52 protein-coding genes and 5 tRNA genes (1 of these 57 running past the window's edge) are annotated in these 57,671 nt (G+C 29.1%); 40 read left to right on the forward strand and 17 right to left on the reverse strand.

The annotated features are described in order from the left end of the window. The first annotated feature begins 72 nt into the window (after positions 1-72). The 5 genes from E5347_RS11425 to E5347_RS11445 all read left to right on the forward strand — a co-directional run bounded on the left by E5347_RS11425 (position 73) and on the right by E5347_RS11445 (position 484). Positions 73-147 (forward strand) — tRNA-Thr (locus tag E5347_RS11425). 8 nt (positions 148-155) lie between these two features. Continuing rightward, positions 156-230, forward strand: a tRNA-Glu gene (locus tag E5347_RS11430). Between the two features lie 4 nt (positions 231-234). Continuing rightward, positions 235-310, forward strand: a tRNA-Val gene (locus E5347_RS11435). A gap of 5 nt (positions 311-315) precedes the next feature. Then, a tRNA-Asp gene (locus tag E5347_RS11440) sits at positions 316-392 on the forward strand. Positions 393-409: 17 nt separating this feature from the next. Next, a tRNA-Thr gene (locus E5347_RS11445) sits at positions 410-484 on the forward strand. Between the two features lie 139 nt (positions 485-623). Here the strand turns inward: E5347_RS11445 and E5347_RS11450 are convergent. Next, positions 624-1,601, reverse strand: a complete 978-nt coding sequence (locus tag E5347_RS11450; protein WP_136007365.1) for an ATP-binding protein — start codon at positions 1,599-1,601, stop codon at positions 624-626. Continuing rightward, on the reverse strand, positions 1,594-2,592 hold the full coding sequence (locus E5347_RS11455) for a DnaD domain protein (RefSeq protein WP_136007366.1): 999 nt from the start codon (positions 2,590-2,592) through the stop codon (positions 1,594-1,596). Before E5347_RS11455 ends, E5347_RS11450 begins: the two co-directional genes overlap by 8 nt. A 159-nt stretch (positions 2,593-2,751) precedes the next feature. Here E5347_RS11455 and E5347_RS11460 point away from each other — a divergent pair, with 159 nt between their 5' ends. Then, positions 2,752-3,873: a peptidoglycan DD-metalloendopeptidase family protein gene (locus tag E5347_RS11460; RefSeq protein ID WP_168354957.1), complete on the forward strand. Its 1,122-nt coding sequence runs from the start codon at positions 2,752-2,754 to the stop codon at positions 3,871-3,873. A gap of 11 nt (positions 3,874-3,884) precedes the next feature. Here E5347_RS11460 and E5347_RS11465 read toward each other — a convergent pair whose 3' ends face one another. The 3 genes from E5347_RS11465 to E5347_RS11475 form a co-directional block, all read right to left on the reverse strand. Then, positions 3,885-5,081 (reverse strand): S8 family serine peptidase, encoded by a 1,197-nt coding sequence (locus tag E5347_RS11465; protein ID WP_136007368.1) that lies wholly within the window; start codon positions 5,079-5,081, stop codon positions 3,885-3,887. Positions 5,082-5,209: 128 nt separating this feature from the next. Further along, complete coding sequence (locus tag E5347_RS11470) at positions 5,210-5,665, reverse strand: dUTP diphosphatase (RefSeq protein ID WP_136007369.1); 456 nt, start codon at positions 5,663-5,665, stop codon at positions 5,210-5,212. Between the two features lie 170 nt (positions 5,666-5,835). Next, the gene (locus E5347_RS11475) at positions 5,836-6,378 is read right to left on the reverse strand and encodes a hypothetical protein (RefSeq protein WP_136007370.1); all 543 of its coding nucleotides are present in this window, start codon (positions 6,376-6,378) and stop codon (positions 5,836-5,838) included. Positions 6,379-6,680: 302 nt separating this feature from the next. On the opposite strand from E5347_RS11475, the gene E5347_RS11480 reads away from it, so the two are divergent. The 9 genes from E5347_RS11480 to E5347_RS11520 all read left to right on the forward strand — a co-directional run bounded on the left by E5347_RS11480 (position 6,681) and on the right by E5347_RS11520 (position 14,209). Beyond that, positions 6,681-7,943, forward strand: a complete 1,263-nt coding sequence (locus E5347_RS11480; RefSeq protein WP_136007371.1) for a UDP-N-acetylglucosamine 1-carboxyvinyltransferase — start codon at positions 6,681-6,683, stop codon at positions 7,941-7,943. A gap of 21 nt (positions 7,944-7,964) precedes the next feature. After that, the gene (locus tag E5347_RS11485; RefSeq protein ID WP_136007372.1) at positions 7,965-8,756 is read left to right on the forward strand and encodes an MBL fold metallo-hydrolase; all 792 of its coding nucleotides are present in this window, start codon (positions 7,965-7,967) and stop codon (positions 8,754-8,756) included. 40 nt (positions 8,757-8,796) lie between these two features. Further along, positions 8,797-9,294, forward strand: coding sequence for an SEC-C metal-binding domain-containing protein (locus tag E5347_RS11490; protein WP_136007373.1), 498 nt, complete (start codon positions 8,797-8,799; stop codon positions 9,292-9,294). Between the two features lie 142 nt (positions 9,295-9,436). Continuing rightward, complete coding sequence (locus tag E5347_RS11495; RefSeq protein WP_136007374.1) at positions 9,437-10,078, forward strand: lactate utilization protein; 642 nt, start codon at positions 9,437-9,439, stop codon at positions 10,076-10,078. Between the two features lie 76 nt (positions 10,079-10,154). After that, positions 10,155-10,958 carry an Hsp20 family protein gene (locus tag E5347_RS11500; RefSeq protein WP_136007375.1) on the forward strand — a complete coding sequence of 268 codons (804 nt, stop codon included), beginning with the start codon at positions 10,155-10,157 and terminating at the stop codon, positions 10,956-10,958. A gap of 75 nt (positions 10,959-11,033) precedes the next feature. Next, positions 11,034-11,513, forward strand: coding sequence for a 23S rRNA (pseudouridine(1915)-N(3))-methyltransferase RlmH (gene rlmH, locus E5347_RS11505; RefSeq protein WP_136007376.1), 480 nt, complete (start codon positions 11,034-11,036; stop codon positions 11,511-11,513). Positions 11,514-11,618: 105 nt separating this feature from the next. Next, a complete protein-coding gene (locus E5347_RS11510; RefSeq protein ID WP_136007377.1) occupies positions 11,619-13,148 on the forward strand; it encodes an N-6 DNA methylase in 1,530 nt (509 codons plus the stop codon). A 294-nt stretch (positions 13,149-13,442) separates the two neighbouring features. Continuing rightward, entirely contained in the window at positions 13,443-13,595 is a 153-nt protein-coding gene (locus tag E5347_RS11515) for a zinc-ribbon domain-containing protein (protein WP_136007378.1), read from the forward strand. A gap of 461 nt (positions 13,596-14,056) precedes the next feature. After that, the gene (locus E5347_RS11520) at positions 14,057-14,209 is read left to right on the forward strand and encodes a zinc-ribbon domain-containing protein (RefSeq protein ID WP_136007378.1); all 153 of its coding nucleotides are present in this window, start codon (positions 14,057-14,059) and stop codon (positions 14,207-14,209) included. Positions 14,210-14,402: 193 nt separating this feature from the next. Here the strand turns inward: E5347_RS11520 and E5347_RS17010 are convergent, their stop codons facing one another. Together E5347_RS17010 and E5347_RS11530 are read right to left on the reverse strand one after the other, a co-directional pair. Then, positions 14,403-14,858 carry a sodium/glutamate symporter gene (locus E5347_RS17010; RefSeq protein ID WP_341472511.1) on the reverse strand — a complete coding sequence of 152 codons (456 nt, stop codon included), beginning with the start codon at positions 14,856-14,858 and terminating at the stop codon, positions 14,403-14,405. A gap of 351 nt (positions 14,859-15,209) precedes the next feature. Then, the gene (locus E5347_RS11530; protein WP_136007379.1) at positions 15,210-16,571 is read right to left on the reverse strand and encodes a dicarboxylate/amino acid:cation symporter; all 1,362 of its coding nucleotides are present in this window, start codon (positions 16,569-16,571) and stop codon (positions 15,210-15,212) included. Between the two features lie 262 nt (positions 16,572-16,833). On the opposite strand from E5347_RS11530, the gene E5347_RS11535 reads away from it, so the two are divergent. The 4 genes from E5347_RS11535 (at position 16,834) to E5347_RS11550 (ending at position 20,935) form a co-directional block, all read left to right on the forward strand. Then, positions 16,834-17,019, forward strand: coding sequence for a hypothetical protein (locus E5347_RS11535; RefSeq protein ID WP_136007380.1), 186 nt, complete (start codon positions 16,834-16,836; stop codon positions 17,017-17,019). Positions 17,020-17,291: 272 nt separating this feature from the next. Next, entirely contained in the window at positions 17,292-18,164 is an 873-nt protein-coding gene (locus tag E5347_RS11540) for a shikimate dehydrogenase (RefSeq protein ID WP_136007381.1), read from the forward strand. Positions 18,165-18,226: 62 nt separating this feature from the next. Continuing rightward, positions 18,227-18,673, forward strand: coding sequence for a type II 3-dehydroquinate dehydratase (aroQ, locus tag E5347_RS11545; protein ID WP_136007382.1), 447 nt, complete (start codon positions 18,227-18,229; stop codon positions 18,671-18,673). A 258-nt stretch (positions 18,674-18,931) separates the two neighbouring features. Further along, positions 18,932-20,935 carry an FAD-dependent oxidoreductase gene (locus E5347_RS11550; RefSeq protein ID WP_136007383.1) on the forward strand — a complete coding sequence of 668 codons (2,004 nt, stop codon included), beginning with the start codon at positions 18,932-18,934 and terminating at the stop codon, positions 20,933-20,935. A 451-nt stretch (positions 20,936-21,386) separates the two neighbouring features. On the opposite strand, the gene E5347_RS11555 is transcribed toward E5347_RS11550, so the two are convergent. Beyond that, entirely contained in the window at positions 21,387-22,607 is a 1,221-nt protein-coding gene (locus tag E5347_RS11555; protein WP_136007384.1) for an MFS transporter, read from the reverse strand. Between the two features lie 299 nt (positions 22,608-22,906). Here E5347_RS11555 and E5347_RS11560 point away from each other — a divergent pair, with 299 nt between their 5' ends. The 6 genes from E5347_RS11560 to E5347_RS11585 all read left to right on the forward strand — a co-directional run bounded on the left by E5347_RS11560 (position 22,907) and on the right by E5347_RS11585 (position 31,164). Then, the gene (locus E5347_RS11560; RefSeq protein ID WP_136007385.1) at positions 22,907-23,812 is read left to right on the forward strand and encodes a LysR family transcriptional regulator; all 906 of its coding nucleotides are present in this window, start codon (positions 22,907-22,909) and stop codon (positions 23,810-23,812) included. Positions 23,813-24,325: 513 nt separating this feature from the next. Then, positions 24,326-25,390 (forward strand): phosphate/phosphite/phosphonate ABC transporter substrate-binding protein, encoded by a 1,065-nt coding sequence (locus E5347_RS11565; protein ID WP_136007386.1) that lies wholly within the window; start codon positions 24,326-24,328, stop codon positions 25,388-25,390. 78 nt (positions 25,391-25,468) lie between these two features. Further along, positions 25,469-26,233: a phosphonate ABC transporter ATP-binding protein gene (gene phnC, locus E5347_RS11570; RefSeq protein ID WP_136007387.1), complete on the forward strand. Its 765-nt coding sequence runs from the start codon at positions 25,469-25,471 to the stop codon at positions 26,231-26,233. After that, the gene (gene phnE / locus E5347_RS11575) at positions 26,230-27,051 is read left to right on the forward strand and encodes a phosphonate ABC transporter, permease protein PhnE (RefSeq protein WP_136007388.1); all 822 of its coding nucleotides are present in this window, start codon (positions 26,230-26,232) and stop codon (positions 27,049-27,051) included. Before phnC ends, phnE (E5347_RS11575) begins: the two co-directional genes overlap by 4 nt. 10 nt (positions 27,052-27,061) lie before the next feature. Then, positions 27,062-27,871: a phosphonate ABC transporter, permease protein PhnE gene (gene phnE / locus E5347_RS11580; RefSeq protein WP_136007389.1), complete on the forward strand. Its 810-nt coding sequence runs from the start codon at positions 27,062-27,064 to the stop codon at positions 27,869-27,871. 368 nt (positions 27,872-28,239) lie between these two features. Further along, complete coding sequence (locus tag E5347_RS11585; RefSeq protein ID WP_136007390.1) at positions 28,240-31,164, forward strand: SpaA isopeptide-forming pilin-related protein; 2,925 nt, start codon at positions 28,240-28,242, stop codon at positions 31,162-31,164. Positions 31,165-31,257: 93 nt separating this feature from the next. On the opposite strand, the gene E5347_RS11590 is transcribed toward E5347_RS11585, so the two are convergent. After that, a complete protein-coding gene (locus tag E5347_RS11590) occupies positions 31,258-32,151 on the reverse strand; it encodes a LysR family transcriptional regulator (RefSeq protein ID WP_136007391.1) in 894 nt (297 codons plus the stop codon). A gap of 262 nt (positions 32,152-32,413) precedes the next feature. Here E5347_RS11590 and E5347_RS11595 point away from each other — a divergent pair, with 262 nt between their 5' ends. The 4 genes from E5347_RS11595 to recQ all read left to right on the forward strand — a co-directional run bounded on the left by E5347_RS11595 (position 32,414) and on the right by recQ (position 39,701). Beyond that, positions 32,414-34,114 carry an FAD-dependent oxidoreductase gene (locus E5347_RS11595; RefSeq protein ID WP_136007392.1) on the forward strand — a complete coding sequence of 567 codons (1,701 nt, stop codon included), beginning with the start codon at positions 32,414-32,416 and terminating at the stop codon, positions 34,112-34,114. A 118-nt stretch (positions 34,115-34,232) separates the two neighbouring features. Continuing rightward, positions 34,233-35,486: a YeeE/YedE family protein gene (locus E5347_RS11600; protein WP_136007393.1), complete on the forward strand. Its 1,254-nt coding sequence runs from the start codon at positions 34,233-34,235 to the stop codon at positions 35,484-35,486. 101 nt (positions 35,487-35,587) lie between these two features. Next, entirely contained in the window at positions 35,588-36,898 is a 1,311-nt protein-coding gene (locus E5347_RS11605) for an APC family permease (protein ID WP_136007394.1), read from the forward strand. 355 nt (positions 36,899-37,253) lie between these two features. Next, positions 37,254-39,701, forward strand: coding sequence for a DNA helicase RecQ (recQ, locus tag E5347_RS11610; RefSeq protein ID WP_136007395.1), 2,448 nt, complete (start codon positions 37,254-37,256; stop codon positions 39,699-39,701). Between the two features lie 95 nt (positions 39,702-39,796). On the opposite strand, the gene E5347_RS11615 is transcribed toward recQ, so the two are convergent. Both E5347_RS11615 and E5347_RS11620 read right to left on the reverse strand, forming a co-directional pair. Next, positions 39,797-40,150 carry a thioredoxin domain-containing protein gene (locus E5347_RS11615; RefSeq protein ID WP_136007396.1) on the reverse strand — a complete coding sequence of 118 codons (354 nt, stop codon included), beginning with the start codon at positions 40,148-40,150 and terminating at the stop codon, positions 39,797-39,799. 209 nt (positions 40,151-40,359) lie between these two features. Beyond that, positions 40,360-41,778 (reverse strand): DUF4317 domain-containing protein, encoded by a 1,419-nt coding sequence (locus E5347_RS11620; protein ID WP_136007397.1) that lies wholly within the window; start codon positions 41,776-41,778, stop codon positions 40,360-40,362. A gap of 189 nt (positions 41,779-41,967) precedes the next feature. Between E5347_RS11620 and E5347_RS11625 the strand changes: the two genes are divergently transcribed. After that, positions 41,968-43,290, forward strand: coding sequence for an APC family permease (locus tag E5347_RS11625; protein WP_136007398.1), 1,323 nt, complete (start codon positions 41,968-41,970; stop codon positions 43,288-43,290). 162 nt (positions 43,291-43,452) lie between these two features. Here E5347_RS11625 and E5347_RS11630 read toward each other — a convergent pair whose 3' ends face one another. The 3 genes from E5347_RS11630 to agaV are packed head-to-tail and all read right to left on the reverse strand — an operon-like array spanning position 43,453 to position 45,578. Then, on the reverse strand, positions 43,453-44,280 hold the full coding sequence (locus tag E5347_RS11630; RefSeq protein WP_136007399.1) for a PTS system mannose/fructose/sorbose family transporter subunit IID: 828 nt from the start codon (positions 44,278-44,280) through the stop codon (positions 43,453-43,455). After that, positions 44,270-45,082, reverse strand: coding sequence for a PTS mannose/fructose/sorbose/N-acetylgalactosamine transporter subunit IIC (locus tag E5347_RS11635; protein WP_136007400.1), 813 nt, complete (start codon positions 45,080-45,082; stop codon positions 44,270-44,272). Before E5347_RS11635 ends, E5347_RS11630 begins: the two co-directional genes overlap by 11 nt. 19 nt (positions 45,083-45,101) lie before the next feature. Next, positions 45,102-45,578, reverse strand: a complete 477-nt coding sequence (agaV, locus tag E5347_RS11640; protein ID WP_136007401.1) for a PTS N-acetylgalactosamine transporter subunit IIB — start codon at positions 45,576-45,578, stop codon at positions 45,102-45,104. Positions 45,579-45,987: 409 nt separating this feature from the next. Here agaV and E5347_RS11645 point away from each other — a divergent pair, with 409 nt between their 5' ends. Beyond that, a complete protein-coding gene (locus E5347_RS11645) occupies positions 45,988-47,154 on the forward strand; it encodes an AraC family transcriptional regulator (protein WP_136007402.1) in 1,167 nt (388 codons plus the stop codon). A 112-nt stretch (positions 47,155-47,266) separates the two neighbouring features. Here E5347_RS11645 and yajC read toward each other — a convergent pair whose 3' ends face one another. Genes yajC through E5347_RS11660 form a run of 3 tightly spaced genes read right to left on the reverse strand, consistent with a single transcriptional unit; the run spans position 47,267 to position 49,204 of the window. Beyond that, positions 47,267-47,545 carry a preprotein translocase subunit YajC gene (yajC, locus tag E5347_RS11650; protein WP_243109778.1) on the reverse strand — a complete coding sequence of 93 codons (279 nt, stop codon included), beginning with the start codon at positions 47,543-47,545 and terminating at the stop codon, positions 47,267-47,269. A gap of 1 nt (position 47,546) precedes the next feature. After that, positions 47,547-47,978: a PTS galactosamine/N-acetylgalactosamine transporter subunit IIA gene (gene agaF / locus E5347_RS11655; protein ID WP_136007404.1), complete on the reverse strand. Its 432-nt coding sequence runs from the start codon at positions 47,976-47,978 to the stop codon at positions 47,547-47,549. A gap of 47 nt (positions 47,979-48,025) precedes the next feature. Continuing rightward, complete coding sequence (locus E5347_RS11660) at positions 48,026-49,204, reverse strand: SIS domain-containing protein (RefSeq protein WP_136007405.1); 1,179 nt, start codon at positions 49,202-49,204, stop codon at positions 48,026-48,028. A 168-nt stretch (positions 49,205-49,372) separates the two neighbouring features. Between E5347_RS11660 and nagA the strand changes: the two genes are divergently transcribed. The 9 genes from nagA to E5347_RS11705 all read left to right on the forward strand — a co-directional run. Beyond that, positions 49,373-50,512 carry an N-acetylglucosamine-6-phosphate deacetylase gene (nagA, locus tag E5347_RS11665; RefSeq protein WP_136007406.1) on the forward strand — a complete coding sequence of 380 codons (1,140 nt, stop codon included), beginning with the start codon at positions 49,373-49,375 and terminating at the stop codon, positions 50,510-50,512. After that, on the forward strand, positions 50,512-51,036 hold the full coding sequence (locus tag E5347_RS11670) for a hypothetical protein (protein WP_136007407.1): 525 nt from the start codon (positions 50,512-50,514) through the stop codon (positions 51,034-51,036). Before nagA ends, E5347_RS11670 begins: the two co-directional genes overlap by 1 nt. Positions 51,037-51,144: 108 nt before the next feature. Then, positions 51,145-51,690, forward strand: a complete 546-nt coding sequence (locus tag E5347_RS11675; RefSeq protein ID WP_136007408.1) for a DUF4342 domain-containing protein — start codon at positions 51,145-51,147, stop codon at positions 51,688-51,690. Positions 51,691-51,986: 296 nt separating this feature from the next. After that, entirely contained in the window at positions 51,987-52,535 is a 549-nt protein-coding gene (locus E5347_RS11680; RefSeq protein WP_136007409.1) for a ubiquitin, read from the forward strand. Then, complete coding sequence (locus E5347_RS11685; RefSeq protein ID WP_136007410.1) at positions 52,528-53,208, forward strand: response regulator transcription factor; 681 nt, start codon at positions 52,528-52,530, stop codon at positions 53,206-53,208. The genes E5347_RS11680 and E5347_RS11685 overlap by 8 nt, the downstream gene beginning before the upstream one ends. After that, positions 53,201-54,457 carry a sensor histidine kinase gene (locus tag E5347_RS11690; protein ID WP_136007411.1) on the forward strand — a complete coding sequence of 419 codons (1,257 nt, stop codon included), beginning with the start codon at positions 53,201-53,203 and terminating at the stop codon, positions 54,455-54,457. The genes E5347_RS11685 and E5347_RS11690 overlap by 8 nt, the downstream gene beginning before the upstream one ends. A gap of 235 nt (positions 54,458-54,692) precedes the next feature. Next, on the forward strand, positions 54,693-56,303 hold the full coding sequence (gene ppcA, locus E5347_RS11695; protein ID WP_136007412.1) for a phosphoenolpyruvate carboxylase: 1,611 nt from the start codon (positions 54,693-54,695) through the stop codon (positions 56,301-56,303). Positions 56,304-56,446: 143 nt separating this feature from the next. Then, positions 56,447-57,181, forward strand: a complete 735-nt coding sequence (locus E5347_RS11700) for a class I SAM-dependent methyltransferase (RefSeq protein ID WP_136007413.1) — start codon at positions 56,447-56,449, stop codon at positions 57,179-57,181. Positions 57,182-57,228: 47 nt separating this feature from the next. Then, positions 57,229-57,671, forward strand: partial view of an arginase family protein gene (locus tag E5347_RS11705; RefSeq protein ID WP_136007414.1) — the 5' portion only. The gene runs 304 nt beyond the window's last position; only the first 443 of its 747 coding nucleotides appear in the window; it begins with the start codon at positions 57,229-57,231; its stop codon lies beyond the right edge, outside the window.

Below are 57,671 nucleotides of genomic sequence, written 5' to 3' on the forward strand. Positions count from 1 at the left end.
GGCCTGTCACGCCGGAGGTCGAGGGTTCGAGCCCCTTCTGAGTCGCCATTTTAAAATTTAACTTTATATTATGCTGGCATGGCTCAACGGTAGAGCAGCTGACTTGTAATCAGCAGGTTGTAGGTTCGATTCCTATTGCCAGCTCCAAAATTTATGGCTCCTTGGTCAAGCGGTTAAGACACCACCCTTTCACGGTGGTATCAGGGGTTCGATTCCCCTAGGAGTCACCAATATGGAAGCATAGCTCAGCTGGGAGAGCATCTGCCTTACAAGCAGAGGGTCACAGGTTCGATCCCTGTTGTTTCCACCAATATTGGCTCAGTAGCTCAGTTGGTTAGAGTGCCGGCCTGTCACGCCGGAGGTCGAGGGTTCGAGCCCCTTCTGAGTCGCCATTTTAAATTTACTTTACGCTGGCATGGCTCAACGGTAGAGCAGCTGACTTGTAATCAGCAGGTTGTAGGTTCGATTCCTATTGCCAGCTCCAAAAAAGCTTTAGATTATTCTAAAGCTTTTTTTGTTTAGATAAATTTATTATATTAGGTATTAAGATTGATGTTGAACAATGTAAAGTTAAGAATTAAGGAGCTGTTTTTATAACAGCTCCTTTTGAAATAGTATTTATTTTATCTTCTTCTTAAATTTGATTGTATTCTAATATCTTCATTATAAAATTTATATAGATTAAAATTTCCTATTAATCTAGAAGAGATTCTTTCTGTGTAAGTAACACTTATATCTTTTAAACTTAGATTTGTAGAAATAAGCATTTTCTTTTTCTTAAGAAGTTTTTTATTTAGAAAGTTAAAGAATTCAGTTGTAGTAAACTCTGTAATTTGTTCAGTTCCTAAATCGTCTATAACTAATAAGTCACAATTTAGAAGTAAATCTTCTAGTGCAAAATTATTTTCTATTTTAATTTCTCTTAAATTTTTCATTAACTCATCAACTGTTCTGTAAACTACTAAATATCCTGAGTCTAGCAGAGCTTTTGCAACACAGCAACTTAAAAAAGTTTTTCCTGTTCCAGAGTTACCATAGAAGAGTAAATTATCATCTAAGTTTTTAAAGTTAGGTAAGTATTCTTGAGTTAAGTATTTAAGAATATTCTCCATATTCTTTCTTGGTGAAAATTTATCTTCCTCACTTAACTTATGTGTAGAAAATAATGAAATATTGAAATTATTAAAGTTGTTATTTAGTAGTGATGACTTTAAGTCAGAATCTTTATAATAAAGATTAACAAGTTTCTTTTTATAGCATGAGCATCTGTTTATTCCAATATAACCTTCATCTTTACATTTAGGACACCCGTATTGAAGGTTTAGATAATCAGGATTATAACCATTTTCAACCAAAGCTTCACACTTCTTAAATCTTAACTCAGTTATTTCATCCTTATACTTATTTAAAGTTGATTCATCCATACCTCTTAGAATATCTAGAGATAATTTAAGAGATTTTTTCTGGATTAAATTATCTAACTCTAATATTTCAGGATGTTTGTTTTCAATTTCTTTTCGTCTATTATCTAAATTCTTCTTTTCATCATTTCTTATTTTTTCATAGATTAGAGTTAATTCTTTTTCATATCCCTTAATCATCGCTATCCCATCCTAATAATTTCTTTTCTAAGGCATCGTAATCATAGTCACGTCCTTTAAAGTTATCAAATCTTAATTTTGGTTTGCTAGTTGCCTTTGAGTTGTTATAGTTTTTCTTTGCAGATGAATTCTTAAATTCAGCTTCTTTCTTTTCTATGTCTTGAATAGTTCTTAATTTATCTTTATTCCAACTTGATAATATTCCATCGATGTACTTAAAGTCAGCTCTATTTAATCTTTGGAAGCAAATATCACAGGCTTTTTTTATAATATCTAAGGAGTAATTATAAGTTGAAGTCCACTTTTCAAGCATATCTTCTTGAGGTTTCATAATATCTGTATTTCTAATTCCTAAGAAGTTTAATATTTCTCTATAAGTAACCCATTTATCTTCGCTTTTCCTTATATAACTTTGTGCTGCTTCAACATCAGTAATGTTCATTTCTTTCCAAGCTAAAGCAACCTTTTCAATGTATCTAAAGTTATTCTTTCCTTTAGATAAGCAGAATTCAATTAGTAATAGTATTAACTCAGGAGTGAATTTATAATCTTTTTTCCAACTAATATATATTTCAACTTCACTAGGGGATAGTGGCCTGCCAAGAAGTTGACTAATATCCTTAAGCATATCACTATTAGATGAATCTGTTAATTCTTCAACTAAGTCAAATTTCTCTATTTTTGTAGTGCCATCATTACTTAAGTCTACAAATTCTATATGAAAGTTTCCCATTTTATCTATTGGAACTAATTTAACGATTCCTTCTTCTTGCCAATAATTTAGTGCATTAATAATATCTGATTCTAATAGGTCTAATGAAGTAGCTAATACTTGAGCATTAACTCCAAATTCACTTGCAAAATTATATTTAAGCATTAATAAATAGACCTTAATAAACTCACCTCTAGCCTTTGGCATATATTTTTCTAGAAAAATATTGCTTACAGGAGTAAAATCAAGAGGCTTAGATTTAAACATAAAAGTACTCATAAATACATTTTCCTTTCTAAAAAATAATTATACAATAAGTTCATTATAACAAAGTGGAACAATAGCCTCAACATAACTAGAAATTATAAAAAGGAATATTATTTATATTTTTGGCAAAACTAATAAATGGATTGCTTAACTAAAAGAATAGGAGATTTTATGAATATAAACGAAGACTATAAAAGTCATATTAAATTAGCTAAGTTAATAGCACTAAGTTTAGTAATGATAATCATTACTTTAAACTATAACTCTGTAAAAGCTAATGCAGCAGTTAATGAAAAACTAAATATTAATAATACTAATATAAGTTTCTTAGAAAATAAGACTGATGAAAATATATTAGATAATTTATTAGTTGCATTAACTGGAAAGGTTTTTGGATATGAAGTAATTCTAAATGATGATTTAATTGGATATACCTTTATTGAAGATAGTTTAGATAATATAGAAGAATCTCTTTTAAACATATATTTAAGAGAGAAGGGTATAAAAAGAGAAGATGTTTTATCATATAAAGTAGATATGAAATTAGATTTAAAGAAAAATAGATTTGATGTAGAATTACTTCAAACTAGTGATGAAGTTGCAAAAGCTCTATATGATATTGCTAAAAAAGATAAGGATGAAATTAATATTACTGTAAAGTATATTAAAGAGGAGAAAATAGAGATTAAACCGAGTACCGTAATAATTCAAAGTGACAACTTGTATTTGGGAGAGAGTAAGGTAGAAGAAGGAACTAAAGGATTAAGCAAAGTAACAAAAGAAATTACTATAGATATAGATGAAGAGATAGAAAATAAAGTGATAAATAAATCAATTTTAATAAAAGAAGTAAGTAAGATAATTTATAAGGGAACTAAGAACCCATATGAGTATGGGGTAGCCTTCTTAAATCACCCAACAGGAGGAGGATATATGACTTCGGGTTATGGAGAGAGGTGGAACTCTTTTCATAAGGGAATTGATATTGCAGGGGACACTGGAGATGATGTTATTGCAGCAATGGATGGAGAAGTAATATATTCTGAGTATAATGATGGAGGATATGGAAATTTAATAATAGTTAAGCATGAAGATGATATGGAAACATATTATGGACATTTAAATGAAAGCTACGTAAAAGTAGGAGATAAAATTAAAAAAGGAGATATAATTGGTGCTGTCGGAAATACTGGATTTAGCACAGGTCCTCATTTACACTTTGAGTTAAGAATAGATGATGAACCCGTTGATCCAACTGATTATATAGTAAAAAAAGTAAATGGAGCTGCATAGAGTAGCTCCATTTACTTTATTATTGATTTAATATTAATGATTCCATCACCTTGATAATTTTGAGGCATATCTAATGGTTCACAAGAAACCTTTAATAATGATGATACATCTTTAGGAGTAAGGCTTTCATTATCTGAATATATTAAGGCACATACACCAGAGACAAAGGCTGCTGCTAGAGATGTACCTGTATATGTGTTATAGGAAGTATCTAATTTTGAGGGATATAGTTTCATACCATCTCTTTCAGAAATATAATTTGTATCACTATTTAAAGAAACTATATTTACGCAAGCTGCACAAAGGTTAGGTTTTGTGATTTTTTTAGTAGGTCCAGCTGATGAATATAAGTAAGGTTTTATATTTGAATTAGAGTCATAACCAGAAACAGTTATACAATTATTATTAAGAGCTATTCCTGTTAATGATCCATCTACATTAACATTGCTTCCACTAGGAAGAACGCAAGTAATATTTTTACTATTAACTAGAGATACCATTTTATTAAACATATTTTGAATAAATGAATTATATTTTAAGAGTTCGAATGGCATGCAAAGAACTTTTACATTTCCTTTATCACCTTCATTTAAAATTAACTTCATGGCATATAAAATATCAGAAATATATCCCTTTCCACTTTGATCGAAAGCTTTATAAGAATATATTTTACTTTCTGGAGCTATTCCGGTATAAAGACCATTAGACTTATTGCCATTAGCAGCAATTATTCCTGCTATGGAAGTACCATGTCCATTATCATCATAAGGAAATTTATAGTTATTAATTAAATCTACAAAGGAAGCTATTCTATTATAAGGATTTATCAAATCATGATGGGGATAAACTCCTGAATCTATTATTGCAACACCAATGCCTCTTCCTTTATTTTTTATATTCTTATTATTTAGTTTAGCTTTATTTGCAGTAGTAACACTTATACCGCATAAAAATAAGTACTCATCAAAACAAATATACTCAACTTCAGGAAATTCTAAAAGTCTATTAATGCCTTTTGAATTTAAATACGCTGATATTAATAGGCAAGGTTCTATGTGATTAATTACTTTACCTTTATAAGAGGATACTTTTTTTATAATATTGTCTTGGAATCTTTTATATTTTATAAGAATCCTATAATTATTATAAGGATTCGCTTTTATACAATCTTTTAAGTTTGGTTCAAGCTTTTTATTAAAAGAAAACATACTACACTCCTAAAATTGCTTACTATATATAGTATATTAATGAGTGTTCTTTTGTTAATACATATAAAATAAGTAATAATTATTTATTTATGAAAATAAAAAAACCTTCAATAAAGAAGGCTTTTTTATTACGTATTTATAAATCCATTACTAATTTTAGAGTCTGAATATCCTAGTGTGATTCCTAAGCTAATAAAGTCTTCAATAAGAGTTATGTAATGATCTTCAGAAGGTGAAATTATTAAATCATTTAAATCAATAAATAAATTTAAAAATTGGTCACTTAAGCAATAATCATTAGGTTTTATTGGAACTTCATCAATACTATCATAACCTTTATCAATACCAACAGAAATTATATTAGAGAAACAATCAATATATTTTGAAAATACAACATCATTATCAAAATTAATCTCATCGCCAATCCAATACTTATAGCATTTTGTCTCATCAGCTAAATGACCTAACTTAGTGTGTAACTCTAGGTGTTTTCTAGCTGAAATTTTGTAGTTACTTAAACTTTCATCGATTACTATCTTAGTGTTTTTTTCTTTTTGAGCTTCAAAAAAAGCTTTAATGTTCATATATATCCCCCTATTTTTAAGGATTTACTATTATTATATTTTACAAAAATATTTCGAAAATGAAAAGCAAAGAAAACGAATACAAAAAATAATTTTAAAAATACTAAAAAAATAATCTTAGAAACCTAATAGTAACTAAGATTATGTGTAAATAAATTCCAATAAAATACTTACAAATATAAGTTTTTCTTTAAAGGATAGCTTTTAATTAAGGTTTCTCTTTTATTATTTGAAAATTTCCATAATTCAATTCTATCTACTTTTAAAGTTTCACATTTTTCTTTTAAATTAATTTCACCATCTAATCTTTTAGGATCCTTAGGAATGAAATTAAGGTTTGCAAGAGAAATGTGCATTTGATCTTCAGTGTTTTCTTCAGGTACATTAAATCCATATAGTTTTAATGTATCATTCATTAATCTATTTAATCTTTTGATATACCCAACATCCTCTATTTTAACATTTAAAGTTTTCTGCGCTTCTGATACTGAAACCCTAGGTAATAATTGAACTTTAAAGTTCTTATAGGGCTTAATAATCTTATCTACTACAAGATCTAGTTTATCTATATTTGGATTTTCTACAACTTCTAATGGTATATAAGGTGCTGGCGAATTTCTATTTGCTCTAAATTTTTTAGATAAATTCCTTTGAATAGGATTTAAATGCTTATATGATTCATCATCAAATAATGCAACTAAGTAATACTTCATAGATTTAGCCTCTCATATCAATATTAATATATGAAATTTATCATATATAAACTTTTTATAAATTATAACATATTACAGAAAATTAAGAAAGATTATATAGTGAAAACTTTTCTTTCTAAGATGCAGTAAAAAAGCCTTATTGGAAGAAAAAACTCTATTTAAATAAATATATTTTATGTTATAATGAATATTGTAAGTTTTTTAGAATGTTACTATACGATGGATAAGAATTAAAATACGATGGATAATAGTTGAAATAAAAGGAAATATTATATATATAAATAGTGATAAGGGTGAAACGGATGGAAAAGTTAGTTATAAATGGAGGAAAAGCATTAAAAGGTTCTGTTGAAATAAATGGTGCAAAGAACTCAGCGGTTGCTATATTGCCAGCAGCTATAATGGCAAGCGAAGGAAAGTGCATTATTGATAATGTACCAGATATTGAAGATGTTCATTGTCTTGAAAGAATCTTAGCTAGTCTTGGATGTTCAGTTAATAAAATAGATAACAATACTTTAGAAATAGATGCCAGTGATGTTACAAGAGTAGAGGCTTGTACTGATGATGTTAGAAGAATGAGAGCTTCATATTATTTTATAGGAGCTTTACTTTCGAGGTTTAAAAAGGCTAAAGTAGAACTTCCAGGGGGATGCCCCATAGGTGTAAGACCTATAGATCAACATATAAAAGGATTTGAAGCTTTAGGAGCAAAAGTTACTATAGAGCATGGAGCTGTTACTGTTGAAGCAGAACATCTTCACGGAGCAAATATATTCTTTGATGTAGTTACTGTTGGAGCAACTATAAATGTTATGATAGCAGCTACATTAGCAGAAGGAACTACTATACTTGAAAATGTTGCAAAGGAACCACATGTTGTAGATGTTGCCAACTTCTTAAACTCTATGGGTGCTGATATTAAGGGTGCTGGAACAGATGTTATAAGAGTAAAGGGAGTTGAAAAACTTCAAGGATGTAATTATAGTGTTATTCCAGATCAAATTGAAGCTGGAACATTTATGATTGCAGCAGCAGCAACTAAAGGTGATGTTACTATAAAAAATGTAATACCTAAGCATTTAGAATCAATTGCAGCTAAATTAATTGAAATGGGAGCTATAGTTGAAGAGGGTGACGATAGTATTAGAGTATATGTTGAGGGAGAATTAAAAGGAGTTAATGTAAAAACAGCTCCATATCCAGGATTCCCAACAGATGTTCAACAACCTATGTCAGCTTTATTAAGTACAGTACCTGGAAAAAGTTTAATTGCTGAAAGTATATGGGAAAATAGACATAAGCATATAGATGAATTAAAAAAGATGGGTGCAACAATAAAGGTTGAAGGAAGAACAGCTATAATAGAAGGTAACAAGGATTTAGTTGGAGCTAAAGTTATTGCAACTGATTTAAGAGCTGGAGCAGCAATGGTTATTGCAGGTTTAGTTGCAAATGGAGTTACTGAAATAACTGAGATTGAACATATAGATAGAGGCTATCCTCACATTGAAAACAAGTTTTCTAGCTTAGGAGCGGATATTACTAGAGTAGTAGAAGAGTAGTATCTAACGGGGGATAATAATATGAAGTTTTGTTCATTATATAGTGGAAGTAGTGGAAATAGTATTTTTATTGCTTCAGATAATGCAAAAGTACTAATAGATGCAGGTTTACCTGGTAAGAAGATAGACGAAGCGTTAAATAGTATTGGAGAAGACCCAAGTAAAATAGATGGAATATTTGTTACTCATGAGCATTCAGATCATATTAAAGGAATAGGTGTATTATCTCGTAAATATGATATTCCTATTTTCACTAATGCTAATACTTGGTCTGCAATGGAGAGTAGCATAGGTAAAATCAAAGAACATAATATAAAGATTATGGATAGAAGATCCACTGTATCTATTAAGGATTTAGATATAATTTCTTTTAACATACCACATGATGCAGTTGCACCAGTTGGCTATACAATTCATAGTAATGGCAAAAAGGCTAGTGTTACTACTGACTTTGGAATATATACTGAAGAGATAAGAGATAATATTAAGGATTCGGAAGTTATATTACTTGAAAGTAATCATGATGTTAATATGTTGAAGTTTGGTCCTTATCCATATACTTTAAAAAGAAGAATATTAAGTGAAGTAGGTCATTTATCAAATGATGATTGTGGTAAGGCTATAGTAGACTTAATAAGATATAAGCAAAATAAAAAGATTATTTTAGGGCACTTAAGTGGAACTAATAATCATCCCGATTTAGCATTAGAAACAGTTCTTGGAGTTCTAAGAGAGAATAACATACAGCAAAATGTAGATATTGATTTAACTATGGCAAATAGGCATAGCCCTAGTGAGGTTATAGTATTATAATCAATTATATAAACAATACCACATAAAAAGGAGAATGAGTATGAGCTTATATAAACAATGGACAGATATGGTAGTTGAATATGTAAAAGCAAGAGGAGAAGAGGCTTTCTGGAATGAATATATGCAAATAGAAACGGCTCTTTATAAGGATATTTTAGCAAAGCATAAGGAAGTTTTAACTTGCAAAATAAAGGATTTAGCTAGCAATCAAAATACTACTGAAGAATTTATTATGGGATTCATAGATGGAATTAATGATAGCTTAAAGAATCCTCTTGATTTAGAAGCTGTAAAAGCTGATGATGAAATTACATTAGAAGTTGACTTAGAAAAGCTTTATTTCAATATGTTAGATGCTAAGGCTGAATATTTATATACTTTACCTCAATGGGATGGAATTTTCTCACCAGAAAAGAGAAAAGAAATTCAAAAGAAATATAGAGAATCTGTTATAGTAAGAAATGAAAATAAAATTGGTAGAAATGATCCTTGTACATGTGGAAGCGGTAAAAAGTATAAGAAGTGCTGTGGAAAGTAAATAGAATTTAATTAAGGTGGAATGTAAGACAATTTATAAGGGTTTACATTCCGCCTATTTACTTTATAAATAAAAGATAATTCTAAAGTTAGTTATAGCATATTAATATAAAGAGTAATGATGAATCTGGGGGAGATAATCTATGGATGAAAATTTAAAGTGGATTAATAGTCAAAAAATAATGAGAACAATTGAAGCTTTAGAAAAAAATAATATGAATGGATATTTGGTGGAAACAAAGGAAGGTATTATAGATAAGATTTGTGAACTAGTTGATGAAGGATCGAAGGTTTCTTGTGGCGGTTCTATGTCATTATTTGAGTGTGGGGTTATAGATCATTTAAGAAGTAATAGGTATAACTTTTTAGATAGATATAAAGAAGGTTTAAGTAAAGATGAAGTAAAAAAAGTTTTTAGGGAAAGCTTTTTTGCAGATGCTTACTTTACAAGTAGTAATGCTATAACTGAAGATGGTAAGTTATATAATGTTGATGGAAACGGAAATAGAGTAGCAGCTATGTTATATGGACCTGACAAGGTAATAGTAATAGCTGGTGTAAATAAAATAGTAAAAAATATAGATGAAGCTATCAATAGGAATAAGCAAATATCTGGTCCTGCTAATGCAAAGAGACTAAATAAGCTAACACCTTGCACTAAAGTAGGTTATTGTATGGATTGCAGAGGAAATGATAAGATTTGTAGGGAATTTACTGTTATATCAAGCCAAGGTAATAAAGATAGAATTCATGTAATCTTTATCAATGAAGATCTAGGGTATTAAAATAAATATTTTTGTATCAAAAGTAATAATCTCCAATAATTATATTATATAGGAATTAATATAATAGGAGATTATAATGTTTGATATATTACCCTTTTTAATGAATAACTTACTAGGGAACAATACTAATGTAAATGGATTAAATAATAATTATAATAATAACTTAAATAATAATCCAAATAGCAACTTATTAAATACTTTAAATAGCTTAAATAATCAAAGTGGTAAAAATATTACTCCAGATAATGACTATCAATATAATACTTATACAAATGGAAGTAATGTTTATGGAGTATTTACTAGCAGCTTTAGTGGAAGTTTTAGTGGTAACCTTAATAATGGCTTTCAAGGTATTCCTAATATGAATGGTAATAACATAATAGGAGGTACAATTGGAGGCTTTGGAGAAGCCTTTTCTAATATATTTAACGAAGTATTTAATACCTTGGCATCTAATGAGGGTTTAATTAATAATATAGTAGATACAGTATTAAATAGTGAAGTTGTTAATAATATTATTGAAGCAGAAGAAAAATTAGAAGAGGAAGAAGTATTAAAACTAGACTTTAAGGATTATGGGGATAGATATTTAATTGAAGGAAAAATCGAAGGTGTACAAAAAAGAGATATAGATATTGATTATGATAATGAGCATATTAGCATTAAAGTAAATAGAAATGCTTTAGAGGATAGAGGTAAAACTATAAATATACTTGAAGAAAATAATTATATTGAAAAGAACTTTTTTGTTCCAAATGTTGATTTAGCTAGAATTCAAGCTGTTTACAACTCAGAGGTACTAAGAGTCTACCTAAAAAAGAAACCAGAAGTAGAAGAAGGTACAACTATTATAGATGTAGATAGTTATTTAAATGAATGATGAAATATAAGTAATCTTTATTAGAGATTTTTCAGATTAAGTATAATAAAAAAATTAAACTCACGAGGAGACATTATGAATATTACAATAATTTCTGTTGGGAAACTAAAGGAAAAATATTTAAAGCAAGCAATAGATGAATATTCAAAAAGATTAAGTAGATATTGTAAACTAGATATAATTGAGCTTCAGGATGAAAAGACTCCTGATAATGCTTCTGAAAAAGAAGAGCTGCAAATTAAAGATAAGGAAGGAGATCTTATATTATCTAAAATAAAAGATAATATGCATGTAATTGCCATGGATCTAAAGGGGGAAAACCTAACTTCAGAACAATTTGCAGCCTACATAGAGAATTGTGGAGTAATGGGAAACTCTAATATAGCTTTTATTATAGGTGGAAGCTTAGGCCTTTCACAAAAGGTATTAAAAAGAGCAAACTACAAGCTTTGCTTTTCAAAGATGACATTCCCCCATCAATTATTCAGAGTAATGCTTTTAGAACAAATATACAGAGGCTACAGAATAATGAAAGGGGAGCCATACCATAAGTGATGCTCTAAATCTATGATTTAGTCAGCAGAACTTACTCAGCGAGCGGACGCGAGTCGAGATTCTTGTAAATAAAATAGTGCTTATTAGTTTTTAGGAGACGTTGTTATGGCAAGAAAAGAAAAAATGTTAGAGGAAATATCATGTACATACAATGAAGAAGATATAGATAGGCGAGAAGTGGGATATTATGCTACTCCTGAATTTATAAGTAACTATATTTCATTAAGAATGTTGCAAATAAATAATAATGGGACAAGGGTATTAGATCCATGTTGTGGAAAAGAGGAACTATTATCTTTTTTCTTTGATAAAGGATTAAGTATAGATGGAATAGATATTATTAGGTATAAAGATAAATATAAGTGTAATTTTGAAAACATTGATTTTATAAATTATTATTGCAATAAAAAGGACTCTTCTATTAGTGGCCTAACTCATGATAATATTGACGATGATGAAATGTTAGAATTGGATTATGATTATTATATTGCAAATCCTCCATATAATTGTCATGAGGTTGACTTTATAAAAAATAATAAGGGTAGATTAAAGAAGTATTTTAGTGATGTTGGAGTACATAATATGTATAGTATGTTCATATCTGCAATCATAGATTTAGCTAAGCAAGATGCAGTAATTGGATTAATAACCCATGATTCTTTTTTAACATCTAAATATCATGAAGGGTTAAGAAAGAAAATATTAAATGAATGTACAGTTCATGAAGTAACTATGTGTTCAACAGATTTGTTTTTAAGTCAAGGTGCAGATGTGAGGACAAGTATAATAATATTACAAAAAGGTAAGAAACACCAAGGAGAGGTTATAGTAAATAATCGTTCATTGAATACAGAAAAGTTAAAAGACGTATTGGATAAAAATATAAAGAGAGAATATAGTAAAAAATATTCATTAAATGATATTATATTGAATAATGAAAAAGATAATACCGAATTTATAATAGAATGTCCAGATGATATTAAATCTTTATTTTATGAAAAAAGATTAGGACAAATATTGAAATGTGTTACAGGTATTTCAACAGGTAATGATAAGTTATATTTATCTGAAAAAATGGAGGAGCCATTTACAATTCCATTTTATAAAAATCCAGGTAAGGATAGATTTTACACAAATAAATATATTTATTTACATGAGGACTTTTTGAAATTTGATAAAGAGATAAAGAATTTCATGGTAAGAAATAAGCCTTTATTATTTAAGGCAGGAATAACTTGTTCATCAATGGGGGTAGAGTTTACAGCATCTAAATTGCCATCAAATAGCACATTTGGAGTTAATGCAAATATTATATGCAATGAGTATGATTCATGGTGGCTATTAGCTTATTTAAATTCTACATTAGTTACTTATCTAGTAAGAGGTCTTCTAATTAGAAGTAATATGATAACTTCAGGATATGTTTCAAGAATACCTATAATAAATCTTACAAAAGAAGAGAAAGATAGATTAATATGCCTTTCAAAAGAAGCTTATGAACTAGCAGCTAATAAGAAAAGTATAAGTTATGTAATGTTACAGATAGATAATATCGTAAATATGGCAGCTAAAATATCTAAAGAAACTATTAATTCAATAAATAACTTTAAAGATAATTTAGTTAAAAATACTTAGGCTTATATTACGGAATATTTCATTTGAAAGATATTGAAATGTGTATAAAAATATTATCAGAAGTGAAATGATAGTATTAGGTGTTTATATAGCTTACTTAAGATGATTTTATTGCTAAAAATCGGTTATGACAAAAATTATTTACAAAAAAGGTTGCAATTAAACAAAAACTGTGTTATTATAAATGAGTAGCAAAGTTTGCTAACAATAAAAAGTTTCATTTAGGTAAATAGTTTCTCATAATTTAGAGATTATTATATCAATTTAGAATCTTTAATTTCAGGAGGACTATTTATGTCAGATAAAACAATAACATGCAGAGATTGCGGAAGCGAATTCATATTTTCAGTAGGAGAGCAAGAATTCTACAAAGAAAAAGGATTTGAAAATGAGCCAACAAGATGTGTATCTTGTAGAAGAGCTAGAAAAGAACAAAATAGAAGATAATTTTAGATTGTTATAGGTTGTAGTTTATACTACAACCTTTTTTGACGTTTATTATCATGAGAAGACAGTATAATATTATAATTATTATTGTTTAGAGTTATGATTTTAAAATAAATATATAGAGAATTTAGGGTAATGAAGAATAAGCTGTATTATAAGTGATATCTTAAAACTTATTTTGTTAGGAGTATTTAATCAGTTAGCAAATACGATGAGAATTTTCTTAGAAATGAAATGATAGTATTAGATGTTTAGATAGCTTATTTAAGATGATTTTATTACTAAAAATCGGTTACTAGAAAAATTATTTACAAAAAAGGTTGCTATTAAACAAAAATTATGTTATTATAAATGAGTAGCAAAGTTTGCTAACAATAAAAAGTTTCATTTAGGTAAATAGTTTCTCATAATTTAGAGATTATTATATCAATTTAGAATCTTTAATTTCAGGAGGACTATTTATGTCAGATAAAACAATAACATGCAGAGATTGCGGAAGCGAATTCATATTTTCAGTAGGAGAGCAAGAATTCTATAAAGAAAAAGGATTCGAAAATGAGCCAACAAGATGTGTATCTTGTAGAAGAGCTAGAAAAGAACAAAATAGAAGATAATTTTAGATTGTTATAGGTTGTAGTTTATACTACAACCTTTTTTGACGTTTTCTTAGTTACACTAGTTTTTATTAGTTTAAATATTAATTAATATAGGTCGTGAATTAAATTTAAATTAAATCTAATAAAAGATTTTATATAAATAAAAACCTCATGGATGATGTTGTTCGTCCATGAGGCTTTTAAGTTTAAATTAATAAAGAAAACCAATAAATCCGTAGATAATTCCAATGTTTATAAAGTCTATAAATAGTGATCCTACTATTGGCACTACAAAGAATGCAGTCTTAGAATAGACATATTTTTCAGTAACTGAATTCATATTTGCCATGGCATTTGATGTAGAACCCATCACAAATCCAGTTAAACCTGCAACAATTACTGCGGAATCATAATTTTTTCCCATTAATCGATAAGATACAAACATACCATATAGATACATCATTATACATTGAGCTATAAGCAAGATTAACATTGGAAGGGCTAGATCTATTAAATGCCAAAGTTCTAATGTTATAAGAGCCATTCCTAGGAATAGATTTAATGACATTTCTCCAACTACTTCAATACTAGGGGCTACAGCTGCTGCTGTACCATGTCCCCATGTTAGAGATGGAGATGCTGTAAGTAGTGCCAGAAGAGGATTAATTCCTACAAATCAGCAAGAACAATTGCTGGTGAAGGTATTGCGTATTTTGAAAACAAAGGCACAGTATTTTTGATTGACTTTCCGATTAAAAGAAAAATGACAGCTAATCATATAGATTGAATCATGTTAAGTTGAATTATCATTTAAAGTCATCCTGAAATCTATAAAAATATGTTTAAATTCATAATTAAAGCCTTAAATCTTAACCTTATATAGAAACTAAGTAGGTATTTAATTTGCAGAATGAAATGAATTATATGATTTTGTTATATTATCTGAGTATATAGATTGTTAAAATGAAAAAAGCTATTGCATAATTAAATGCATAGCTTTTTTTAAATATGTAATATTCTAGCTCATATATATATCTTTATCTAAACATCCTTCAGAATTTGAAACAACTATAGCAGTTGCAGAATCACCAGCAACATTTAAGCAAGTTACTAACATATCCATTGGACGGTTTATGGCAAGAATTAAAGAATAAGCAACTAAAGTTGCACTATTACTAAAGCCCATACCTGTTAAGACTGTAAATAGAATTATAGCTGAGGATCCAGGGGCTGAAGGAGTACCAACTGATGCTATGAGTGCAAAAACTGCTATTAATAATATATTATGAAAATCTAAGGCGTATCCTGAAGATGCTGCAATAAAGATAGTTCCTATAACTTGCATAATTGCAGTACCATTCATATTTATAGTCATTCCTAATGGAAGTACAAAATAAGCTATATCTTTATTTGCACCTAGCTCTTCAACAGTAGTTTTTTCATTTAATGATAATGCAGCAGAAGAAGAGGCCGCAGAAAATCCTAGTAAAGCAACTTTTGCAAATTTTTTTATAAATATCATTGGATTTAGCTTAGTAAATGAATATATGAATAAAGGATAACATGTAAAGAAAACAAATATTGATGATATTGAAACTATAGCCATATACATTAAAGCAGGTCTAAGTTGGTTTATTCCATATACAGCAAAGGTTCTAGTTATTAATACAAATACAGCAATTGGACTAAATTTAGATATAATAAAATTTAAAAAAACAGAAATAATATTATTAATATCTATAAGTAAATTCTTTAAAACTAATATCTTATCACCTACGGAATTAATACACAGACCTACAACCACAGCTAAAAATACTATTGCTAATACCATACTATTATCTGATAAAGTAGATGAAATATTGCTTGGTATCATATCTATAATAACTAATAATGGATTACTACTAACACTAGTGTTAATAGATGAAGATATATCTGCATTAATATTTATACTAAAAAATCCCAATTTATAAGATATAAATCCAAATAAACATGCTACTATTAAAGAGTATATAGAAGTAGCTAAAAATCCTAATAAGGTTTTTGAAGATATTCTTCCTAATTTTTTTGTATCACTAATATGGCACATAGAAAGAGCTATTGATGAAAATACCATTGGAATTATTATTAATTGAAGACAATTAATAAATAACTGACCTAATATATAAAAAATACCTATAGAATTTTTCCCTTCTTCAGTAGATATATCTTGAAATAATAGATTATTGATAATTTCCCATATTGAAGCCTTGTCATTGCTAATTAAAAATTCTCTTAATAACATAAAAAGTGTACCAACAATTACTGCAAGTACAAGAGAAATAGCCATTTTTATAGCTAATTTAGTAGATTCACTTTTTCCCTTTAAAAAATTAAATGTCATAAAAATATCTCCTAATAATATTTAATATTTAAATTAAGTGTTTGACATTGTATTAGCGAAATATAATTATTTAACGTTAGCATAAATATATATTAGATAAATAAATATGTCAATAATTTAACTATCAACTAATGATAAATAAGTGTTGATATATAAATAAAATCTATAAATTCAATAGAAAATTTCTATATATAATTACTAAGATTAAAATAAAGTGATAGAATATAATGTAGAAAGTTTTATACAAGGGGGGCTTTAAAAAATGAAATTTAATAAAGAAAACATGGGGAAATATAACTTAATTAAAAGTAAGGATACATTTAAATGTAGTGTATGTAATGAAGAAACTAATTATATAGATTATTGGAGTGATAATAAGTTTTGCTCTACAGAATGTAAGGATAAGTATTATAATTGGATAAAAAATAATAAGGATATGATTGTATAAAGTATATTAATGTAAGAGCTATATTTATTAATATGCCATTTATAAAGAAAAATAATATAATTTTTAAAATATATAGATTTAATCTATAGATAATGTAGTAAAAATCAATTGGATTAATATAACTTATTATAATATAATAAAATTAAATTAAGTGTTAAATATTTAACGTTCATTTTGTTTTAGATATTATGAAAGAAATAAAATATTCTAAGTTGAAGTTTAAATAAAGTTTGGGTAGTTATAAAGTATCCAGATATAAAGGAGAGAATACAATGGAAAAACGTATTTCAGGTTATACTACATTAATAGGATTATTAGCAACACCGATAAAACATACAAGTTCACCAAAGATGCATAACGAAGCATTTCAATATTTAGGATTAGATTATGCTTATCTTGCATTTGAAGTTGGAAATGACGGTTTAGAAGATGCAGTAAAAGGATTAAAAGCAATGCAAGCTAGAGGATGCAATGTATCAATGCCAAATAAAACTGTAATTCATAAATATTTAGATAAGCTAACTCCAGCTGCTGAACTTGCAGGAGCTGTAAATACAGTTATAAATGATGATGGAGTATTAACAGGACATATTACTGATGGTGTTGGTTATATGACGTCATTAAAAGATGCTGGATTTGATATTATTGGTAAGAAAATGACTATAGTTGGTGCTGGTGGAGCAGCTACAGCAATATGTATTCAAGCAGCTTTAGATGGAGTGTCTGAACTTTCAATATTCAATCAAGATGACGAATTCTTTGCAAGAGCAGAAGAAACAGTTAAGAAGATTAATGAAAAAACAAATTGCAAAGCTAAACTATATAGACTAGAAGATAAAGAAGCATTAAGAAGAGAAATTGCTGATTCTGTAATATTTACAAATGCGACAGGAATGGGAATGAAGCCATATGTAGGCCAAACATACATAGAAAAAGATATGTTAAGACCTGATCTTATAGTAAGTGATGTTGTATATCAACCAGCAAAAACTAGATTATTAGAATTAGCAGAAGAAGTTGGATGTAAAACAATAAATGGTCTTGGAATGATGTTATTCCAAGGAGCGGAAGCATTTAAGTGTTGGACTGGTAAAGAAATGCCTATAGAACATATGAAGGAATTTTTATTTGGAGATAACAAATAGGTATTATTATAAAAGATATTTAATAAAAACATTTTGCTAAATGAGTTTTGGAGGGAAAATATATGAAATTCATGGTTATTAATGGACCAAACATAAATATGATTGGTGTTAGAGAAAAAGGAATATACGGATCAAAGAGCTTTACTGAAATATGTGAATATATAAAAGAAGAGGGAGAAAAGAGAGGACATGAAGTTACTCTTCTTCAAAGCAACTGTGAAGGAACTATGATTGACTTTTTACAAAGAGCATACTTTGAAAAGTTTGATGGAGTTGTAATAAATCCAGGTGCATACACACACTATAGCATAGCTTTACATGATGCAATAAAAGGTAACACTGGAATTCCAACAGTGGAAGTTCATATATCAAATGTACATGCTAGAGAAGAGTTTAGAAAAGAGTCTAAAACAGCTCCAGCTTGCATTGGACAAATGTGTGGATTTGGTGAAAAAGGATATGTACTTGCAATGGAAGCACTAGAAGATTATATAACTAGAAATAGATAATTAATAAAAGAATATATGAAAGGCTGTTGCAAATAGTTGCACAGCCTTTTTAAATGAGGAATTAGTAGATAATATTTTATAAAGAAAAAATAATAGTAAGTTTAACTACTCTAAATCATAGATTATTTCTATGGAAAATCCTTAAAACATTCATTAGATTTATAGAAATTTTAAGTTTATAATGAAATTAATAATTTTAATAGACGTAATTCATAGACATAAAAGTTAAAACTTTATCAATTGTAGGGAGAATGGAAGATGAATAAATACGAAAATATATTTAAGCCACTAACAGTTAAAAACATGACTATTAGAAATAGAATTGCTATGCCTCCGATGGGGACAAACTATGGTGGAGCTATGGGTGATTTCACTGAAGAGCATGTTCAATATTATGAAAGAAGAGCTAAAGGTGGAACTGGATTAATAATAGTGGAAAATGCATGCGTTGATTTTCCAATGGGATCAAACGGCACAACTCAAATAAGATTAGACCATGATAGATATATTCCGAATTTATACAGATTAACAGAAAGATTACATAGACAAGGTGCTTGTGTAGCTATCCAAATAAATCATTCAGGAGCATCAGCTGTACCAGGAAGAATAGAAGGAAATACTCCAGTATCATCTTCAGATATACCATCAAAAACTGGTGGAGCTATTCCAAGACCTCTGACTGTAGATGAAATATATGCAATAGCAGATAAGTATGCAGAAGCAGCAAAAAGAGCTCAAATGGCTGGATTTGATGCAGTAGAAATACATGGAGGACACTCATACTTACTATGCCAATTCTTATCTCCTCTATATAATAAGAGAACTGATGAGTTTGGTGGAAGCTTAGAAAATAGAACAAGATTTGCAAAATTAGTATTAGAAAAAGTTAGAGCAGCAGTAGGACCAATGTTTCCAATAAGCTTTAGATTTAGTGCAGATGAGTTTATTGAAGGTGGTAATAAGTTAGAAGATACTTTAGAAATGATGGAATACCTTGTTGATGAAATTGATATATTAAATGTTTCAGCAGCAGTTAATGATACACTACAGTATCAAATAGATGCTAATTACTTAAAAGATGGATGGCGTTCATATATGGCTAAAGCTTTCAAAGAAAAGTTTAATAAGCCAGTTATAACAGCAGGAAATATTAGGAATCCAGAAGTAGCTGAGAAGATATTAGCAGAAGGATATGCTGATTTATTAGCAATGGGACGTGGACTTATAGCAGATCCAGAATGGGTTAATAAAGTTAAAAGCGGAAGAGAAGATGAATTAAGAAAGTGTATATCTTGTAATATAGGATGTGCAGGACATAGAATAGGATTAAATAGACCAATAAGATGTACTATAAACCCAGAAGTTATTTTAGGTGAAGAAAATCATAATTCAATGAAAGTTAACAAGCCAGTAAATGTTGTTGTTATTGGTGGGGGTACAGCAGGACTTGAAGCTGCTTGCACAGCGGCTGAAGTTGGATGTACTACATTCTTATTTGAAGCTAAACCTTACTTAGGTGGATTAGCTAGAGAAATAGCTAAATTACCAGCTAAAGATAGAATTAATGACTTCCCAGATTATTTAATTAATAGGGCTAAGAAATTAAGAAATCTTTATATATTTACAAATACAACTGCAACTATTGAAGCAATAGAAAACTTAAAACCAGATGTAATAGTGAATGCGACAGGTTCAACTCCATTATTACCTCCAATAACTGGATTACATGATAGAGTTGATAAAGAAAATTCAAAAGTATTATCAATATTTGGATTAATAAATAATATTAAAGAATTTAATGCAATGGACTTAGAAGGAAAGAAAATAGGCGTTATTGGTGGAGGCGCTGTTGGACTAGATGTAGTTGAATACTTCGCTCATAAAGGTGCTGACGTTACTATAGTTGAAAGAATGCCAGCTGTAGGAAATGGAATGGACATAATAACTAAACTTGACTTCATGACTATGCTTAAGAAGAAAGAAGTAGATGTAAGAGTTGAAACTTCATTATTAGAAATTAAAGATAGCAGCTTCATAGTTAATAAAGATGGCGTAGATGAAGAAATAGAATTTGATTATGGATTTGTATGCTTAGGAATGAGAGGATACTCACCATTAATGACTGAATTACAAGAGAAGTTCCAAGCTAAGAACGTTGAAGTTGTTAATATTGGAGATAGTGTTAGAGCTAGAAGAATAATTGAAGGTGTTGAAGAAGGAAGACATATTACTGATACACTTAAGAGAATTGGTGCTCTATAATTTAAATGTCAATAGAAGTATTTATTTATATACAACTAGTATGACTAATTAGAATGATATATTAAAAATATTTATATTTAATATATATATAGGGGATGTTACATAATGAAAGTTGTGTGACACTACAATTACTTTCCCATCTAGAATAGCATTTGGCTGCTACACAACTAAGGTTGTGTAGCAGTCCGTTTTTATTATAAAACTGAAAAAGATGTTATAAAGTTACTTAAAATAATGATTATGATATATTCACTTAAATAACTAATTATGAAAGTTTACTTGGTTTATCTTGAAGCATAAAGGCTTCTTTAGTTTTATTTAAAGGTAATCCGAAAGCTATAGTTATAATTATAACATCAATTAAAGAATTTATATCTATTTAAAACTCTAAAAATCTATAAGTAAAATAAAAGGCTATGCACATTAACGCATAGCCTTTTATTTCATTATTCTAAGAAGCCTTTAATTCATTTTTCTTAACTACATTGTATCTTATGTTAACGATAAGAGCTAGTATAACTCCTAAAGCAGTTACACCTATATCAAATAGTATTACGTGGCTTAAGTTTATATCTGCTAATATACCTGTGATACCTGGAACAACAGTAGAAGATATACTTGAAGCTGTAAATACTATACCAGTAATTTTACCCTTGCTTGTTGGGAATAACTCTGACATTGATGTTAAAGCTAATTGTAAAACTCCACCTGCAGCAGAGAATCCTATTACGAATGCAGCAACTACACAAGTTAAAGTACTTGGGAATATCCAAAGAACTATTAACATTATTAAAGAAATTAGTGGGTAAACAAATGTAAATCTAACTTGTTTAATCCATTTCGCAACTAATATTGAAGTAACGAATACAGATACTATTGATCCAGTACTGTAAATACTTATAAGTTTAAGTGATATTGTTTGTTCAACACCAGCAACTTCTCTTGCAAATGATGGTAACCAGTTTGCGATTATTTGGAATGTTGCAGTAGCAGTAAATCCGATTAATATTAAACATATACCTTCGATCCAGAAGTTAGCTTTAACTTTATTTTCAACTTTTTCTTCTGAAACAGAATCTTTTTTACTGTCATCAGTTTTGAAAGCTGGAAAAGGAAGCTTCAATATAAATAATCCATTTATTACAAATATAATTATACATAGTATGAATGACCATCCATAGTAAAGATTATTGCTAATTAAAAAGCTTATTATCCATGGTAATAAGAATTGACCAGCAGATATAAAGGCTTTAATAGCAACGTTTGCACTTCCTGATGCATTAGGGAAACATTCGGTTAATGCAGGATAAGTACCAGCATCCATAAATGAATTAGCCATACCAGCAAGTAGTGCAAAGAAGAATGCCATTGTTACATTAGTACTTATTAAGATACCGCCCATAAATATTACATAAGTTATCATTCCTAAAAGAATAAATGGTTTTCTACCATATTTATCAGATAAGACACCTGATACAAATAAAACAATCAGTCTACCTAATCCAAGGGCTGAGATAACATAGGCTACACCAGCTTTGTTAGTATTTAGTTGTTCAATTAAAAAGTCAATATTTTGTGCTAATATTATACAGCCCATACCATGTAGAAAGTAGTTAATATACATGGATAATGCAGTAGGCATGTACTTATTTTTGGTAAGTGTATTTTGCATTTTTAATACTCCTTTGATAAAATTTTAACGTTATTAATTACAAGATTGTTATTTAATTTACAATATAAATTTTAATATATTATTTTCAATAAATCTAATACATATTATTGCATTTATTTATAGAAATAATCTATAAATATGTTATACTTAGAATATTATTGTAGGTTTGCTTTAATATAATTGAGATAAATTATATACAAAAGAATGTTATTTTAATATCTAAGTTTATATATGGCATATAAAATTTTGGATTTAAAAATTTTTGTTATTAAGAAACTTAATAGGAAAGGGAAAATCTTATGAATTTAAATCACTTAAATTATTTTAGAGTCTTAGCAAAGCTTGAACATTATACTCAAGCAGCTGATAAATTATCAATAACTCAACCAAGCTTAAGTCATGCTATGTCATCATTAGAAAAGGATTTAGGAACATATTTATTTGAAAAGCAAGGAAGAAATATAAAGTTAACTAAATATGGAAAGATATATTTTGAATATGTAGATAGAGCATTAAGCGAGCTAGAAAAAGGCGAAAGAAAGCTAAGAGAATTAACTAATATTTCATCTGGAACTATTGAATTAGGATACATATATACACTTGGTCCAACTTTCGTACCAATGTTAATTAAAAAATTTGTAACAGTGGAAGAAAATAAAGATATAAAATTTGTATTTGGTCAAGGGACGACAAAGGTTCTTATAGAAGAACTAAAAAATGAAAAATATGATATGGTACTTTGTTCATATGTTGAAAATGAAGATGAAGTAGATTTCATACCAATAGAGAATGAGGAATTAGTTGTGATTGTATCTAATGAGCATCCCCTAGCTAAAAAGGAAAGTATTGATTTAATAGATTTAGATAATTATCCATTTATAGGTTTTAGTGAGAAAAGTGGAATAAGACCATTAATAAATAAATTATTTGAAAAAATAGACTTAAAGCCTAATATAATATGTGAAGTTGAAGAGGATAATGCAGTAGCAGGATTAGTAGAAATAAATTATGGGATTGCAGTTGTTCCAAGGATATCATCTTTGAAGAATTATAATATAAAGATTCTACCAATAATAAAACCAACACATGAAAGGTTTATATATCTTGCAACTTTAAAAAATAGATACTTAACGCCTTCAGCAAACTTATTTAAAAACTTTATTACAGAAAATAGTAAAGATAAATTTTCAGATATTAAAAAATAAAAAAGTGTTGGAATATAATATTTAATTACTACAAAAGGAAGCAAAAATGCTAATAAGAAAGGTTTATAACGAGACAACAAGAGGTGTATCTTGTAGAAGAGCTAGAAAAGAACAAAATAGAAGATAATTTTAGATTGTTGAAGGTTGTAGTTTAAACTACAACCTTTTTTGACGTTTTCTTTAAATTAAATAATAAAGGCGCAAATTATCTTTGGATGAAGTATTTTTTATCACTTTTGAATACGATTAAATATAGTTAGTAATGTAGTTCTAGAATAAAAATTAAAAAAGTAGAATTAATTAGACCTAACTAGTTATTAGAAGAATAATGTAAAATTTTATTTACAACAATTTTACATTAATAGGATATAACTAACAAAATTATTCGGATATAATTTTAATAGATTTAAATGATTTATAGAAATTCTTAATTAAAATATAATTTAATATTTTCAATTACTTACGATAAATTTAATCATTTAATTTGTAAAAATAAAAGAAGGAGAGAATTTTATGAAGAAAAAGATGTTATGTTTAGCGATGATGCTAATGGTAGGAATGACAGCTATAGTAGGGTGTAATAAACAAGTTTCTAATGATTCAGGAAGTACTGCGCAAGAATTCAATGAAGATAAGAACATAGATAAATTAAGAGTATATTTTGTTCCATCAAGAGAACCACAAGAAATTATAACTGCAACAGAACCTTTAAAGGAGATGTTGACAACGGAGTTAGGAAATGAAGGTTATAACGTAAAGGAAGTTGAAATTACTGTTGGAACGAACTATGAAGCTGTTGGAGAAGCTTTATCAGCAGGAACTGCAGATGTAGGATTAATTCCAGGAGGAACTTATGTATTATATGACGATGGAGCAGAAGTATTATTAACTGCTACAAGGGATGGATTAAAGAAGGATTCTGATAATGCAAAGGATTGGAATGATGGAAAAGAAACAGAAAAGACCACTGAACAAGCTGTATCATATAGAGCATTAATGATTGCTGGTCCATCTGAAAAGGGAAAAGAGTTAGCTGAAAAAGTAAATTCAGGAGAAAAATTAACTTGGGATGATTTAAACAGTGCAAATCTTAGTGTAATGAGTTCATCATCTCCAGCGGGATATATCTATCCATCATTATGGCTTCAAGAGAATTTTAATAAGAGCATTACAGATCTTCAACATACAGTACAATCAGATTCTTATGGAAGTGCTATGGCTAGACTTGCATCAGAACAAGTAGATTTAATTGTTGGATATGCAGATGTTAGAAATGATTATGTAGATAAATGGACAAGTGAATATGGAAGAAGCAGTTCTGTTTGGGAAGAAACTAATGTAATAGGGGTAACCCCAGCAATTTATAATGATACAGTTAGCGTAAGTAAGACATCTAAAATTATGACTGATGGTCTTAAGAAAGCTTTATCCAATGCATTTATTAATATAGGAAACACAGAAGAGGGCAAAGAGGTTATAGCTATTTATAGTCATAAGGGATATAAACCTGCAAAATCTTCAGACTATGATAATGAACGTCAAGCGCAGGAGTTAATTAAGAAGTTAAACAAGCAATAAGATAATAGGTCTATGGCAGGAGTAGTCCTGCCATTTTTTACTTTGTAATATGAATATTAAGAAAGCTAAGGTGACAGTATGATAAAGTTTGAACATGTTTCTAAGGTATATTCAAATGGCGTAAAGGGACTGGATGATGTTACATTAACTATCGATAAGGGGGAGTTCGTAGCTATAATCGGCCTATCAGGAGCTGGTAAATCTACTCTTATTCGTACAATTAATAAAATAATAGATATTTCATCAGGAAAAGTTATGGTAGATAAAATAGATGTTAGTCAATTGAAAGGTAAAGAGTTAAGAAAGTTTAGAAGAAAAATTGGAATGATATTTCAATCCTTTAATTTAGTAACTAGAGCTACTGTAATTAGAAATGTATTAACAGCAAAAGTACCAGATATGCCCTTTATTAAGGTACTCTTTGGATTGTTTTCAAAAAAGGATAAGATAGAAGCATTAGAAGCATTAGATAAAATGGGAATTGTAGAAAAAGCATTTTTAAGATCTGATCAATTATCTGGAGGTCAACAACAACGTGTTGCTCTGGCACGTACTTTAGTGCAAAATCCAGAGATTATACTTGCAGATGAACCAGTATCTTCTTTAGATCCTGTAACAGCTAAACAAGTTATGGATGACTTTAAGAGAATTAATAAGGAAATGAATATATCAATTTTAATAAATATACATCATGTTGAGTTAGCATTAGAATATGCAGATAGAATTATTGGTATTCAAGATGGAAAAATAGTTTATGATGGCAAAGCTGAGAATGTTAATAATGAAATACTTGATAGAATTTATAAAAAGGATTTAGATAGAAAGTCAACGGTGTCATTATGAAGATATATGACAAGCTTATAAAACCCCAAAAAGTTAAATTGAATAATGGTAAGATTATTGATATAAAGCCATCAAAAACTCCAATTATTTTAATTATACTTATAATTTCAATGATTATTTCTATAAAGGTAACAGGATTTGATTTATTAATATTAATTGAGAGAGGAAATGAATTTTTTGTAATTTTAAGGGATATGGTTCCACCTAACATTGAGTATATGCCAAGCGTATGGAAGCCATTATTCGATACAATTAAAATGTCTGTGTTAGGATCATTTATTGGAGCAGTTACAGTAATTCCATTTGCTATTATAGCCTCAAATAATATTGTGAAAAACAAGATTGTATTATCAATAGCGAGGTTGTTTTTAAGTATAATACGTACTCTTCCTACATTAGTTATAGCATTGATAGCTACTTATATGTTTGGACTTGGGACTATGGCAGGTACTATTGCTATAGGATTATTTACTTTTGCATATGTAGGCAAGCAATTATATGAACTTATAGAAACTGTGGACATGGGATCTTATGAAGCAGCAGAGGCAATAGGAGCAAGTAAGGCATCAGCTTTTGTAACATCAATAATTCCTCAAGTTTTACCATCATTTTTATCAGTATCTCTCTTTTGCTTTGAAGGAAATGTTAGATATGCATCAATTCTTGGATATGTCGGAGCAGGAGGCCTTGGAGTAATATTAAATGAAAAGATAGGATGGAGAGAGTATAGCAGTGTTGGGATGATTTTAGTTGCACTTTTTGTAACAGTAGTAATAATTGAATGGATTAGCCACTATTTAAGAGTGAAGCTTACATAGGAGGGATGAAATGAAAGAAGCAGTTAGAAATCAATATGAAAATCAACCTAACTATTGGTTATGGAAGTTAGTAGTTGCAATTATAATAGCTATTTTATTAGCATGGTCTGGAACTACAATTAATATAAATGAACTAACTAATAATGGGTTCAAAATTGCCAGCAATATATTATCAGGAATATTCCATCCAGATACGAATTTATTATTTAATTTTACCACTTCTGGTGTAGCGTATCTACTTTTAGAAACAGTTTGTATAGCTTTTTTAGGGACTGTAGTTGGAGCAGTATTAGCAATTCCACTTTCATTTATATCAGCTACTAATGTTGTTCCGAAGGGGATAGCTTTAATTGGACGTTTTATTATTATGGCAATTCGTACAGTGCCTGCCTTTGTTTATGGGCTAATGTTTATAAGGGTAACAGGGGGAGGAGCTTTTGCAGGGTTATTAACAATGTCTTTATGCTCAATTGGTATGATATCTAAGATGTATATTGAAGCCATTGAAGATCTTGATATAAAAATATTAGAATCTTTAGATGCTTGTGGTTGCACAACCTTCCAAAAGATACGCTATGGAATCCTTCCTCAGCTTTTTCCTGATTTTACATCTACAATAATATATCGTTTTGATATGAATTTAAGAGATGCTACAGTGTTAGGAATAGTTGGAGCTGGTGGAATAGGAGCGCCTCTTATTTTTGCAATGAACTCTTATAGGTGGAATGAAGTAGGTGCAATATTAACTGGATTAATTATTTTAGTATTAATAATAGAATTTTTTTCAACTAATATTCGTTCAAAATTGGCAAGAGGATAAAAGTATATTATCTAATATTTCAAAATATAACTTATTATATACGAGATAGTAGCTCTATTAAGATAGGGCTACTACTTTTTTTATGAGGAAAGTACTTTAATTCTAAAAATATAAATTATTAACAATTTTTTATTTATTTTATATCTTATTTAACAAAACAATATTTGAAAATGATTAATATTAAAATCAGTTACATAATTTAACAATAAAACTTCTGATTTAATATAAAAATCACTTTCTGATAACATTTACTTTTAATATACAACAATATATATATTTGCCTATATTACCACATAATGTATAATTAAAATATGCAGAAGAAATGAGCAATAATGAATATAAATAAAAGTAATTAAAGGAGGAAAGTGATGAAATTGAGAAAAGTGAAAAGAGTAACGGCATTTATTTTATCAGCTTTGATGATGCTGATAAATATGACTAATATAACATATGCTGAAGAAAATGTAGTTTATGAAGTTGGTATAGGAAAGATGGTTGGAATTGTTGAAGCAGCAAATGATCCTGGAGAAAATATGAGTGTAGCTGATCCAGATATAGCTGAACTTGTCTTTGCAATAGATAATAAGGATGGTAAGTGGAAGGTCATGGCTAAGGGACTTAAAATAGGTGAAACAACAGCATCTATTAAATTAGTGGGTGAAACAAGTGCTAAAACTTATTCTATTAAAGTCGTAGATGGATCAATAAAAGATGGTGTTCAAAGAATTAGTGCAAATAACTTAACATGGACTCCAGTATCAGGCAAAAACCCACTAGGTGGGGCAGATGACTTTAGTGCTTTATTCTTTAATGAGTTTAAGGATTTTAATGAAACAGGAGGACCGGTTGTAGCTAAGAAGATTACCAATGTTAAAATTAGTACATTCGATAAGGGCTTAATAGGTGGAATTAATCAATTTGATGATATTGAAATTCCACAATTTAATGTAGGTCTTATAGCACAAGAAAGTATAAATGGTGACTCTAAAATATTAATTAGTAATGGTGATGTAGTTGTTGGTACAAATGTAGATATTAGCAAACTAGATGTTAAGGATAAAGAAGGAGTAATTTATAAAAATCAAGAACAAATAGATAGCTTCTTAAAAGATGCAAGATCTGACCTTATAAAATTAAACAATGATTTATGGAATAAGGAGATAACATCAAAAACAAAATATGATGATAAGACAATTACATTTGATTTGGTTAATGGACTTAATGTTTTTGAAGTTGATTTTTCTTCAGGAAGAAAGAATATTAATTTTAACTATATAAATGACGATGCAAAAAATAGTACAATTATAATTAAGGTTAAAGGGAATATTGTTGACTATAAGGATATGTTTCTAAATGGAAAAATATTACATAGTGAGAATACTGATAATCTTGCTAATCGTATAATTTGGACTTTTGATCCATCTATAAAAGGTAATGATATTGATATTGAGGTAAAAAATACTATAGTACGAGGCTCCTTACTTGCTCCAAGTGCTAATATAGCTTTTACAAGTGGATATTGTGCTATTGATGGTACTATTATAGCTAATGGATTAGATGCGAGTAATGGAAGTACTAATTCAGAAATACACTGGGTTGGACGCTTTATGGGGAACTTTGGGAATGAGCCTATTGAAGAAACAGGATCATTCCAATTTAATAAAAAGGATAACCACGGAAACGTAGTTAGTGGAGCTGAATTCTCACTATATCAAGATGAAGAAGTTAAATATACAGCAACTTCTACAGGTACTGGAGTAGTATCTTTCAGTGGTATAAAAGAAGGAAATTATATATTGAAGGAAACAAAGGCACCTGATGGGTATGAAATATCTACTGATGAAATAATAGTAACAGTAGATAAAGATGGAATAGTTACCTTCAATTTAGATGGTGAGGAAGAAGCTTTAACTGATCTAAATGGAATCTTTGTTAATAATATTAGCAAAACTGAATTTAGTTTCAGTAAAGTAGTATCTGGAACTGATACAGGAATTCCAGGCGTAGAATTTAAGTTAATGCAAGATAATAAAGAAGTTGCAACGGCTGTATCTAATGAAAATGGAGTTGTAAGTTTTGAAAATATTGAATTAGGAACCTACACATTAATAGAAACAACTCCAACTGGCTACAAAGAAGCAGGGCCATGGACAGTAAATGTTACAAAGGAAGGTACATTTATTGATGAAAGTAAACTTGAGATAATAGAGAATGAGAAGATCATTGAAAAGACTGGTTCATTCCAATTTAATAAGAATGACAACTATAGAAATCCAGTTAATGGAGCAGAATTTGCCCTATATCAAGATGAAGAAGTTAAATATACAGCAATTTCTACAGATACAGGATTAGTATCTTTCAGTGGTATAAAAGAAGGAACTTACACATTGAAAGAAACATCCGCGCCAAAGGGATATGAAGTTTCTAAGGTGGAAGTAGAAGTAACAGTAAATAGTGATGGAACAGTTACTTTCAAGGAAAGTGGTGTAGTAAAGACAGATGAAGATTTAGAATCACTTTATATAAATAAAATGATTTTAGGTAGAATTAGCTTTACTAAGTATATTAATGATAAGAAGGGTATTCTTGCTGGTGCAGAATTTGAATTACTAATTAATGGTGAGAGATATGGAGTAACAGTATTCTCAGATGTAAATGGTTTAGTAACATTCTTAAATGTAAAACCAGGAGAGTATGAAATTAGAGAAGTAAGTTCTCATAGTAAGTATTTCAAAGCTTCAGACAAGGCTTTCACTGTTGTAATTGATGAGAATGGAGTAAGCTCCCTTGTTGGTGAAGCTAAGACTGAAGCAGAAACACTATTTATAAATAAAGTAGAAAATTCTATTCAGTTTATTAAATATGGTGATAATAACTCTGTTTTAAGCAATGCAACCTTTGAACTTCTTAAGGGAACAGAAGTTATAGCAACATCTATTTCTGATAAAAATGGAGTTGTAAGATTTGAAAATATACTTCCTGGAGAATATATAGTACGTGAAAAATCAGCACCAAATGGATATATAAAATCAGAAGCTACTAGAAGGTTAGTAGTTAAGGATAATGGAGAAGTTTCAATAACAGATTCAGAGATAAAAGAATGGGAAGAAGCATTTAAGAATAAAGCTGATAAGTCTGAAGAAGGGCCTATAGAGGAGAATGATAACACTACTAATAATAATGAAGATAAGATAACAGTGCCACAAACTTCTGATGAAACAAATGTTATATTCCCAGTGTTAGCAGCTTTCCTTAGCTTAGCAGGTATATTCTTAATTAGAAAAATAAAGTAGAAATAATAAAAAGATTCTGTTGCACAATATAAAGTAAATAATTAGTAATAAAAAATAAAGGGGCTGTTTTATAAACAGCCCTTTTAATTATATCTAATAACAAAAACATCTCTTATTTGATGTTAAAAATTGAACAAACTTTTCTTCATGATCTGTAAAATTATAGTTTTTTCTAAAGGCTATGTAGTAATTATATGGAATTTCTAGGCCTTCAATAGTAATTTGTCTTAAGGCACCTGTCCTAAGTTCGTGGGTAACTACTGATTCTGGAAGGAAGGAGTACCCTCTACCAGAAGCCACTGATGATTTTATAGATTCAAGAGAGTTTAAGGAAATTAATATATTTAAGTTATCTAATGAAATTAATTTGTTTTGAAGAGCTTTTTCTAGTAAAGCAAGAATTCCTGAGCCTTCTTCTCTTAAAACTAAAGGCAATTCAGTTAATTCCTTTATAGAAATAGAACTCTTAGTAATATTTCTACCTCCAACTAAGATTAGTTTATCAGGCATTATAGGAGTTGTACTAACATTATCAGGAACATCCATATCTTGAATAATAGCAATATTAGTAGCGTGGTTTGTCAGGTTTTTTATAACATTATATGAGTTATCTATTTCCATTGATATATCTATATTGAAATGGATTTCCTTAAAGGTATAAATGCTACAAGGCAATATATGTTCACCAATGCTTTTACATGAAGAAATAAATAGTTTAGACTTTTTATTTCTTAGATTCTTTAAATTACGCTCAAGGTTGTCCTGTAATGAAAGCATACTTTCAGCATATTCAAAGACTACCTTACCTTCCTCAGTTAAGGCAACTCCTTTATTACTTCTATTTAAAAGGTTTTCACCAATATCATTTTCTAAGCTCTGTAATTGCATACTAAGGCCAGGTTGAGTTAAATGTAGCTGCTTAGCAGCTTTAGAGATACTATTACACTTTACTGTTATATAAAAAGAACGTAAGTAAGTTAGATTCATTTGTTCACTTCCCCTAAATTTCATAGTTCTTATATTCTATATTAACCATATAATATATGTCAAATTTTGAAGATATATAAAACTTACGTTGGAGATGTATAAAATATACTTTTTAAGTGTATATAACATTTGCTTATTGTAGATAAGGAATACTTATTACACCTAATGAGTTATTATATGTTATCCTAAAGAAGGATAAAAATTTAACAATCTATACTGGTCAGTCAAAGTAATTGTTTTATATAGATAGGAGAGTAATGGTATGAGTAAAAAAGTAGTTATTGTCGGAGGGGTTGCTGGGGGAGCATCAACTGCAGCTAGATTAAGAAGATTAGATGAAAGTGCTGAAATAATAATGTTTGAAAGAGGACCACACGTTTCATTTTCAAATTGTTGTTTACCATATCATCTAAGTGGAAAAGTTGAAGATCATGAAGATTTAGTTTTAATGAAACCAGAAAAGTTCTTTAGTCAATATAAAATTGATGCAAGAGTATTTAGTGAAGTAGTTAGAATTGATAGAGAAAAGAAAGAAGTCACAATAAGAAATGTAGTTAACGGAAAAGAGTATGTTGAGAGTTATGATAAGCTAGTACTTTCACCAGGAGCTAAAGCAATAGTTCCACCTATTAAGGGAATTGATGAGGTGAATTTATTTACAGTAAGAAATGTAGTAGATATAGCTAAGCTTAATGTATTTATTAAAGAAAGTAGAAGTAAGAACATTACGGTAATTGGTGGTGGATTTATAGGAGTTGAGGTTGCAGAAAACTTAAAAGAGGCAGGATATAATGTTTCTTTAGTAGAAGCAATGGATCAAATAATGAAACCATTTGACTATGATATGGTACAAGTATTACATAAAGCTATGTATGACAATGGAGTTAATCTTATAGTTGGAGATAAGGTAAGTTCATTTGAAAAAGATACAGTAGTTTTAGAATCAGGAAAAAAGATTATATCAGATGCAGTAGTTATGGCAATTGGAGTTATCCCAGAAACTGATTTAGCTAGAGAAGCTGGATTGGAAATAGGACAAACAGGTGCTATAAAAGTAAACACTAATTATATGACTAATGATAACGATATATATGCAGTAGGAGATGCTATAGAGGTTCATCATGCATTAACAAATAGCATAACTAAGCTTCCACTTGCAGGACCAGCTCAAAAGCAAGCAAGAGCAGTAGCAGATCATATTAACGGATTACCTGTTAGAAATACTGGATTTATTGGTTCATCATGTATCCAAGTATTTGATTATAATGGAGCATCTACTGGTTTAACAGAGGGTCAAATTAAAGCTCTTAACTTAAATATTAATTATGAGGTTGTTAGAGTAATACCTCAAGATAAAGTAGGATTAATGCCAGGAAGTGAGCCACTGCATTTTAAATTAATATTTGAAGTACCAACAGGAAGAGTATTAGGAGCACAAGCAATAGGTAGAGGAAATGCAGATAAGAGAGTTGATGTAATTGCTACATTAATTAAGTTTAATGGAACAGTTTATGATTTAGCAGATTTAGAACTTTGTTATGCACCACCATTTGGAACTGCAAAGGATGTTGTTAATCATGCAGCATTAGTGGCAACTAATCTTCTGCAAGGAACATTTAAACAAGTTTATTTACATCAAGTAAGGGACTTAGTAGAAAGTGGAGCTTATATCATAGATGTAAGAGAAGAAGATGAGTATGAATTAAGTCATATCAAAGGAGCAAAGAATGTTCCATTAAGTCAATTAAGAGATAGAGTTAATGAAATACCTAAGAATGTACCAGTATATTTACATTGTAGAAGTGCACAAAGAAGTTATAATGCAGCACTAACTCTAGGACATTTAGGTTTTGATAATATATATAATGTTTCAGGTGGATTTATGGGAATTAGTTTCTATGAATACTATAGCGATATGATAAGCGGAAGAGAAAAGATAGTTACAGATTACAACTTTGATTAATAAAAGGTACTTTGGGACAAGTTTTAATTTTTAATGAGGCTATTTGTAAAGCAGCCTCTGAATAAAAGTAGGGATTTAAAAACTTTAAATAAATAATTAATTAACATAGGAGGATATCATGAAAAAAGGACAAGTATTTATAGGATTTGGAATTATTGCTGCAATTACTGCATTTATTATGACTAGTTATGCGGATAAAAGTAAGTTAGCATTATTTCTAATTACAGGGTTAATGTTAGGTTATGTACTACAAAGATCTAGATTCGGATTTGCTGGTGGAGTTAGAAAGATAGCTATGACTGGTGATGGGAAGCTAAGCAAAGCATTATTATTCTTATTTGCTATAACTGTAATTGGTGTAGCTGGAATTCATTATGCAGGAGCACAAAGTGGAGCTGAAGCTGCTTTTAGAGCTGCTAAGGATGTTGCTACTATTCCTGGTACAGGCAGCGTATCTGCAATTTCATTAGGATTTATAATTGGTGGAATATTATTTGGTATCGGTATGGTACTAGGTGGAGGATGTGCTTCAGGTACATTATCAGATACTGGTGAAGGTTCAGTAAGAGGTTTAATAGTTCTTTTCTTCTTCTGTATAGGAGGAATGCTTGGTACTTGGAATTTACCTTCATTAAAGAAAACATTCTTATATGAGAATTCATTAACTGTTTATTTACCAGATACTTTTGGATATGTTGGTGCAGTATTAGTATCATTATTACTACTTTTAGGACTATATTTTATCGTTAAGATATATGAAAACAAGAGAAAGAAAGCTGGAACTCAAAAGCTAGAAGAGTATGCTGAATGGGAAAAGGCAATTGAAGAAGAAAAAGAATATAAGGTTTTAAGTAATAAAACTTATCATAAGCTTTTTGTTGAAAGATGGTCTTTCTTTACAGGAGCTGCATTAATAGCAATATTATTTATATTTATAATTAATACAACTAATTCAAGCTGGGGTGCATCAGGCCCATATACTCACTGGGGAGTATGGTTATTTAGTAAGTTAGGAATTGACTTTGGAGCAATAGAAGCATTTAAAGGAAGTGCTGAAGTAGTTACTAAAGGAATATTAAATGATCCAGTTTCAGTAAGAAATATAGGTATTATTTTAGGGGCTGCTATCTGTATGTTACTAGCTGGAAGATGGAAGCTAACTGTAAACTTTAAAGCTAAGGATGTTGCATTCTATGGCTTAGGTGGTATATTAATGGGATATGGAGCAAAACTTGCAGGTGGATGTAACGTTGGTGCTTTATTCTCAGGAATAGCTAACCTTTCATTATCAGGATGGGTATTTTTAGTAACACTTGTTGTTGGTGGTTTACTAGGAGTTAAATTAGTTAAGAAATTTAATATACCTGCATAGATAGCAATAACATGATAATATAATAGAAGAAATATTTTACAAGCCTATGTAGTTAATTCTACATAGGTTTTGTTGCTAAAGAAAAGTAGAAAGGAAAAAATATGAAGAAATATCTTAATAGGCTAGATGTATTTTCTATTGTTGTAGGTGGTATTATTGGTTGGGGATCATTTATGCTACCAGGAACTAAATTTTTAAAGGAAGCTGGAGTAATAAATACAGCTATAGGACTTATACTAGGAGCATTATGTATTATTGTAATTGAAAGAAACTATGAAGTTATGATGTCCAATCAAAATGAAGAGGGAGGAGAATTTGCCTTTACATATAATAATTTAGGGAAAAAGCATGGGTTTATTGTTGGGTGGTTCCTTACCTTAGCTTATTTTACAATGATTCCTCTAAATGCTACTGCTTTTCCATTAGTTATAAAGAAGTTAGTGGGTGGAGTTTTAGAGTTTGGATATCTATATAATGTTGCAGGATATAATGTGTATATAGGTGAAATACTTGCAGCTAGCATTATTATTCTGATTTTTGCTTATTTTAATATAAGAGGATTAAAAGAATCTACTAGGATACAGAATATTATAATAGTAATACTAATATCAATGGTGTTTTTAGTCTTTATAGGAATGATATTTAAGGGAGAAAGGGAAGCCTTCGTTCAAACTTATATTAAAGAATACTCATTTGATATAAAGGCAATAGCTATGGTATTTGCTATAACGCCCTTTGCTTTTATTGGATTTGATGCTATTCCTCAATTAAGTAATGAATATAAATTTTCAGCTAAAAAGGCATCAATAGTTGCTGTAACTGGGCTTATTATAGGAACATTGATATACAATATATTAAATATAATAACAGCTTTAGCTTATACACCTGAACAAGCAGTACTCCTTGAGTGGGCAACTGGTAGTGCTGTGCTAGGAACACTAGGAAAAGTAGCATTCTTTATGCTTATAATGGCATTATGTGGTGCGGTATGGAGTGGAATTAATGGATTTATGATTTGTAGCTCAAAGCTACTAGGATCTGTAGCTAGATATAAGATGCTACCAGATAAAATGGGGAAGGTAAATAGAAGTGGAGTATACAAAAATGCAATACTATTTTTAACATCTATAAGTTTAATAGCTCCATGGTTCGGTAGGGAAGTTATAATATGGATTGTAGATATGTCATCTCTTGGAGCAGCTGTAGCATATCTTTATGTTTCATATATTGCATATAGAAAGACTGAAAAGAAATCTGGTAAGGTATTTTCAATATTAGGAGTGATGATAAGTATTTTATTTATATTATTATTACTACTTCCAATGTCTCCAGCTGGATTAGGAAAGGAATCTATGATATCCCTACTAATATGGAGTGTTATGGGGATTATCTTTTATTTTAATATTAAGTAAATTAGTAGAAATACTCGTAGTATTATTAAGGATTTTAATATAATTATGTGATTATCATATTGTTATATTTTCACCTATTAGATATTAAATTTAACGTTTAAGATAATTAGGTTATAACCGTACTGACAAATAGGTACGGTTTTTTTATTGGTTTTTTATTAATTACAAATAATACATAAAGTGTATAAAAAAGTAAATAAACTATTATAGCAATTGTTTATTTTTATTTATTTTTAAAATAAGAAGAGATATCGATATTTAGAAATATAGTAAATTAAAATACTAATGAATATATTTAGAGATACAGTGCTATAATTAAGATAATAAAATAGAAGGATAAATAAGGAGAATAGCATTGTCAGTTGATAAATTAGAAGTTTTAGAAAAATATTTTGGATATAAGAGCTTTAGAAGAGGGCAAGAAGAGATAATAGATGAAATAATAAATGGTAGAGATGTTCTTGCAATTATGCCAACTGGAGGGGGGAAGTCTATTTGTTATCAGATTCCATCCTTAATTTTGGATGGAATAACAATAGTAATTTCACCACTTATATCCCTTATGAAAGATCAAGTTGATACCTTAAATTCTACTGGAATTAATTCTGCCTTTTTAAATAGTTCATTATCTATGTATGAATTTAATGAAATAATGAATGGGATTGAGAATAATAAATATAAGATAATTTATGTTGCGCCTGAAAGACTTCTTTCAAATGATTTTATTACAGCAATTACTAAGATTAAGATAGCACAAGTAGCAATTGATGAGGCTCACTGTGTATCTCAGTGGGGACATGACTTTAGGGTAAGTTATAAAGGTATTGCAACCTTTATTGATAAACTTATAGAAAGACCAATTATTACAGCTTTTACTGCAACTGCATCAGAAGAAGTAAGGAGTGATATTGTAAATTTATTAAAGCTTAATTCGCCTAAGGTATTTGTAACAGGATTTGATAGAGAAAATTTAAGGATTAATATTGTTAAAGGTATAGAGAAAAAGAAGTTTTTAGTTAACTATATAAAAAATAATATTAATGACTCTGGAATAATATATGCAGCAACAAGGAAAGAAGTAGAAAGTATATATGAATTATTAAAGAAGAATAAAATTAATGTAGGAAAGTATCATGCAGGCCTTTCTAATGATGAGAGAATTAAAAATCAAGAAAGGTTTATAAATGATGAAGTTACTGTAATAGTTGCAACTAATGCCTTTGGAATGGGAATTGATAAACCTAATATAAGATATGTTCTTCATTATAATATGCCTAAAAATGTAGAAGGATATTATCAAGAGATAGGTAGAGCTGGGAGAGATGGTGAAGCAAGTGAATGTATTATGCTTTTTTCACCAGCAGATGTTATTACTCAAAAATACTTAATAGAAGTTAGTACTGAAGATCCAATAAGAAAGAATAATCAATATAAGAAGCTTCAACAAATGACAAGCTTAGTTTATATAAATAGCTGTTATAGGAAATATATATTAAATTACTTTGGAGATTCCTATGAAGGGGAATGTGATAATTGTAGTAATTGTTTAAATAAAGGTGAGGTTAAAGATAAAACTATAGATGCTCAAAAAGTTATGTCTTGTATTTATAAGATGAAGAGAAGCTTTGGAGTAGGTATGATAGTAGATGTTCTTAGAGGATCTAAAAATAAGAAGCTTTTAAACTTTGGTTTTGATGAAATAAGTACTTATGGAATTATGAAAGAGTACTCAAGTGATGGATTAAAGGAATTTATAAATATATTAATTGCTCATGGATATTTAGATGTTAATGAGGAATTTTCAACTGTGGCTTTAAATAATATATCTTTTAAAGTTATAAAGGGAGAAGTTGAAGTTCTACTTAAGGAAGTTAATATTGAAAGTAATAAAGCAGAGAATAATGACTTATTTGATAAATTAAAATACTTAAGACGTGAAATAGCTGAAGAAGAAAAGAAGGCTCCATATATGATATTTGGTGATGGTACTTTAAGAGAGATGAGTATAAAGTATCCTATAAATAAGGATGAAATCCTTCAAGTATCAGGAGTTGGTGAGATTAAGTATGAGAGATATGGAGAAAGATTTATAGAAATTATTAGAGAGTATGTAGCTGCTAATAATATTAAGAAGGAAGTAGCAATAGAAGAAGTACAATTAGAAGAAATAGAAGATGATTACTTTGAAGTGAATAGTGATAATGAGCTTTTAGAAAGACTTATAAAAATAAGAGAAGAATTAGCTAAAAAGCTTAACCTACCTGTATCAATGGTTTTAAGTAAGAATACATTGAAAGAAATAAGTGGAAGATATCCTAATACCTTAGATAAACTTAAAGATATAGGCGGAATTGGACCAAAGAAGATTGAAGGATATGGTCAGCAAATAGTTGAAGAAGTTAATAATTATATTATTGAAAAGGGCATTGAACCTATTTGGAAAGAAAAGAAGAGGAAAAAGCTTATTATAGATGGAGAAACTAGGGCATCTTCTGAAATAGCTTTAGATAGACTTAATATGGGGGAAGAGATAGAGTATATATCAGGGGATATGGAAATATCAATTTCAACTATCTTAGGATATGTTACAGATTATATAAAAGCAACAGGAGATTATAGTATTAAGATAGACCTAGATAAGTACTATGATAAAGAAAATGAAGATATAATTTTAAGTTCTATTAATAAAAATGGAATAGATAAAATTCAAGTTATTAAAAAGAGTTTACCAGACTATATTAAGTACGAAGCTATAAGAGCTGTAATACTAAAAAACAAGTTTATGAATGATAAAATTTCTTAATATATAATAAAAGGAGCTACTAAAATCCATATGTACTTATGGGGGATAGTAGCTCCTTTTATATTTCCAAGGAAATTATGTTAAATAATATAGTACTAATTATTTAACATTTCTAATATTTCATCTTCTGGAGTGGAAGAATCGCAACGAACTTCAACTTCATTATTCTTTCTAACAATAAAGCCTGGTACAGTTACTATATTATATTTTGATCTAAATGTTTTAAGATTATTATCTGAAGAATCTTGGCTATCTACATAATAAATAGTTGTATTGATTTTATCAGTTAATCCACTTAATTTATTAGCAAACTTACGACAAAATGGACAAGTTTCTCTACCTATATAAACAACAGCTAAATCCTCATTAGATAATAAGTTATCTGCTTCTGCAGAAAATATTCTTTTAAATACTTGTATATCTTCGTTATAATTGTTTCCTTCAATCATATTACGCCCTCCTACCTTTTAGAATATTATACCAAATACAAATTATTACATCAAATAATTGGATTTAGAATGTAAAAAAAGGTGCCGTTTGTGTAACAGCACCATTAAAAAATTAAAACTAAAAATAATTGTTTTTTCATTAATTTTTTATTACTTATTGGTTAGTATTTAGTATCTATTGTGTGGCAATACCATTTTATTTATATAACTTAAAATAAGTCATCTAATCCATTTACTGTAGTTTGTTCATTTTCATCGATAGGAATAACTATGCATTTTTGTCCATCAATCATTTGAGATTTTATTTGAGGTATCTTTTCAGGTTTTACTTGAAGTATAACATCATATTCAGAATCAGCTTTATCATCTGTCTGGATATTTTCTTGAGTTTCTTCAGCAATAACTTCTACTGTTACTTCTAGATCATTATCTTTAGATTCTTCTAAATTAGGTTCTATATGTTCATCTAAATTAGATTCAACAGAATCTTCTAAAGCCGAGTCATCATTATTATCTGATAAAGTAGCAGATTCCTTATCTATAGCAACTTCTTGTTTGACCTGCTCAAGTCTATTTTGTAAAATCTCAACTTGCTTTTCAAGTCTTTCTTCTCTTTTTCTTTGCTCATTTGCCTTCAGTACCTTTGTATCAATTAAGTTTTCTGCTAAAGGAAGGTCATCACCAAAGCATGCAACATAAGACTTTTCTATCTTAGAAGTAAGTTCTTCAGGGATTCCACTTTCTATTAAAAGATTTTGAATATCTTTATTTGTTAATGTTATAGGATCAGAATCTGGATCATCGTATATGGCATTATATTCATCGATAATATTATTTAAATTATCCTGTACTTCCATAAATATTTTATCTGCCTTTTGTTCATCAGCACCGAAGGAATCTTTAATAATTGATTGGAAGGTATCCTTTTGAATAGCAGCAGTTTGCTTTGAGTAGCAGCCTAAAACATTTTCCATTAACTCTGGATGAGTATCCTTAGCATTCTTTGTATAATACATAATGGAGTTAACATCTGAACTACGATTAATAAATGCAGGGAATATAAAGCCATTAGTTGGATTTTCCACTACCCAATCTCTGATACGTGCTTTTATTTTATTTTCTTCTTCAAAGTATCTAAGGCCTGGATCTGAAAGTGAAACAGGGCAAATTGCACATAATACATATTCATATACTTCTTCAGATTCATCTAGCTTTAGGTTATCCTTTGTCTTTGTAATAACATCATAAGCATCATGAAAAATAAGTATTAAAAAGTTACCAGTATAATCATAGCTTTCAATAATAGATTGATAAAAATCATCTAATAGAGAGTCATCCTTAAGTTGACTATTTTTTAATTGCATAAGAGAAACTTGCTTTTCATTTATAAGGTCATCATTAAATGGAAAGTTAAGTTCTAAAATATTATTTCCTATAGTACCAGAAAGAACTTTTTTAGCAATTTCTAAGTACTTAAAGTATTCATCTTCATCTAAATTTAAAAATGTTTCTCTAAATTTTAAGATAACATGTTTTTCTCCATTAACGTAGCAACCGCACATTTTAGTAAAAGTGCAATAATCTTTCTTCAAACGTTTTTTTAGTTCAAGTATATCTTTTTTTCTCATATATAAACTCCTCAATCTATTTTTATATTTGAAGTTCAACTCTCTAAATCAGAGATTTAGAGTCTCACTTAAGTATAAGCTTTTTTAAAAGTTAAATAAAGATTTTAAAGTTTATTTACTTTTATTAATTGAATAAATAAAATAAGTAAATAATAGTCCTATATTAATTAACATGTTAGGGAGGAAAAAATGAGTAAAGAACTAAAGAAGAATATTGGATTTTTAGCTGCCTTATCTACAGTTGTTGGAGTAGTTATAGGTTCAGGGGTATTTTTTAAGCCACAAGCAATATATACTGCCACTAATGGAGCACCAGGTTTGGGGCTTATAGCTTGGATTCTAGGAGGGCTTATAACTATAGCTGGAGGACTTACAGCCACTGAAGTATCTGCAGCTATACCAAAGACTGGTGGTATGATGGTTTATATTGAAGAGGTATATGGAAAAAGCTTAGGTTTCTTAACTGGTTGGATGCAGACAGTTTTATTTTTCCCTGGTACTATTGCGGCTTGTGCTGTAATATTTGCACAACAAGCTTCAGAACTTTTAGGTTCTACTTCAGATAATATGATACTTGTATTACCTATAGCAGTAGGAATAATATTATTAACTGCATTCTTAAACACTATAGGTTCATCCTTTGGAGGATATATTCAAACTATAGCAACAGTTGGAAAATTAGTACCATTAGTATTAATTATTATATTTGGATTTATAAGAGGAAATAGCACGTCAGTATTTAATCCCATGGTGGGAAGTGGTGTGAATACTATAACAACCTTAGGGCAAGTGCTAGTATCTACATTATTTGCTTATGATGGATGGATAAATGTTGGAGCTATTGCTGGAGAAATGAAAAATCCAGGTAGGGATTTACCAAGGGCTATAGTAGGGGGATTATCATTAGTAATGGCAGTCTATCTAGCTATTAATATTGCTTATTTATGGGTAGTACCAGCAAGTGATTTAGCGATGGTTACATCACCAGCATCTCTTGTAGCGACAAAGATTTTTGGAGCAATTGGAGGGAAGGTAATTTCTATCGGTATATTAATATCTGTATTCGGTACATTAAATGGATACTTATTAACTGGTCCTAGAGTTGCATATGCATTAAGCAAAGATGGATTATTACCTGGAAGCAGGATGCTTATCAAGGTAAATAAGGGGAGTTCACCTTATAACGCTATATATTTAATTTCAATTCTTGCTAGTATATATGCTTTAACAGGACAATTTAATTTGCTAAGTGATTTAACTGTATTTGCAATATGGGTATTTTATGTACTTACTTTTATAGGGGTAATTATGCTTAGGAAAAGTAAACCTAATCTTAATAGGCCATATAGAGTTCCACTATATCCTATAATTCCTTTAGTAGCTATATTAGGAGGAGGATTTGTTGTAATAAATCAGCTACTTACATCACCTATTATATCTTTAGGGGGAATTGTTATTACTATTATAGGGTTTCCAATTTATAAATATAGAATAAAGAAGAATAGTCAGTAAAATTAGTAATTAATAAAATCACCAGATTAAAATAATACAATAAATTGTATTATGATTTTAATGTACTATGATTAAGTTATGCTAAGAAGGTCAATAATAATAAATAAAGAAAAGAGGACTGCTAGTGTGAATAACATGTCCTCTTTAATTTCTTAAGTTATATTATACAGCGAATACTCCGAAGAATCCACCAACGATACCTATTACAAGTAATAAACCTATACAAGCAACTGGAGTCCATTTTCTCTTCTTAATTAAGTAGAATAACATTAATGTAAGAAGTAGTGGAATCATTTGAGGAAGAACACCATCTAATATATTTTGGATATTAATTGGAGCTTCTCCATTTGGTATTTCGATAGCTAATTTTGTTGCTCCATAGTTTGAAGTAAGAGCTCCAACTATGAATACACCTAGCATAGAAGCTGAACGTGTAAATTCTTTAGCATTTTTAGTTAAGACATCAATAGCTTTTGAACCTAAGTTATATGACCAATGCATTAACCAATATCTAATTATGAATTGAATAGCATTAAATATTAGTAAGAATAATATCGGTCCAGCTAAGGAGCCATTAATAGCCATATTAGCTGTAATACCAGCAGTAATTGGAACTAATGTGAACCAGAAAATAGCATCTCCGATACCACCTAAAGGTCCCATTGCAGCAACACGGACAGCACGGATAGTATTAGTATCAGCTTTTTGTTGCTCTAATGATAGTATTATACCCATAACAAAAGTAATAAGGAATGGGTGAGTGTTAAAGAACTCTAAGTTGTGTTTCATAGACTTAGAAAGATCTTCTTTATCAGTATGAATCTTCTCTAATCCAGGTAATATACCATATAGCCATCCAGCAGCTTGCATTCTTTCATAGTTAAATGAAGCTTGTAAGAATAATGAACGCCAAACCATCTTATTTAAGGTTTTCTTATCAAGTTGCTTGGCAGGAGTCAAATCTTTATATAATGTATTATTAGATTCCATCTTCGTCATCTCCTCCTATTCCTATATTGGCTGTAGCAGATTTCATTTTTACATTAGTTTGGAAGTCATATACGCATACTGCAATTCCAATAAGTGCAATTAATAATAATGCTGAGCCTGATAAGCCTTCTATTTTTCCTATAATTGTTGCAAGTGCGAAACCTGCAAAGTAAATTCCCCATAAGTCATTTGATAACATAATACGTAATAAGATTGCAAATCCAACATAACGCATCATTCCACCAGCAGCACTAAGTCCATTCATGAACCAAGCATATTTTTCTGATAACTCTGATAATGTAGCACCAGCAGCACTACCACCTATTAATCCTATAACAACTACAATTGCAAATAATATTCCTAAAGCACCCATTGCGCCATAGTTAAGCATTTCAATACCCTTTGGATTTGCCTCATCAGCATATTTGTCAGCCTTTGACATTAATGGTGACATAACTGTGAATAAGAAAGTAACAAAATATTGTCCAAGTAGTGCAAATGGAACTGCTAGTCCAACTGCAGCTGCTGGATCTAATTTAGAAGAAATAGCAAATACTACTGCCATTATTCCGCCGATAACAGCATTTGGAGGTTGAGCTCCTCCAACAGGCATATTTCCAATTGTCATTAATTGATAAGTACCACCTACAATAAGTCCAGTTTGTAAATCTCCAAGAATTGCACCAACAACAGCTCCGGATACGATTGGTTGATATAATGACTCTAAGAAACTAAATTGGTCAATAGCTGCTATAAATGCAAATACTGCAACCAATAGAATTTGTATAAAATTAAAATCCATTTAGTATTCTCCCTCCTTATTATTTAAATATCTTTTCAATATTCTCAGTACCTTCAGTAGGAACTCTTCTTATTTCAAGCTCTACCCCTAATTCCTTTAACTTTTTGAATGCCGCTACATCCTTGTCATCTACTGCAACTGAACCGGCTACTTGCCTTTTTCCTTCAGCCATATGCATATTTCCAATGTTGACCTTTTTTATTGGAACTCCACCTTCAACAAGCCTTAATACATCAGAAGGATTTTCACAAACTATAAATATAAGCTGTTTAGCACTAGCTTTATGGATAGTACTTATGGTTTTGTCTATTGTCCAATAACGAGTTGCAGCATAAGATGGAGCACACATATCCATTAAACCTTGTCTAAGCTTGTCCTCAGCAACAACATCATTTGCAACTAAAATTAAGTTTGCTCCAATAGAGCCACACCATTGAGTGGCAACTTGTCCGTGAATCAATCTGTTGTCTATTCTTGTTAGTACAATATTTGGCATAATATCACCTCCTTTATTTTTTTTGTAAGGAAACCCTTATTTTGGTCCTTGATATTATTATATAGATTAAAAGAATCGTAATCTTTACACTTTTTAGTATATATTTTATTGTTTTTAACAACGTTTTCAATAAATATAAGTATATTGCTTTTTTATTAAATATAGGGATAAAATTTTTGTAAAAATATTTTTTTGATGGTATTATTAGGATATGAATTGATGATTTAAATCAAATTACTATTTATATAGTTATTTCTAAATTACTGAATAAAACTGTCCATGTTAACATTTACATAGTTATTTCTAAATTATTGAATAAAACTGCTTATGTTAACATATTATTCAATAAAGAAATAATAATATATTTTAGTATTTATTGACTAATGATTTGATAGTGAGGTGACTTAGTATGTATGATAAAACAACTAGTGCTCAATTTAGAAAGTATGGTTCTATTTATGATGAAGAAAAAGATATGAATAAGAATGATTTAATACGAAAACAAATTGTAACTAGTGATAAAGTTATTTCCAGCTTATATAATTTCTTAGAACCAGCATATATAGAGATTGTTGAAGGAATGGCGTCTATATTAATTAGTGATTCAAATAGTGGTGATTTTAAGCTATTTGCAGTTCATAGGAACTTAGAAATTAAACCTAATATGTATTTCAATATTATCTCAATGACAGATATAGTAAAATTTAACTTAATAATACCATCTAGCTATAATCTAAAGCTTGAGTTTTTAAACCCACCATATGTTTATAATCGAATATTGCCTACTATAAATATACCTGAAATAATGGCTTATTATTATACAATAAAGAGTCCAAACTATAAGTTTAAAGGAGAAAAACATAATTTATATGAATTAACCTTTGTTGATAGAGGAACTCTAGATACATCAATTGATGGTGTTAATTACACCTTAAATTCATCTGATCTAATTATCTATGGAAAAAATCAGTTTCATACGCAAGCTGTGAATAATGATTTATCATGTTCATATTTAACCATTATGTTTGATATGAAGTGTGATGACGAGAGTTTAATATGTAATAAAGTATTTCATTGTAGGAAGGAATTATATAAGATTATAAGGAAATTTGCTAAGAATATATCAAGTGAAATACCTTACTCAGAAAACTTAATTTTAAGCAATTTTCATGAGATTATTATTAGATTATTTCAATATGATTATTTAGATGTTGATGATGCCAAGCTACCTACAGAAGCGCAACAACATTTCCAAGATGAGATATTAGAAGCAATACTTGCTTATATTAATAAGATGATTTGCTCTCCAATTACTATAGAAGAACTTTGTAGTAAATTTGCAATTTCAAGATCATCTTTACAAACACTATTTAAAAATAATTTAAATACATCACCTAAAAAATATATAAATGATTTAAAACTATCTAAAAGTAAGGAATTAATTAAAGAGAACAAGTATACAATTAGTGAAATAGCATTTATGTTAGGTTTTAATTCAATACATTACTTCTCTAGGGCATTTACTCAACATTATGAAATAAGTCCTAGTGAGTATGCTCAAACAGTATTTAAATAACAGAAAATATGTATAATATAGTTAAAATAAAAAATAGAGAAGGAGTTGCCTAGAAGGCAGTTCCTTCTCTTTTCTTTAGGAGTTATTAATAAATTGCTTAGCAAGTAAGCTGTTATAAAGTATTTTGAATTGAATATCTAGATATAGTTATTACTACATTTTTAGCAACTTCGACCTCTACAGTTTCTTTTCCTGCAGATACAACCTTACCATATATACCGCCACAGAACATTACTTTCATACCTGATTTTAATTCAACATGAATATCTTTAAGTTCAGAAGTTCTTTTTTTAATGTTTTTAGCAGATATAAATATTAATATTAGGGCAACTATTCCAGCTAATACTGCAACAGTAATACATGTCCATAAAACTACTTCCCAATTTACCATATTAAATACCATCCTCACATTCAATATCTTCATGAGCCTTAAACTCAAACTTTACGACACCACTTTTACCAACCTCAATTGCTGATTCAGATAAAGAAGGCACATCATCTATAATATCTTTAGTCATAGAGATTTCAAGAGCCATAGGAAGGTTTGTACCACCTACTACCTCCATTGGTTTTTCTATTTCCGTCTTAACTTCAACTAGTGTTTTAAATGGTGATCCCCCAGCTAAGTCACTAAGAGCTAAAATACCATCGCAATTGTTTAAATTTTTTAATGAAGCATAATATTTTTCTTTTAGAGTTTCTGTAGAATCTGTTTCTTCAAAATCAACATATTCTACATTATAAGGCTCTCCTGCAATTAGTTTTATAGATGTACGTAATCCAGATGCAAAGTTTCCATGTCCACTTATTATTAATCCTATCATTTTCATCATCTCCTAGAATAGATTGTTAAATACCTTAAGTAATAATTTTATTTACATGTATAAGGGTATAATGTAACACCCTTAACAACACGGTTTACCTCTCCAGATGGGCAAGGATTATCAGGTGTTAAGCCTAGTGATAAGGACTTTAATACTGATAGTGTTTGAGCAAAAGTAATATAAGCCAATCCTAATTCAGCATTATTTAAGTTATGGTTAATATCATAGGCATATGTGTAATCTGCCAAAGACTTCATTTCGTAATAAGGCTTATTTGAAATTACAATTAACTTATTATTTTTTCTTTGACTACTTATTTCTTTTATTAGATCAAATTCATATTTATAAGTGTATTCATCATCACTTACATATACCACTGTTAATGTTGAATCATCAATAATTGACTTTGGACCATGTCTAAATCCTAAAGGTGTATCAAAGACTGCAACAGTTTTACCAGCTGTTAATTCAAGCATTTTTAAAGAAGATTCTTGAGATATTCCCTTTAAAACATTACTACCTAAATAAACTATTCTATCAAAGGCAAATTCATCAACTATATTAGATGCGATTTCAAAACCCTTATCTAAGAAAGCTTGAGTTGCTGAAGATATGCTATTAATTACTGTAGATTTTTCATCTAATTTATCAAGGTTAAAGCATAAGTATGCTGCTAAATACATATTAGTAAAGCTTGATGTCATAGCAAAAGATTGATCATGAGTTTCGTCAGTAAGATTTATTGCATAACAATTATTAAGTTCCTCTGCCATTTTAGATAGAGCACCATTTTTATTACAAGTTATGAATAAATTATATAAGTTATTAGAAACGGCGCTAGCAGCCTCGACAGCCCCTATAGATTCAGGAGAGTTACCTGAACGGCCAAAGCTAATTAATAATGTTGGTTTATTTCTTGATATATAAGATTCTGGAGAAGCAACTATATCAGTTGTTCCATAAGATTTAACTTTATAGTTTAGTTTTTTGTTTAAATAAGCATATAATGAATTCCCTACAAATTCACTAGTACCAGCACCAGTAAATATTACATCAAAGTCATCACAACTAATAACTGGATTAATAAAATCTTGTAAGGATTTTTTACTTTCTTTAATTTGCGCTAATGTTTTTAGCCATGTAGTAGGTTGTTGATATATTTCTTTCAAGGTAAATGTAGAAGATAATTCTTTCATTTTATCCTCATCAATATTAAAAATATTCATATGAATGTCCCCCGTCTTTATATTATAGATTATTAATTCTAATTATAATAAAGAGTTTTTTAAATTCAATGGAAGTGGTGAAAGATGTAATATGTCTGTTGAAAAGTGCAAATATTAGCTTAATAAACTTATGTATAATTAGAGATAAAGTGGACAAGGGGGTATAGCATGTTAATACAAAGTAAAAAAGTTTGGATTGCTGATCAATTTATTCCAGCTCAAATTGAAATTGATGATAATAAAATAGTTAATATTTATACCTATAATGAAAAAGAAGGTGCTTACGATTATGGAAGTAAGAGGATTGTGCCAGGATTTATAGATATTCACTGTCATGGAGCATATGGATTCGATACAAATGATGCCAATGAACAAGGATTAAGAACTTGGACAAAGAGAATAGTTAATGAAGGAGTTACATCAATACTACCTACTACAATAACTCAAAGTAAGGAAGTTTTGACCAAGGCATTAGCTAATGTAGCCAAGGTAGTTGAAGAAGGATATGAAGGAGCAGAGATATTAGGAGTTCATTTTGAAGGCCCTTATCTTGATATGGAATATAAAGGAGCTCAACCAAAAGAATATATAGTCAAGCCTACAATTAAAGAGTTCCAGAGTTATCAAAAGGCTGCAAGGGGATTAATAAAATATGTAACCTTAGCAACAGAGACAGATGAGGATTATTCACTTACAGAGTATTTATTTAATAATGAGGTAGTGGTTAGTGTAGGGCATTCAGCGGCTACATATGAAGAGGCTGTACTTGCTTTTGCTCATGGTGCTAGATCACAAACACATGTATATAATGGCATGACTCCATTTAATCATAGAAAAAATGGTTTAGTGGGAGCAGCTTTAAGGATTAAGGGAATGTATGGAGAAATAATCTGCGATGGTAATCATTCCACTACAGCAGCATTATATAATTTCTTCAATGCAAAGGGACCAGATTACGGAATTATGATTACAGATGCTTTAATGGCAAAGGGGTATGAACCTGGATCTAGATTTACTTTTGGAGGAAATGAGATTGAGATCTATGATGATGGTAGTGCTCATTTAGTAGAAACAAAAGGATTAGCAGGATCTACATTAAGAATGAATGAAGGACTTAGAATCCTAGTAGAAGAAGCTATGGTACCGTTTAATTATGCTATTAATTCCTGTACTACTAATCCAGCAAAATGCTTGGGGATTGACAAACGTAAGGGAAGAATAGGAGTTGGATATGATAGTGACTTAGTAATTCTTAATGATGATTATTCAGTACAGCAAACATTTTGTTTAGGAAAGGCGATGTTATAGTGAAGAAGAATGTATCAAATTTATCTGGAAATAACATTTATTTAAATAGATATGGAGAAAAAGTCTATTATAATATATTCAATAAAAATGGTTATATTGTATCTAAGCAAGTTGAATCAAAGTTTAGATTATTTTATTATAGATACTCAGTTATATTTATTGTAATGATTTTGCTTGGAGATTATTTTAATTCGTTGCAAAATACATTATTAGTAGGGATTGGAGCTATAGTTTTAGTAGAACTATACTTTAGGCTTTTCTTTTTAAATAAGTTAAAAGTAATAAAGGATTTTAAAAGAGAACATAAGACTTCAATATTAGAAAGCACAATTAATAGCAAAGAAAAAGAGAAGACAATGATGAAGGCAATTGCTTATGTTCTATTAAGTATTCTTATTATTATAAATGCAATACAACAAAATTTTAATGTAGTATTTTTAATCTTAAGTGGATTAGTAGCAGTATATAGCTTTTATATTGCAATTATTAATACTATTGCCTTTAGCAGGATGAAAAAACTATAAATTTTAATCTAATTTTAATCTTTCTTATATTTTAGATTAATTTTCTAGACGTATTATATAACCATAGTAGATGAGATATAAAAAATAAAAGCTGTGGAGGTAATAATAATGGAAAGAAATGAAATGATTCCAATTTTAATGGGAAAGGTTAATGTTAGTAATGAAGAGGCTATAGAAGCTTTAGAAAACTGTGATTGGGATCTTCTAGATGCAATTATTTATTTAGAGAGAAAAGGTAAAGTAGAAAATAATGAAACTACAACTATAATTGAGGTACAGTCAGAAGGTCAAAAGGAAGAAAATAAAAAAGGGCATAAGAGCCATGATGAAAAATGCGGTGGTATTGGTGAAATAGTTGGAAGAGTATTTAGATTTATAGGTAAGGTATTAAAAAAGGGAAATGAAAATTACTTTGAAATAAGAAAAGAAAATGAAAAACCTATAAGAATATCTTTAACTATATCAGTATTATTATTAATATTTTTATTTATACCAAGTGCTATATTATTAGTAGTAGGATTATTCTGTGGATATAAGTATTCTGTAGTTGGTCCTCACATAAATTATGAGGGTGTAAATGATATATTTGAAAAAGTATCAGAATCAGCAGATACTATTAAAAAGGATTTTAAAGAAGGATATGAGAGCAATTAACAATTAGCAGTTAACAATTGATAATTAACAGTTAAGGAGATAATTTGTTCCGAATTATTTAAATAGAATTAGTGGAATGTTTAAAAGAGTTCTTATGAATATATTGAAAGCCCCTGTTAAAAAAACAGAGGTTTTTTCTTTATGGTTGGTATTACTGAGTACTTTTAAGCTATGAATTCTTTTTAATGATATCTTCTTATTTTTTATTATAAAGATAGAAAAATAGATGTTATAATTTAATAAATAAGCCTTAGTAAAGTTAATTTTATATAAGCCATGAATAAGGAGGATTATTTATGGATAAGTTCAATTTAGTAGAAAAATTAAAGGATAAAGCTAATATTAATTACGAAGAAGCCAAGGAAGTTTTAGAGAAAAACAATTGGGATATATTAGATTCTATAATATATTTAGAAGAGATAGGAAGAATAGAAAAACCTTCTGTAGGCGTGTTTTATACAAATGATAGTATGGATTATAATAAGGAACAATCAGAAGTAACTAGTATTGTTGAGAGTAAAAATAATAAAGAATACAAGGAAAGTTTTCAAGGAATATTTGAAACTGTATGTAGATATATAGATGATTGTAACAATATTATAATTGAGATTATTAGAAATAATACTGTAATTTTAAAGATACCTTTAACAGTAGTTATACTGCTTTTATTATTTACTTTCTGGATTACTATACCCTTAATAATTGTAGGTTTATTCTTTGACTTAGAATTTTATGTATCAGCTAAAAAAGTAAATGTAGATAAGGTTAATAAGATATCTAATGAGATATCAAAAAGCATAAAGGAATTAAAAGAAAAAATTAAGAAGAGGTTTAATGATGGTTAAGATTTTAATAGTTGAAGATGAAGAAAAAATAGCTAGATTTATAGAACTAGAACTTAAACATGAAGGGTATGAAGTAATAAAGGCTAATAATGGCAGAACAGGACTAGAGATTGCAGAGAAGGGGGAAGTAGATCTAGTTATTCTAGATGTAATGCTTCCAGAGATTAATGGCCTTGAAGTATTAAGAAGAATTAGAAAGGTTTCAGATATTCCAGTTATTATGCTTACAGCAAGAGATGCAGTTATGGATAAGGTATCAGGCCTTGATGCAGGAGCAGATGATTATGTTACAAAACCTTTTGCTATAGAAGAATTACTTGCAAGAATAAGAACAGCTTTAAAGAAAAGGGTAGTTACAGTGAAAAAGGATGTAGATGTATTAAGCTGTGGTCTACTATCATTAGATAAAAAGAAGCATAAGGTAGTATATAATAACACGGAGATAGAATTAACTAATAGAGAGTTTACATTACTACAAATATTAATGGAAAATAAAAATATTGTATTAACCAGGGAAGTACTTATTGAAAAAGTATGTGGATATGATTATTTTGGAGAGACTAATGTAATAGATGTTTATATAAGATTTTTAAGAACAAAGATAGATGATGTTTTCAATACTAAAATTATTACTACTGTCCGTGGTGTAGGGTATGTAATAAAGGATGAGTAAGAAAAATAAATCTAAAAATGTAACATCTATTGCAATAAAAATTAACTCTGTTTTTGTAAGAAAACTATTTTCTAAGTTTCTTCTTATAGATATAATTCTGGCTTTAGTGTTAATTGGATTTTGGAGTGTTGAAAGAGAAGTAAGTTATTATGGAGAGTTTGTTCAAAGTGCTAAAAGAGTACTTAACATCTTCCCTATAGAGTCAGCAAATTATGTAGTTACATGGAGTGATGGAAGAAGTTTAGTTATAGATTTTACTAACTTCTTAATAGATTTAAAAAATATAATGATACCTATTTTAATAGTTGAAGGTGTATTTTTATTACAAGAAATAATATTTGGTACAGCAAAAACTAGATATATTTTAAAGCCTATTGACGAGATAGCAGAAACAGCTAATAGACTTAGTAATATGGAGTTTGATGAAGAAAAGTTCCAGAGCTTAGAAGATGCTATATTAAAAATAAGTCCTGTTGCATCCAATGAAAGAATCCATATTGGAGATAGTGAACTTCAGGGGTTAGAAGATGCAATTAACAAGCTTTTAGATAGAATGAGAGATTCCTATAGGCAACAAGCAAGATTTGTTTCAGATGCCTCTCATGAACTAAGAACCCCTATTTCAGTAATTCAAGGGTATGCAAACATGCTAGATAGATGGGGAAAAGATGATGAAAGTGTATTAGAAGAATCTATAACTGCAATAAAGAGTGAATCTGAAAATATGAAGAACTTAATTGAGCAATTATTATTTTTAGCTAGAGGCATTAATGGTAAAACTCAACTTACAATAAAAGAATTTTCACTAAATGATATGATTAGGGAAGTTTTTGAAGAGTCTAAAATGATAGATGAAAAACATAATTATTCATATATTGAGTCAGAGGATATAAGGATAAGTGGTGATATTGGCTTACTAAAACAAACTGCAAGAATATTAGTTGAAAATGCAGCTAAATACACAGTAGAGGGAGAGTCTATAGTATTTAGAAGTGGAAGAAGCAATAATGGAGATCCATTCTTTTCTATTCAAGATAATGGTATAGGTATGGATGAGGCAGATGTACCACATATTTTTGAACGTTTCTTTAGAGCAGATACTGCAAGGGTTAGAAAAAATGGAGGTACAGGATTAGGATTATCTATAGCTAAATGGATTATAGATAATCATAAGGGATACTTTAGTGTATTAAGTAGAAAACAAATAGGAACAAGAATAACGGTGTTTTTACCACAAAATAAGATATAAGTGCTTAGTTTAGAAGATAGTAGGATTAATAGTTCTACTATCTTCTATTTTTTAGTAATAAACTAAAAATTTATCTATAGATAAATTTTTAAGAAAAGCATATCATTTTAAGTAAAAATAATAGTTTTGCAATTTTGAAAATAAATACTTGCATAATTTAGGAGGATATTTTATAATTTTAACACAATTAGAAAAAACAAGAAGTAACAATTAAATAAATATTGGGGGCAAATAAATGAGAAGATATCCAAGTTGTATGGCAACACAACATCCAGATAATTCACAAAAATATATAACAATACAACAAGAACCAGAAGAAGCAGTAAGGGATTTAAACTTGCAAGAAAAAGGTGGGTTAGGAATTGAAGAGGTGATGGTTGATTTTGAAGGAAAGCTTACACCATATCATCAAACTTCACAAATAACATTAGGATTAATAAATGAGGGGTTTATTCCAGGTGAGGATGTATTTGTAACACCAAGAATTCCTAATGCAATAAAGGAGCCTGTATTTAGACAGTTAATGAGTATAATGTCATTAGTTGAAACTAATATGTTAGCTTATAAGCAAACAGGCAAGCAAGCCATTATTGAAACTATAATTCCAATGATTGAAACTGGTGAGGAATTAATAAAAATTCAAGAGAGAGTTAACTCTATAATTGAGCTTGGAAATAAAAACTATGATATAGAATTCCCATTAAACAGTATTAAGTTAATACCACTAATGGAAGGAATTCCATCCTTAGTAAATATAGATAAAATAATTGATAAATATTATAGACACCTTTGTAGTAAAGATTATAAATTGAAAGATTTAAGGGTAATGATAGCAAGATCAGATTCAGCTATGTCATATGGAATAGTATCTTCAGTATTAGCAGTTAGAATGGCTATTAGTAAGATTCATAAGTGGGGACAAGAAAATGATGTTGAAATAGCACCTATATTAGGTTGTGGATCTTTACCATTTAGAGGACACTTATCAGCAAAAAATATAGAAAACACTTTTAAGACTTATGCAGGAGTTAAGACATTTACTATTCAATCAGGGTTAAAATATGACCATGGTACAGAGGAAACAATAGAAGTAGTAAATAAGCTTAAAGAGCATGATTATATGGAAGATTTTAAGATACTTTCTGAGGAAGAAATGGATCTTATGAAAGAATATATAGGAATTTTCTCTAAGCACTATATTGATATATTTACTAGAGTAATTAAAGATGTAGATGGTATATCCAAGTTTATACCTAAGAATAGAGATAGATTAGCAAGTTCTAAATCAGGCTTACAATATGTTAGAGAAGCAATAGATGTAAGTGAAGTAGTAGAATTAGTTAAGGATACAAAGCTAAAGGAAGAGTTATTAAGCTTAAATACAGATGTAGACTGTTCAGTACCAAGAGCTATCACATTTACTGCATCAATGTACACAGCAGGTATTACTCCAGAATTCTTAGGGGTAGGAAGAGGCTTAAGAGAAATTAAAGAGAAATATGGACAAGAAGGTATAGAGAAATTATTAGAATTCTATCCAAGCTTAATAGACGACTTAATATTTGCAGCTAAATATACAAATACTAAGATATCTAAAGGAATAGTTAACGAAGAATGTAGAGATACTTATAAGGAAGATTTCAGTTTAGCTTGTGATATTTTAGGGATTTTAGCTAAGGATTATCCAGAAGAAGAATTTTATCATACTCTATTAAAATCTGTAAGACCAATCTTACTTCATTTAATGGGTAAGGAAGAAGATATGTTTAATGATGTTGAGGAAGAAAAGAAAATTCTTAAGGAATGGATAGTTAAGTTAGGGAAATTAAGAGGTAGCTTAGGCTAATAGATATATTAAAAGAGGATGTTTGTTATATCAAATATCCTTTTTTATTTAACATAAATTATATAGAATTGTTTATGAGATATAAAAAATTTAAATATATGAGTTAGAATATATTTATAAATAGAAATTAGGAGGTATAAACTATGAATACGAATAAATACGACGATGAAATATTTTTTGATAAGTATAGTAAAATGGCTCGTTCAGTTTATGGCCTTAATGGCGCTGGCGAGTGGCATATGTTTAAAAAGATGTTACCGGATTTAGAAGATAAGAAAGTATTAGATTTAGGATGTGGACTTGGATGGCATTGTAAATATGCTATTGAAAATAATGCTAAAGAAGTACTAGGAATAGATTCTTCAGAGAAGATGTTAAATAAAGCAGAAAAGATTAATAGAGATAAAACAATAAAATATGTAAAAACTACAATAGAAGAAGTAGAATTGAAAGATAGATATTTTGATGTTGTAATAAGTTCATTAGCCCTGCATTATATCAAGGATTTTAATATGGTATGTAAGAAAGTGTATGCTACTCTTGTAGATAAGGGAGAATTTGTGTTTTCAGCTGAGCATCCAATCTTTACTGCAGAAGGCAAGCAAGATTGGTATTATGATGAATTAGGAAATAGACTTCATTGGCCTGTAGATAATTACTTTAATGAAGGTAAAAGAATAAGCAACTTCTTAGGAGAAGAAGTAACAAAGTATCATAAGACACTTACTACATATATCAATACTTTAATAAAGAATGGATTTGAAATAGTGGAAGTAACTGAGGCGCAGCCAGCAGAAGAGATGCTTAAAGATAACAAAGAAATGCTAGATGAGTTACGTAGACCCATGATGATATTGATATCTGCTAAGAAAAAATAATATGGTAAAATATTAATATGGAATTTTTGTAGCAAGGAGGATGGTTTATGGAAAAACTTTTAACAGTAATGAACTTTTCTCATGTATATGAAAAGGAAAGATTCTTTTTGGATGAGGAATATAATTGGGTTGACTGTAGTAAGGTTAGAGGAACTAATGGATATTGCGATAAAAATGCTTTTCATATTTTACAAGAAAAAGTTAAATCATTAAAACCTGAAGGTATTCATTTTATTGACTCAGGAAATTATCATTATGCCAGTGAGCTATGGATAGATAAAATAAAAAATGATTTTACACTGATAGTTTTTGATCATCATTCAGATATGAGAAGGCCAAGCTTTGGGGATATATTATCTTGTGGTTCATGGATAATGGATGAGATTGATAATAATAAATATATAAAAAAAGTTATTATAATAGGTTTAAGTGAAGAGCAAAAAGAAACTATTCCAAGGCAATACTTAAATAAGGTAGTAGGGATTTCTGA

It is taken from the genome of Clostridium sartagoforme (assembly GCF_004794105.1).
Classification (GTDB): Bacteria; Bacillota; Clostridia; order Clostridiales; family Clostridiaceae; genus Clostridium; species Clostridium sartagoforme_B.

What these genes read in the sequence shown, in the direction of transcription:
- E5347_RS11450 (WP_136007365.1), bottom strand. Translation starts at nt 1,601, where the DNA reads ATGATTAAGGGATATGAAAAAGAATTAACTCTAATCTATGAAAAAATA.
- E5347_RS11455 (WP_136007366.1), bottom strand. Translation starts at nt 2,592, where the DNA reads ATGAGTACTTTTATGTTTAAATCTAAGCCTCTTGATTTTACTCCTGTA.
- E5347_RS11460 (WP_168354957.1), top strand. Translation starts at nt 2,752, where the DNA reads ATGAATATAAACGAAGACTATAAAAGTCATATTAAATTAGCTAAGTTA.
- E5347_RS11465 (WP_136007368.1), bottom strand. Translation starts at nt 5,081, where the DNA reads ATGTTTTCTTTTAATAAAAAGCTTGAACCAAACTTAAAAGATTGTATA.
- E5347_RS11470 (WP_136007369.1), bottom strand. Translation starts at nt 5,665, where the DNA reads ATGAACATTAAAGCTTTTTTTGAAGCTCAAAAAGAAAAAAACACTAAG.
- E5347_RS11475 (WP_136007370.1), bottom strand. Translation starts at nt 6,378, where the DNA reads ATGAAGTATTACTTAGTTGCATTATTTGATGATGAATCATATAAGCAT.
- E5347_RS11480 (WP_136007371.1), top strand. Translation starts at nt 6,681, where the DNA reads ATGGAAAAGTTAGTTATAAATGGAGGAAAAGCATTAAAAGGTTCTGTT.
- E5347_RS11485 (WP_136007372.1), top strand. Translation starts at nt 7,965, where the DNA reads ATGAAGTTTTGTTCATTATATAGTGGAAGTAGTGGAAATAGTATTTTT.
- E5347_RS11490 (WP_136007373.1), top strand. Translation starts at nt 8,797, where the DNA reads ATGAGCTTATATAAACAATGGACAGATATGGTAGTTGAATATGTAAAA.
- E5347_RS11495 (WP_136007374.1), top strand. Translation starts at nt 9,437, where the DNA reads ATGGATGAAAATTTAAAGTGGATTAATAGTCAAAAAATAATGAGAACA.
- E5347_RS11500 (WP_136007375.1), top strand. Translation starts at nt 10,155, where the DNA reads ATGTTTGATATATTACCCTTTTTAATGAATAACTTACTAGGGAACAAT.
- rlmH (WP_136007376.1), top strand. Translation starts at nt 11,034, where the DNA reads ATGAATATTACAATAATTTCTGTTGGGAAACTAAAGGAAAAATATTTA.
- E5347_RS11510 (WP_136007377.1), top strand. Translation starts at nt 11,619, where the DNA reads ATGGCAAGAAAAGAAAAAATGTTAGAGGAAATATCATGTACATACAAT.
- E5347_RS11515 (WP_136007378.1), top strand. Translation starts at nt 13,443, where the DNA reads ATGTCAGATAAAACAATAACATGCAGAGATTGCGGAAGCGAATTCATA.
- E5347_RS11520 (WP_136007378.1), top strand. Translation starts at nt 14,057, where the DNA reads ATGTCAGATAAAACAATAACATGCAGAGATTGCGGAAGCGAATTCATA.
- E5347_RS11530 (WP_136007379.1), bottom strand. Translation starts at nt 16,571, where the DNA reads ATGACATTTAATTTTTTAAAGGGAAAAAGTGAATCTACTAAATTAGCT.
- E5347_RS11535 (WP_136007380.1), top strand. Translation starts at nt 16,834, where the DNA reads ATGAAATTTAATAAAGAAAACATGGGGAAATATAACTTAATTAAAAGT.
- E5347_RS11540 (WP_136007381.1), top strand. Translation starts at nt 17,292, where the DNA reads ATGGAAAAACGTATTTCAGGTTATACTACATTAATAGGATTATTAGCA.
- aroQ (WP_136007382.1), top strand. Translation starts at nt 18,227, where the DNA reads ATGAAATTCATGGTTATTAATGGACCAAACATAAATATGATTGGTGTT.
- E5347_RS11550 (WP_136007383.1), top strand. Translation starts at nt 18,932, where the DNA reads ATGAATAAATACGAAAATATATTTAAGCCACTAACAGTTAAAAACATG.
- E5347_RS11555 (WP_136007384.1), bottom strand. Translation starts at nt 22,607, where the DNA reads ATGCAAAATACACTTACCAAAAATAAGTACATGCCTACTGCATTATCC.
- E5347_RS11560 (WP_136007385.1), top strand. Translation starts at nt 22,907, where the DNA reads ATGAATTTAAATCACTTAAATTATTTTAGAGTCTTAGCAAAGCTTGAA.
- E5347_RS11565 (WP_136007386.1), top strand. Translation starts at nt 24,326, where the DNA reads ATGAAGAAAAAGATGTTATGTTTAGCGATGATGCTAATGGTAGGAATG.
- phnC (WP_136007387.1), top strand. Translation starts at nt 25,469, where the DNA reads ATGATAAAGTTTGAACATGTTTCTAAGGTATATTCAAATGGCGTAAAG.
- phnE (WP_136007388.1), top strand. Translation starts at nt 26,230, where the DNA reads ATGAAGATATATGACAAGCTTATAAAACCCCAAAAAGTTAAATTGAAT.
- phnE (WP_136007389.1), top strand. Translation starts at nt 27,062, where the DNA reads ATGAAAGAAGCAGTTAGAAATCAATATGAAAATCAACCTAACTATTGG.
- E5347_RS11585 (WP_136007390.1), top strand. Translation starts at nt 28,240, where the DNA reads ATGAAATTGAGAAAAGTGAAAAGAGTAACGGCATTTATTTTATCAGCT.
- E5347_RS11590 (WP_136007391.1), bottom strand. Translation starts at nt 32,151, where the DNA reads ATGAATCTAACTTACTTACGTTCTTTTTATATAACAGTAAAGTGTAAT.
- E5347_RS11595 (WP_136007392.1), top strand. Translation starts at nt 32,414, where the DNA reads ATGAGTAAAAAAGTAGTTATTGTCGGAGGGGTTGCTGGGGGAGCATCA.
- E5347_RS11600 (WP_136007393.1), top strand. Translation starts at nt 34,233, where the DNA reads ATGAAAAAAGGACAAGTATTTATAGGATTTGGAATTATTGCTGCAATT.
- E5347_RS11605 (WP_136007394.1), top strand. Translation starts at nt 35,588, where the DNA reads ATGAAGAAATATCTTAATAGGCTAGATGTATTTTCTATTGTTGTAGGT.
- E5347_RS11615 (WP_136007396.1), bottom strand. Translation starts at nt 40,150, where the DNA reads ATGATTGAAGGAAACAATTATAACGAAGATATACAAGTATTTAAAAGA.
- E5347_RS11620 (WP_136007397.1), bottom strand. Translation starts at nt 41,778, where the DNA reads ATGAGAAAAAAAGATATACTTGAACTAAAAAAACGTTTGAAGAAAGAT.
- E5347_RS11625 (WP_136007398.1), top strand. Translation starts at nt 41,968, where the DNA reads ATGAGTAAAGAACTAAAGAAGAATATTGGATTTTTAGCTGCCTTATCT.
- E5347_RS11630 (WP_136007399.1), bottom strand. Translation starts at nt 44,280, where the DNA reads ATGGAATCTAATAATACATTATATAAAGATTTGACTCCTGCCAAGCAA.
- E5347_RS11635 (WP_136007400.1), bottom strand. Translation starts at nt 45,082, where the DNA reads ATGGATTTTAATTTTATACAAATTCTATTGGTTGCAGTATTTGCATTT.
- agaV (WP_136007401.1), bottom strand. Translation starts at nt 45,578, where the DNA reads ATGCCAAATATTGTACTAACAAGAATAGACAACAGATTGATTCACGGA.
- E5347_RS11645 (WP_136007402.1), top strand. Translation starts at nt 45,988, where the DNA reads ATGTATGATAAAACAACTAGTGCTCAATTTAGAAAGTATGGTTCTATT.
- yajC (WP_243109778.1), bottom strand. Translation starts at nt 47,545, where the DNA reads ATGGTAAATTGGGAAGTAGTTTTATGGACATGTATTACTGTTGCAGTA.
- agaF (WP_136007404.1), bottom strand. Translation starts at nt 47,978, where the DNA reads ATGATAGGATTAATAATAAGTGGACATGGAAACTTTGCATCTGGATTA.
- E5347_RS11660 (WP_136007405.1), bottom strand. Translation starts at nt 49,204, where the DNA reads ATGAATATTTTTAATATTGATGAGGATAAAATGAAAGAATTATCTTCT.
- nagA (WP_136007406.1), top strand. Translation starts at nt 49,373, where the DNA reads ATGTTAATACAAAGTAAAAAAGTTTGGATTGCTGATCAATTTATTCCA.
- E5347_RS11675 (WP_136007408.1), top strand. Translation starts at nt 51,145, where the DNA reads ATGGAAAGAAATGAAATGATTCCAATTTTAATGGGAAAGGTTAATGTT.
- E5347_RS11680 (WP_136007409.1), top strand. Translation starts at nt 51,987, where the DNA reads ATGGATAAGTTCAATTTAGTAGAAAAATTAAAGGATAAAGCTAATATT.
- E5347_RS11685 (WP_136007410.1), top strand. Translation starts at nt 52,528, where the DNA reads ATGGTTAAGATTTTAATAGTTGAAGATGAAGAAAAAATAGCTAGATTT.
- E5347_RS11690 (WP_136007411.1), top strand. Translation starts at nt 53,201, where the DNA reads ATGAGTAAGAAAAATAAATCTAAAAATGTAACATCTATTGCAATAAAA.
- ppcA (WP_136007412.1), top strand. Translation starts at nt 54,693, where the DNA reads ATGAGAAGATATCCAAGTTGTATGGCAACACAACATCCAGATAATTCA.
- E5347_RS11700 (WP_136007413.1), top strand. Translation starts at nt 56,447, where the DNA reads ATGAATACGAATAAATACGACGATGAAATATTTTTTGATAAGTATAGT.